Source organism: Bradyrhizobium sp. UFLA05-112, assembly GCF_053572325.1.
In genome coordinates, this window is sequence record NZ_JBANBK010000061.1 from 1 (window position 1) to 52,570 (window position 52,570).

General features: G+C 63.7%; 50 protein-coding genes and 1 pseudogene. 29 read left to right on the forward strand and 22 right to left on the reverse strand.

Going from position 1 to position 52,570, the window contains the following annotated elements:
• Nucleotides 1-226 precede the first annotated feature (226 nt).
• Nucleotides 227-397 (reverse strand): hypothetical protein, encoded by a 171-nt coding sequence (locus SO180_RS29265; protein ID WP_449382298.1) that lies wholly within the window; start codon nt 395-397, stop codon nt 227-229.
• A 371-nt stretch (nt 398-768) separates the two neighbouring features.
• Here SO180_RS29265 and SO180_RS29270 point away from each other — a divergent pair, with 371 nt between their 5' ends.
• Nucleotides 769-1,020: a hypothetical protein gene (locus SO180_RS29270; RefSeq protein WP_449382299.1), complete on the forward strand. Its 252-nt coding sequence runs from the start codon at nt 769-771 to the stop codon at nt 1,018-1,020.
• A 1,210-nt stretch (nt 1,021-2,230) separates the two neighbouring features.
• Here SO180_RS29270 and SO180_RS29275 read toward each other — a convergent pair.
• The 3 genes from SO180_RS29275 to SO180_RS29285 form a co-directional block, all read right to left on the reverse strand.
• Nucleotides 2,231-2,383: a hypothetical protein gene (locus tag SO180_RS29275; protein ID WP_449382300.1), complete on the reverse strand. Its 153-nt coding sequence runs from the start codon at nt 2,381-2,383 to the stop codon at nt 2,231-2,233.
• 247 nt (nt 2,384-2,630) lie between these two features.
• Entirely contained in the window at nt 2,631-3,866 is a 1,236-nt protein-coding gene (locus SO180_RS29280) for an SEFIR domain-containing protein (protein WP_449382301.1), read from the reverse strand.
• Between the two features lie 240 nt (nt 3,867-4,106).
• Nucleotides 4,107-4,358, reverse strand: coding sequence for a hypothetical protein (locus tag SO180_RS29285; RefSeq protein WP_449382302.1), 252 nt, complete (start codon nt 4,356-4,358; stop codon nt 4,107-4,109).
• Nucleotides 4,359-4,531: 173 nt separating this feature from the next.
• Between SO180_RS29285 and SO180_RS29290 the strand changes: the two are divergent.
• Nucleotides 4,532-5,908, forward strand: a pseudogene (locus tag SO180_RS29290) (ComEC/Rec2 family competence protein); the annotation flags it as partial.
• 8 nt (nt 5,909-5,916) lie between these two features.
• Here SO180_RS29290 and SO180_RS29295 read toward each other — a convergent pair.
• The 3 genes from SO180_RS29295 to SO180_RS29305 form a co-directional block, all read right to left on the reverse strand.
• Nucleotides 5,917-6,354, reverse strand: coding sequence for a hypothetical protein (locus SO180_RS29295; protein WP_027522621.1), 438 nt, complete (start codon nt 6,352-6,354; stop codon nt 5,917-5,919).
• A 623-nt stretch (nt 6,355-6,977) separates the two neighbouring features.
• Nucleotides 6,978-7,676 (reverse strand): transcriptional repressor LexA, encoded by a 699-nt coding sequence (gene lexA / locus SO180_RS29300; protein WP_449382303.1) that lies wholly within the window; start codon nt 7,674-7,676, stop codon nt 6,978-6,980.
• A gap of 175 nt (nt 7,677-7,851) precedes the next feature.
• Nucleotides 7,852-9,063, reverse strand: coding sequence for a molybdopterin molybdotransferase MoeA (locus SO180_RS29305; protein ID WP_449382304.1), 1,212 nt, complete (start codon nt 9,061-9,063; stop codon nt 7,852-7,854).
• 227 nt (nt 9,064-9,290) lie between these two features.
• Here SO180_RS29305 and SO180_RS29310 point away from each other — a divergent pair, with 227 nt between their 5' ends.
• On the forward strand, nt 9,291-9,467 hold the full coding sequence (locus tag SO180_RS29310) for a hypothetical protein (RefSeq protein WP_449382305.1): 177 nt from the start codon (nt 9,291-9,293) through the stop codon (nt 9,465-9,467).
• Between the two features lie 101 nt (nt 9,468-9,568).
• On the opposite strand, the gene SO180_RS29315 is transcribed toward SO180_RS29310, so the two are convergent.
• The 4 genes from SO180_RS29315 to SO180_RS29330 all read right to left on the reverse strand — a co-directional run bounded on the left by SO180_RS29315 (nt 9,569) and on the right by SO180_RS29330 (nt 11,963).
• Nucleotides 9,569-9,802: a hypothetical protein gene (locus SO180_RS29315; RefSeq protein ID WP_449382306.1), complete on the reverse strand. Its 234-nt coding sequence runs from the start codon at nt 9,800-9,802 to the stop codon at nt 9,569-9,571.
• A gap of 134 nt (nt 9,803-9,936) precedes the next feature.
• Nucleotides 9,937-10,563, reverse strand: a complete 627-nt coding sequence (locus tag SO180_RS29320) for an HAD-IA family hydrolase (protein ID WP_449382307.1) — start codon at nt 10,561-10,563, stop codon at nt 9,937-9,939.
• Nucleotides 10,564-10,572: 9 nt separating this feature from the next.
• Entirely contained in the window at nt 10,573-11,706 is a 1,134-nt protein-coding gene (locus SO180_RS29325; RefSeq protein WP_449382308.1) for an alpha-hydroxy acid oxidase, read from the reverse strand.
• 38 nt (nt 11,707-11,744) lie between these two features.
• Entirely contained in the window at nt 11,745-11,963 is a 219-nt protein-coding gene (locus SO180_RS29330) for a hypothetical protein (protein ID WP_449382309.1), read from the reverse strand.
• Between the two features lie 38 nt (nt 11,964-12,001).
• On the opposite strand from SO180_RS29330, the gene SO180_RS29335 reads away from it, so the two are divergent.
• On the forward strand, nt 12,002-13,339 hold the full coding sequence (locus SO180_RS29335) for a S41 family peptidase (protein ID WP_449382310.1): 1,338 nt from the start codon (nt 12,002-12,004) through the stop codon (nt 13,337-13,339).
• Between the two features lie 170 nt (nt 13,340-13,509).
• Here the strand turns inward: SO180_RS29335 and SO180_RS29340 are convergent, their stop codons facing one another.
• Nucleotides 13,510-16,233 (reverse strand): bifunctional diguanylate cyclase/phosphodiesterase, encoded by a 2,724-nt coding sequence (locus SO180_RS29340; RefSeq protein WP_449382343.1) that lies wholly within the window; start codon nt 16,231-16,233, stop codon nt 13,510-13,512.
• Nucleotides 16,234-16,551: 318 nt separating this feature from the next.
• Between SO180_RS29340 and SO180_RS29345 the strand changes: the two genes are divergently transcribed.
• Nucleotides 16,552-16,716, forward strand: a complete 165-nt coding sequence (locus SO180_RS29345) for a Flp family type IVb pilin (protein WP_449382311.1) — start codon at nt 16,552-16,554, stop codon at nt 16,714-16,716.
• Here SO180_RS29345 and SO180_RS29350 read toward each other — a convergent pair.
• Nucleotides 16,697-17,950, reverse strand: coding sequence for an MFS transporter (locus SO180_RS29350; protein ID WP_449382312.1), 1,254 nt, complete (start codon nt 17,948-17,950; stop codon nt 16,697-16,699). The two genes, SO180_RS29345 and SO180_RS29350, sit on opposite strands and share 20 nt — an antisense overlap.
• A 96-nt stretch (nt 17,951-18,046) precedes the next feature.
• On the opposite strand from SO180_RS29350, the gene SO180_RS29355 reads away from it, so the two are divergent.
• Nucleotides 18,047-18,640 (forward strand): CGNR zinc finger domain-containing protein, encoded by a 594-nt coding sequence (locus SO180_RS29355; RefSeq protein WP_449382344.1) that lies wholly within the window; start codon nt 18,047-18,049, stop codon nt 18,638-18,640.
• A gap of 224 nt (nt 18,641-18,864) precedes the next feature.
• On the opposite strand, the gene moaC is transcribed toward SO180_RS29355, so the two are convergent.
• Genes moaC through SO180_RS29375 form a run of 4 tightly spaced genes read right to left on the reverse strand, consistent with a single transcriptional unit; the run spans nt 18,865 to nt 23,131 of the window.
• Nucleotides 18,865-19,374: a cyclic pyranopterin monophosphate synthase MoaC gene (moaC, locus tag SO180_RS29360; RefSeq protein WP_449382313.1), complete on the reverse strand. Its 510-nt coding sequence runs from the start codon at nt 19,372-19,374 to the stop codon at nt 18,865-18,867.
• A gap of 1 nt (nt 19,375) precedes the next feature.
• Nucleotides 19,376-20,194, reverse strand: a complete 819-nt coding sequence (gene trpC, locus SO180_RS29365; protein WP_449382314.1) for an indole-3-glycerol phosphate synthase TrpC — start codon at nt 20,192-20,194, stop codon at nt 19,376-19,378.
• A gap of 7 nt (nt 20,195-20,201) precedes the next feature.
• Nucleotides 20,202-21,215, reverse strand: coding sequence for an anthranilate phosphoribosyltransferase (gene trpD / locus SO180_RS29370; RefSeq protein ID WP_449382315.1), 1,014 nt, complete (start codon nt 21,213-21,215; stop codon nt 20,202-20,204).
• Nucleotides 21,216-21,232: 17 nt separating this feature from the next.
• Entirely contained in the window at nt 21,233-23,131 is a 1,899-nt protein-coding gene (locus tag SO180_RS29375) for a peptidylprolyl isomerase (protein ID WP_449382316.1), read from the reverse strand.
• A 210-nt stretch (nt 23,132-23,341) separates the two neighbouring features.
• Here SO180_RS29375 and tpiA point away from each other — a divergent pair, with 210 nt between their 5' ends.
• The 7 genes from tpiA to SO180_RS29410 all read left to right on the forward strand — a co-directional run bounded on the left by tpiA (nt 23,342) and on the right by SO180_RS29410 (nt 29,492).
• Nucleotides 23,342-24,097 carry a triose-phosphate isomerase gene (gene tpiA, locus SO180_RS29380; protein ID WP_449382317.1) on the forward strand — a complete coding sequence of 252 codons (756 nt, stop codon included), beginning with the start codon at nt 23,342-23,344 and terminating at the stop codon, nt 24,095-24,097.
• Between the two features lie 177 nt (nt 24,098-24,274).
• Nucleotides 24,275-24,664 (forward strand): preprotein translocase subunit SecG, encoded by a 390-nt coding sequence (secG, locus tag SO180_RS29385; RefSeq protein WP_449382318.1) that lies wholly within the window; start codon nt 24,275-24,277, stop codon nt 24,662-24,664.
• A 166-nt stretch (nt 24,665-24,830) separates the two neighbouring features.
• On the forward strand, nt 24,831-26,462 hold the full coding sequence (locus tag SO180_RS29390) for a CTP synthase (RefSeq protein ID WP_449382319.1): 1,632 nt from the start codon (nt 24,831-24,833) through the stop codon (nt 26,460-26,462).
• Nucleotides 26,463-26,543: 81 nt separating this feature from the next.
• Complete coding sequence (locus tag SO180_RS29395; protein WP_449382320.1) at nt 26,544-26,870, forward strand: NIPSNAP family protein; 327 nt, start codon at nt 26,544-26,546, stop codon at nt 26,868-26,870.
• Nucleotides 26,871-26,984: 114 nt separating this feature from the next.
• Entirely contained in the window at nt 26,985-27,833 is an 849-nt protein-coding gene (kdsA, locus tag SO180_RS29400) for a 3-deoxy-8-phosphooctulonate synthase (RefSeq protein WP_449382321.1), read from the forward strand.
• Nucleotides 27,833-29,041, forward strand: coding sequence for an MFS transporter (locus SO180_RS29405; protein ID WP_449382322.1), 1,209 nt, complete (start codon nt 27,833-27,835; stop codon nt 29,039-29,041). The genes kdsA and SO180_RS29405 overlap by 1 nt, the downstream gene beginning before the upstream one ends.
• Nucleotides 29,042-29,105: 64 nt before the next feature.
• Nucleotides 29,106-29,492: a TfoX/Sxy family protein gene (locus tag SO180_RS29410; protein ID WP_449382323.1), complete on the forward strand. Its 387-nt coding sequence runs from the start codon at nt 29,106-29,108 to the stop codon at nt 29,490-29,492.
• Here the strand turns inward: SO180_RS29410 and queF are convergent.
• On the reverse strand, nt 29,489-29,941 hold the full coding sequence (gene queF / locus SO180_RS29415) for a preQ(1) synthase (protein WP_449382324.1): 453 nt from the start codon (nt 29,939-29,941) through the stop codon (nt 29,489-29,491). The two genes, SO180_RS29410 and queF, sit on opposite strands and share 4 nt — an antisense overlap.
• Before the next feature lie 49 nt (nt 29,942-29,990).
• Nucleotides 29,991-30,968: a Vgb family protein gene (locus SO180_RS29420; RefSeq protein WP_449382325.1), complete on the reverse strand. Its 978-nt coding sequence runs from the start codon at nt 30,966-30,968 to the stop codon at nt 29,991-29,993.
• A 174-nt stretch (nt 30,969-31,142) separates the two neighbouring features.
• Between SO180_RS29420 and eno the strand changes: the two genes are divergently transcribed.
• From eno to SO180_RS29500, 16 genes are all read left to right on the forward strand, one after another.
• Nucleotides 31,143-32,426, forward strand: coding sequence for a phosphopyruvate hydratase (gene eno, locus SO180_RS29425; protein ID WP_449382326.1), 1,284 nt, complete (start codon nt 31,143-31,145; stop codon nt 32,424-32,426).
• Nucleotides 32,427-32,454: 28 nt separating this feature from the next.
• Nucleotides 32,455-33,594 carry a zinc-binding dehydrogenase gene (locus SO180_RS29430; protein WP_449382327.1) on the forward strand — a complete coding sequence of 380 codons (1,140 nt, stop codon included), beginning with the start codon at nt 32,455-32,457 and terminating at the stop codon, nt 33,592-33,594.
• A 112-nt stretch (nt 33,595-33,706) separates the two neighbouring features.
• Nucleotides 33,707-34,705 carry an MBL fold metallo-hydrolase gene (locus SO180_RS29435; protein WP_449382328.1) on the forward strand — a complete coding sequence of 333 codons (999 nt, stop codon included), beginning with the start codon at nt 33,707-33,709 and terminating at the stop codon, nt 34,703-34,705.
• Nucleotides 34,706-34,888: 183 nt separating this feature from the next.
• The gene (locus tag SO180_RS29440) at nt 34,889-35,440 is read left to right on the forward strand and encodes an NADPH-dependent FMN reductase (protein ID WP_449382329.1); all 552 of its coding nucleotides are present in this window, start codon (nt 34,889-34,891) and stop codon (nt 35,438-35,440) included.
• A gap of 241 nt (nt 35,441-35,681) precedes the next feature.
• Entirely contained in the window at nt 35,682-35,999 is a 318-nt protein-coding gene (locus tag SO180_RS29445; protein WP_449382345.1) for an FtsB family cell division protein, read from the forward strand.
• Between the two features lie 209 nt (nt 36,000-36,208).
• Complete coding sequence (locus SO180_RS29450) at nt 36,209-37,168, forward strand: helix-turn-helix domain-containing protein (protein ID WP_449382330.1); 960 nt, start codon at nt 36,209-36,211, stop codon at nt 37,166-37,168.
• A gap of 311 nt (nt 37,169-37,479) precedes the next feature.
• Nucleotides 37,480-38,997 carry an aldehyde dehydrogenase gene (gene adh / locus SO180_RS29455; protein ID WP_449382331.1) on the forward strand — a complete coding sequence of 506 codons (1,518 nt, stop codon included), beginning with the start codon at nt 37,480-37,482 and terminating at the stop codon, nt 38,995-38,997.
• Nucleotides 38,998-39,135: 138 nt separating this feature from the next.
• A complete protein-coding gene (locus SO180_RS29460; protein ID WP_449382332.1) occupies nt 39,136-40,524 on the forward strand; it encodes a glycerophosphodiester phosphodiesterase family protein in 1,389 nt (462 codons plus the stop codon).
• Nucleotides 40,525-40,693: 169 nt separating this feature from the next.
• Nucleotides 40,694-41,716 (forward strand): pyruvate dehydrogenase (acetyl-transferring) E1 component subunit alpha, encoded by a 1,023-nt coding sequence (gene pdhA, locus SO180_RS29465; RefSeq protein WP_449382333.1) that lies wholly within the window; start codon nt 40,694-40,696, stop codon nt 41,714-41,716.
• Nucleotides 41,717-41,745: 29 nt separating this feature from the next.
• The gene (locus SO180_RS29470) at nt 41,746-43,131 is read left to right on the forward strand and encodes a pyruvate dehydrogenase complex E1 component subunit beta (protein ID WP_449382334.1); all 1,386 of its coding nucleotides are present in this window, start codon (nt 41,746-41,748) and stop codon (nt 43,129-43,131) included.
• Between the two features lie 3 nt (nt 43,132-43,134).
• The gene (locus SO180_RS29475) at nt 43,135-43,440 is read left to right on the forward strand and encodes a DUF5076 domain-containing protein (RefSeq protein ID WP_449382335.1); all 306 of its coding nucleotides are present in this window, start codon (nt 43,135-43,137) and stop codon (nt 43,438-43,440) included.
• Between the two features lie 2 nt (nt 43,441-43,442).
• Nucleotides 43,443-43,643, forward strand: coding sequence for a hypothetical protein (locus tag SO180_RS29480; RefSeq protein WP_449382336.1), 201 nt, complete (start codon nt 43,443-43,445; stop codon nt 43,641-43,643).
• A gap of 66 nt (nt 43,644-43,709) precedes the next feature.
• Nucleotides 43,710-45,047: a pyruvate dehydrogenase complex dihydrolipoamide acetyltransferase gene (locus tag SO180_RS29485; RefSeq protein WP_449382337.1), complete on the forward strand. Its 1,338-nt coding sequence runs from the start codon at nt 43,710-43,712 to the stop codon at nt 45,045-45,047.
• 129 nt (nt 45,048-45,176) lie between these two features.
• Nucleotides 45,177-46,598, forward strand: coding sequence for a dihydrolipoyl dehydrogenase (lpdA, locus tag SO180_RS29490; RefSeq protein ID WP_449382338.1), 1,422 nt, complete (start codon nt 45,177-45,179; stop codon nt 46,596-46,598).
• Between the two features lie 128 nt (nt 46,599-46,726).
• Complete coding sequence (locus SO180_RS29495; protein ID WP_449382339.1) at nt 46,727-47,968, forward strand: threonine synthase; 1,242 nt, start codon at nt 46,727-46,729, stop codon at nt 47,966-47,968.
• A gap of 70 nt (nt 47,969-48,038) precedes the next feature.
• Complete coding sequence (locus SO180_RS29500; RefSeq protein ID WP_449382340.1) at nt 48,039-49,010, forward strand: tripartite tricarboxylate transporter substrate binding protein BugD; 972 nt, start codon at nt 48,039-48,041, stop codon at nt 49,008-49,010.
• A 147-nt stretch (nt 49,011-49,157) separates the two neighbouring features.
• On the opposite strand, the gene SO180_RS29505 is transcribed toward SO180_RS29500, so the two are convergent.
• From SO180_RS29505 to SO180_RS29515, 3 genes are all read right to left on the reverse strand, one after another.
• Nucleotides 49,158-49,544: a response regulator transcription factor gene (locus SO180_RS29505; RefSeq protein WP_449382341.1), complete on the reverse strand. Its 387-nt coding sequence runs from the start codon at nt 49,542-49,544 to the stop codon at nt 49,158-49,160.
• 82 nt (nt 49,545-49,626) lie between these two features.
• Entirely contained in the window at nt 49,627-50,298 is a 672-nt protein-coding gene (locus tag SO180_RS29510; protein ID WP_449382342.1) for a response regulator transcription factor, read from the reverse strand.
• Nucleotides 50,295-52,559, reverse strand: a complete 2,265-nt coding sequence (locus SO180_RS29515; protein WP_449382346.1) for a PAS domain S-box protein — start codon at nt 52,557-52,559, stop codon at nt 50,295-50,297. Before SO180_RS29515 ends, SO180_RS29510 begins: the two co-directional genes overlap by 4 nt.
• Between the last annotated feature and the right edge of the window lie 11 nt (nt 52,560-52,570).

Below are 52,570 nucleotides of genomic sequence, written 5' to 3' on the forward strand. Positions count from 1 at the left end.
AGTGTACGGAGGCGAACAGATCGGTGACCCTGCGTTGGTCTATGATCATTCGCTTGGCCTGCAGCCAAGCACCTCCAACGGCCCCGGCCTCACGCAACCCCTAAGCCCCCCGGCCGGGGCCGTCTTTGACTAAGGTCAAAGCCCCGTATGCGGCGCGTCTGCCTTCAAGAGTCGCACATAGGCCCCGCTCTCGTGCAGCTCGAGCCAACCCCGCTCGACCGCCATCTTAATGCCGGCGCCGAAGGCTGCTGCCCTTAAGCGTGTAGAGGAACGGCGCGTTTATCTTCTCGATATGGACGCGGCCGACTTGCACGGGCTCGATGCCGGCAGCGAGTTCGACGAGCTTGCGGGCAGCGGCTTCCGGATCGGCGAAGGGACGTTCGGCGGTGAGCTTCATGCGGCGGTCGGTCGGTGTACGGCGAGGGTGTGGGAATCGATGGTGTGGCTGGTGACTACCTCGCCACAGAAGCACCGAGCAATCCCTTCCGGCCGTTGTGAAGGCAAGGGGAGCGCCAGAGCATGCATCCGGTCCTTCCAGGCGATCCAGTCGCGCTGACGGCGCCAGGCCTCATAACCGGCCTCTGTGCGCGCGCTGCGCGAAGTGATGGACCGGAATCCCGTTGCAGGTGAGCGTGAGCCAGCCGGGCGGATCTATGGCCGGCGCGGCAACGACTGGCAAATATTCGATTGCGGTAACTGAAAAACAGGAAGAGACTTTCACGGTCGGACCCAACAAGCCCCCCACGGCTATCACCGAAGGAGGAGGGAATGACCGCTCATAAAAATTACGGATGGAAGCCGGCCACTGCCGCCCAACGTGAGGCGCACAGGGTCTTCAAGGAAACCGACGCCAAAGTAGCGATGTCCGAGTATGAACGCATCCAAGCGGCGTTTCATGCAAACCGCGAGAGGTTAAAGTCTGAACGACTTGCTCGCGAGGCCGAAGCGGCGGCTCGGAGGCACCAAAACCTGATCACGGCCCACTCTCCGAATGTGCATGGCGGTCTGCGGCACCGCTAATACGGGCATTCAAATTATCAATCTCTTGAGAGACTTGAACGCGCGATAGCTACGGCGCGCGCCCATTCCGGCCGGTCGTGCTCTTTCTTCGGCAGCGCGGCGATGTACTCGCCGGCATCGCGCAGCGCGGGGCCTGTAAGGCGCGCAAGGCAACGCCGTCCGCACGGAGGAGAGTTTTTATTAACGGCGCAGGCATCGGCAGATTATCAGGGAGGCTGCCGCCGGGCTTAGAGCGGGAGTTGAGCTGATGGGAGATCCGGGCCTATTGTACTGCGTTGCTGGGGACCGTGGCCCGATGGAGGGTGGTTCAGATGAAGATGCTTTTCACATCTCTGGTCGGCGTTTCGCTCTTCGGATTCGCGGTGACCGCTCAGGCGGACACGATTTACCCGAGGAAGCGATGTCGTGTGTACGATGACACCTCATTCATTCAAATTCCCGGCCAGTGCGGAACCATTCTGCCATACTACCCCCGCAAACTATTTGTCCATTCCTGGTGGAGGCAGCCTCGTGTTTGAGCGCTGGTATTGAGCACGACAACCCGGAAGGACCGCGAATACCGGCGATGATCAGCTAATGAGGAAGTTGAAAGCTGCATCACCTGGTCGAGCATTCTAGGATCTCTTCGACTTCAACCCGATCTTGGATGAGCCGCTATTGTTTTGGTGCCTCGGAAGGTGCTTCTGGCGCCGGGGGCTCGGCGGCCGGTGTGGTGCCTCTGAGTTCTGACGGAGCCGCACAATCGCCGGCCCAAATCTTGGTGCCCTTTACCGTGCCAACTAATTTGCAACCCATCGGTGCTCGCGGCTTTACCTGGGCTGCCGGTCTTTTGGCCACTCTCGGTGGAGCAGTCTGAGCTAACGCGCTAGTCGCAAAGAGCAGCAACGCGATGAGTCCGATTAGCGGCTTCATGGTCTTCCCCAATCAGTTCCTGTTCGCCTTCAGCCCGAGCGTGACCAGCCCATCGCGCCTATGTCCACACAGATCGCATAAACAATCACAAATGTATCGCGCACGCGACATGATTGAGTTGGCCCACAGGCTTGCACCGCGGTCTGTTTCGAGGGGGGCGGAGGCATGGGACCGCATCTCATTGCTATGGGAGTTTCATTCGACGTGGGCATGGCAACTCGCGATTGCGCAGTCGATCTTTGGCAGGGGAATCGAATGATCGCGAAATATTCAGCCCGACAGTGAGGCAGAGGAGGCATCAACGGTAACCCATCGCAGACGACACCGGCTTGTTCCAGTTGAAGTCCGGCCGGACATCAGCACCGCTCCTGCCGCAGGCAGAACAGGTGAACCTCGGCTCGATGTCGGACAGGTGCACCTCGTTCGGCCAGCGATCGGCATTCATGGCCACGTTGTGGCTGCAACGATAGTCCGAGCAATAACCAGGAGGTCCTCGTACACCCATATCGCGCATGTCGCCGAAAGTGATCTTGACTGGGCGGTGACCAGACGGTGTGCCGGCTCAATCACTGTGTGCGGCCCCTGCGTCGCCATCTAAAACGTGATTGCGAACAGCACAAAGGCCGAGATCCCGTTCGTCGACCTCGAATGCTGCGTTTCCGCTCTTATCTGAACGTCACGACGTTGTGGCGATCTGGTCAAGCGCCATCAGCTCGGCAGGATGTGTCGGGATACCACCTGTTATTGAGTTTCGCCCGCAGCGCGTCGCTGGCGTCACGCATGAACAAGACGAAATCAGCCTGCATGACGTCTTCGAAACTGATGCCGGCGATTTTAGCCCGCTCCTTTAGCAGGTCAGCATGCAGAGACGTCCGATTGAGTGAAAGTCGCCGCTTTCGAACTTCCAAGCTAGTGAGGGAGCAACAAAACATCGAAATGCCTTGTACAGGCTGATGTGAGTGCTCTTGGATTGCACCTACATAGACTCCGCCGGTGATCAAGTGATCTAATGACGCGAACCTCTCATACTTGAGAAGGACCGCAGCCGTATAAATGAAGAGTTCGTGGATAATGAATTTGAAGTTGTCGAACCAATCCTTCGAATAAGAGTTCAAGTTCTTGGGAGGGTAGCTGTAGGGCAGTACGGACTCGAAGAACCTCTTGATCAACGTGATTGCGTCCTCGGTCGGATTGTTCCTCGCAAGCGCAGTGAGGACGCGGACAAACTCGTCACGATAGGGGAGGAAAGACTCGATCGATGCGATTATTGCGTCATCGAACGGGTCAGATTTCGTGTCTACTCGCAGCGCCTCGAAGTTCTCAGCCAGCACTTCGAGATAGCCACGTAACGACGCGTCGCTCTGCGGCGAGCCTCGTTGAAGGAGATCTATTGTACGTGCGGCTCTTGACCTCGTCGGCAACGACACCGAGGTTTCTTCGATATATACTGGTGGTTTGCCAACTTGAGGCTTAGGAAAAAGAGGCTTGCCAAAAATCCAGCGAACCAATTGCTCGAAGTTCTCCGGATAGATCTCCTCGTTACTTAGATCGATGAAGATGCGCGAACCATAGTAGGTAGGTAGATAGGCTTTTCCTTCCGCGTCAACCTCGGAGATCACGGCCACAAATTTGTCCTGATCAGCCTTGGCGTAGATCTTGGGTGAGATGATTTGCGTCTCGGTGCCGACGCCACCACGCCGGTCGTCGGCGCGTTCCGCATAGAGACGATCCGAAACGATAACGACCTTCTGCACCTCCGGATCGGGGACCATCCTTTCCATGAAGGCGATCGAGTCGTGCCCCTCTTTGAGATCCCACTTGTCCAAAATGGCATCGACGCCGCTTTCACGTAGCTGCGTGGCTAGATCAACCACCCACTGCTGATGTTCGGGCGAAGTCCAGCTATATGAAACGAACACTTTGGGGGCTGACATAAGGGGGCTCCACGAATCAACGCCTGATCGTGGCATGATCGGAACGCACGCAGCATTCTACTGCGGGCATTTTCCGCCTTATTCACGCGACCAGTCGGGCGGAAGCTTCGACTAAATCTGGACCGCAAGCCGGCTAAGGCTTTTCACGGGCCGTGGGTCCAGTGGTCGGGAAGCCCTCGACAGCTGGCGCGGCGCTGGCCGCATGTCTTGAGCAACGTTGTCGATCCCGGTTGGGTGTGCTCAAGGATCGGCGGCCCTGGGGCGCCGGTAGATCTCGCGACGAGACAACGAACCCAGACTTGCCGGGTCGTAAGCGACGAACCGGCCGCCTTGGTCAGCGGTCGTTATTGGCATCATCTTCAGCAGGAGCAGCCGGCCGATGAGCTCCGGCATCGAGGCGGGGATATTCTCCCGTAGCGAACTCAGCCGTTGGCATTCGTGATCGGCAGTATCCGATCCGTGCGTTCCATGGCCGGCAACTTTGTCAGCCATGGTCGGTAGATTCGTTGTGCGGGCCGACATTCCATTATTTCATTTAGGGACTTGAAGGTGTCCGCGAGCTGCTTGCTTCCCATGTGCTTCCCAGCGCCTTCTTATCGGGAAGCTCCTCACTGTAAGTTACTATGGTTTAATGAGAATTTACGCACATCAGCCGGCGTCAGCGCGTGTCCGGCTATCACATGGCGGTCGTCGCCGGCGTCGTGTTCTTTGCGGTACGCGCGCTGCTGGCGCTGATCCCGGGATTTGCAGTGGGCTATCCGATCAAAAAATGGTCCGCTGCGGCAGCACTGGTGGCTGCCGCGTTCTACCTGCTGCTGTCCGGCGCGGAGGTCGCAACACAAAGATCGTTCTTCATGACGGCGGTGGTGCTGATCGCGGTGATGGTCGATCGTCGCGCCATCACTTTCCGCACGCTCGCGGTGGCCGCGATGATCGTGCTCGCTGTCGCGCCGGAGGCGTTGGTGCATCCGAGCTTCCAGATGTCGTTCGCGGCGACGCTTGGTCTCGTCGGGCTGGTGCAGATCGGCATGCCGAACCTGTTGGCCTCGCCCGATCACTCCGTCACTGCGCGCATCGCGCTGTGGGGCGGCCGCGAGCTCGTCATGCTGCTGATGGCCTCGCTGATCGCGGGGCTCGCGACGACGCCCTATGCCGCCTTCCATTTTCATCGCGTCACGCCCTACGGCGTGCTCGCCAATCTCGCGGCGATGCCGGTGGTCTCGGCGCTGGTGATGCCGGCCGGACTTTTGGGGCTGATCGCAGCGCCGTTCGGGCTTGATGGCGTATTCTGGTGGCTGATGGGGATCGGCATCGACTGGATGGTCGTTGTGACGCGCTGGGTCGCGGCGTTGCCTGGCGCCGTCGGCCGCATCACCGCCTTCGGGACCGGCCCGTTGACTGCCGCCAGCATTGGTCTCGTTCTGATGGGCCTGTTGCGCACGCCGCTGCGCTGGGTGGGCGCCGTCGTGCTGACGCTCGCAATCGGTTGGGCGCTGCACGTGCGCCAGCCCGACATCCTGATCGCAGGCGACGGCCACAGCATCGCGGTGCGCGGCAAGGGCGGCCAACTGCACCTGATCCGAACCGGCAAGGACAATTTTCTTCTCAAGGAGTGGCTTGCATCTGATGCTGATCCGCGCGGCGCGACTGATGCGTCGCTCGCCGATGGCGTCTCATGCGACGAAGGCGGTTGCGTGACGCCGCTCGCCGATGGTCGCCTGGTCGCGCTCTCGTTGCGTATCGACGCGCTGGCGGACGATTGCAGCCGCGCCGCGCTGGTGGTGACGGCGAAGCCTGCAGCAGCCGGTTGCGCGGCGATGGTCGTGGATCGCGAGCGTCTGAAGACGCAGGGCGCACTCGCGCTATCGCGCGATGGCGACGGTTTCACGCTGCAAACGGTGAAAGCAAGGAGCGCAAACCGCCCCTGGTCGCCGGCCGGGGCCGGCGATAGCGATTTCGAGCTCAGCCTCGCACCGCGGCCGGCTACTCCACGCAGCAAGGATGCTACGCCATCGGAGGCCGACCTGCAGGCCGAGGATTGAAAGACGCGTCAGCCGATCGGCAGGCGTGTCGTGGGCGTCGTGGTCGTGTGCTGCTCGACGGCGGGCTGCTCTGTCTTCTCGCCGAGCGGCTGCGTCACCGGCAATTGCAGAACCGTGGCACGCTGTCCCTCGACGAGCTGCGTTACCAGCACGTAGTTGCCGTCGGGGAATTCGATCGCATCATGATGACGATCGGGAATGTGCGGATCGACCTTACCGAACTTGCCGACGCGGGAATTGACGGTGCGCGTCCAGATCCAGCGATTGTCGTAGCGGACGTTGTCGGCGAAGGCGAGCTCGGTGCCTGGCAGGAGGCAGACGGCAACCGAGAGATCACGCTCCGACGCAAATCCACGCGTCGAGGTGCCGCGGAAGGTTGTCGTGACGATCGTCTCGCCGACTTGAGCGGGGCGGGTCGCAACGGCATGTAGGCTGTAGTCACACATCGGAGTGCTCCTCATGCGAGATAGCAGGTCCGCGCCCCCCCGGAGGCGCAGGCCTCTACCAGAGTTGGAAGCCTACGAGTGTATCGCGTTTGTGGGCAAATCTGCGGCCCGTCTGCGCATCGCCCGATCACATTATCTTTCCCGGCAAACGAGGAACAAAGCCTCTCGCCGAGACTCTATCTTGGTTCACATCATTCACTCACGCGAGCTTCCATCAGCGCCGGCAGCGGAGTACCCTGAAGAGGGCCAGCTCGCCTGCGGCGCAGGTGCGATCGCATTGTTGGAATTGCGGAATGGCGCGCTGGTTGCCGCCGCGTGCTCTGCCTTTCGGGCGGCGTGGCCTTTCGGGCGGCGTGGTGTTGCGCTGCATCGCTCGCAGGTGCCGATCCCGCGATCAAGGCTGCCGAGATCACGCCTAAAATCACCTGCCGCATGGGTTTTGTCCTCTGCAGCCCGCACAGCGCATTCGCGCCTGCCATGCTTGAGGATTAGCTCTGTGCAGGTGTAGGGATAATCACAGTGGAAGCGACAACGCTATTTTGCTGGAGCGGACGATCCGTCCGCCCGTATCGCCGTGCGATGGCTGGCAATCTGCCGGGCAATCGGTACTTTCTGCTGGGCAATCAGTACTTCCGATACAGCCCGATCAGCTTGCCCTGAATCTTCACCCGGTTCGGCGGCAGGATGCGCACCTCATAGGCGGTGTTGGCGGGCTCCAGCGCGATCGACGCGCCGCGCCGGCGGAAACGCTTGAGCGTCGCTTCCTCGTCGTCGATCAGCGCCACCACGATGTCGCCGGTGTCAGCGGTCTCGTTGCGCTGGATCAGCGCCATGTCGCCATCCAGGATGCCGGCATCGACCATCGAATCGCCGCGCACTTCGAGCGCATAGTGCTCGCCCGAGCCGAGCATGTCCGGAGGCACGCTGATGGTGTGGCTGCGGGTCTGCAACGCCTCGATCGGCGTGCCGGCCGCGATCCGTCCCATCACGGGCACGGCGACCGGACGCTCGCCGTCGTCGACAGACGCGCTGGCGCTCCGCACCTTGCCGAGATTGCCTTCGATGACGCTCGGCGTGAAGCCGCGGCGGCCGGCGCCTGCGGCTTGAAGCTCGGGCAGCTTGATGACCTCGATGGCGCGCGCGCGGTTAGGCAGGCGACGGATGAAGCCGCGCTCTTCCAGCGCGGTGATCAGGCGGTGAATGCCGGACTTCGAGCGCAGATCGAGCGCGTCCTTCATCTCATCGAAGGAGGGCGGCACACCGCTTTCCTTGAGGCGCTCACTGATGAACCGCAGAAGCTCGTATTGTTTGCGCGTTAACATCTCGACCAAATCCCCCGGTTGATGTCGTTCGATTCCGAGACGCCAGATTCAGCAGAAGCCGCTAGATGCTCGAAACAAATCATGAACGGACACTATATGTTCGATATGTGTTCCGCAACCACTTAATTTTGTGTGAACGCGGCGAAGTTCGCATCACGCGCGAATCAGATTGCACTCACAAGGGCAGCCGCAACACCTCGCAAGGCGTGCCTGCTTCGGCCTTTGGCGCGAACGGCGCGCGCACGAGAAGTGCTTGTGCGGTAGCAAGATTCGCAAGCAGCGAGGAGTCCTGGTGGTTGACGGGAACGGCCACCAGCGTGCCGTCCTCGCGCTCCTCGAGCCGTGCGCGCAAATAGTCCTCGCGGACGTCGTTGGGCCCGACGTCGCGCCCGAGCACGGCGCGCTCGCGGCGGTGATGAACGCGCGAGCGGCCAGCAAGCGCGCGAATCAACGGCACCATGAACAGGAAGCCGCAGACATAGGACGAGACCGGATTGCCGGGCAGGCCGATCACCCGCATCGCGCCGAGATGGCCGTGCATCATCGGCTTGCCCGGCCGCATCGCGATCTTCCAGAACGCCATCTCGAAGCCTTCGGCCTGGAGCGCTGGCCTGACCAGATCGTGGTCGCCGACCGACGCACCGCCGGTCGTGATGAGGATGTCGGCGCCGCTCTCGCGGGCCCGGCGGATCCCGGCGGTGGTCGCCGCAACCGTATCGGCGGCAATGCCGAGATCGACCGTTTCGGCGCCCTCGGCCCGCGCCAGCGCGTGCAGGGCGTAGCCGTTGGAGAAGACGATCTGGCCCGCGCCGGGCGTTGCGCCCGGCATCACCAACTCGTCGCCGGTCGCGAGAATCGCGACCCTCGGCCGGCGACGCACGGCAAGCTCCGGATGGTTCATGCCGGCGGCCAGTGAGAGGTCGCGTTCGGTGAGTCTGGCTCCCTGTCGCAGGAGCACGTCGCCCTCGAAGAAATCGACGCCAGCAGGACGGATGTGCCGTCCAGCGATCGCGGCCTCCTTGATCGTGACGCGCCTGCCGTTTGCGACCGTGTCCTCCTGGATTACCACCGCGTCCGCGCCATCGGGCACCACGCCGCCAGTGAAGATCCGCACGGCCTGGCCCGCGCCAACCGCTCCCGCAAATGGCCGGCCGGCCGCGACCTCGCCGATCACGGTGAGCTCTGCGTCCACCGTCGCCGCGTCGGCGGCGCGCACCGCATAGCCATCCATCGCCGACATCGCCTGCGGCGGCTGCGTACGCCGCGCGGCGACATCGCGCGCCAGCACGCGATGGTAGGCCGCATCCAGCGCAACCATCTCCTCGGCCACCGGCTCTACGCCGGCAAGCACTGCGGCAAGCGCGTCGGACACCGGCATCAGGGCCACGGGCAAACTCCTGCTGAGCAAATCGAAGGACAGGTCGCGTTGCGTTCTAGCCGAGTGCAGGCTTCGAGGCAAAAGGGGGCGATCACGAAGGCGGAGATGAATTGTCCCTCCAGCACCGGAACGGCAGGGATGCCCTTTAGGACAATATCGCGCCTTTCCGCTTCCAGCTCAGAATTGCCGCGCGCCATCGCACGCAGGTGCGTCAGGAGACATCCGGGAGAACCCTGATGGCAGAGACTTCAAAGCTATCGGTTGAGAAAGCTCTCGAGAAGCTGCGCGGCGATGAGCCGCCGAAATCGAAGAGCGCAAAGCTGGACGAGGAGATCGAGGCGCTCAAGGAGAAGACGAGCCGCATGCGCGCGCAACGGCAGCGTCTCGATCGGCCTCAACCCAAGCGCAGTTGAATGCGCCTAGCGTGGACGCCGCGCGATCGTCTCGATGACGAGAAGGACCGGGATGACGGTGGCCAAGCATGCCACGGCGACAACCAGGCTCACGGCTAGCATCAGGTGGCTCCCGTTTCATTGTCCGGATCGACGTCGGGCGCCTTCAGGCTGTGATCCATCTCGGGCAGGGGGTCGCCCTGCGATTTGAGATCCGCCGCCTTGCTGACCAGCTTCGCGGACAGCTGCGAATTCGACGTTGACTTGGCGAACTTGAGAAGGATCGAGGCTTGCTTGTTGAAGTAAGACTTGCCCAACACGATCACACATCCGTTGTAGAAAATCCCAACGGACATACGACTCCCGACGCGTTGATCCGTTCCGGGAACTCTGTCTAAAAATGCACAGAGTGAGTTGGTTCCACAATTTGCTAAAAAAGTTCCCGGTGATGGCCGGAACCGAACGCTGAGCGACCGCAGCAATGGGGCGCTTAGAATCCCAGCGCCTTCAGCGCCTCGCCGACGTCGTGAGGCGACGTGACGTGAACCGCGGTCAGCCCTCGTGCCCGCGCGCCTTCGATGTTTTCGGCGAGATCGTCGAAGAACACGATTCGCCTCGCCGGCACGCCGATCGCGGCGACGACATGGTCGAAAGCTTCCGCATCGGGTTTGCGCAGGCCGATGCTGGAGGACAGGTACATCTCGCGGAAATGGCCGAGCACGTCGGCATACTCCTTCGAGAAATAGTCCACATGCGGCCGGTTGGTGTTGGAGAAGGCGTAGAGCGGCACGTGTTGTGCCGCGCGCGGCAACAGGTTGGCGATGTCGGGCATCTCGCCCGCGAAGATCGCATTCCACCCCTCCAGGAATTGCGCGTCGGAGATTTCGATCCCGAGCGAGCGGCGCAGCCAGTCGAAATAGACCTCGTCGCTGATCTTGCCCATCTCGTGCAGCCGATAGGCCTCATCGCGGACATAGCGCGTCACGATCGATTGCGGTTCGCAGCCGGCATGTCCCGCCCAGCAGGCGATCGCCTTGGAGAAATCGATGTCGAGCACGACGCGACCGAGGTCGAACAGGAGCGCATCCGCGCTGCCGGGAGAGAGGAGGGAGGTCATTGCATCCTTTCAGTAACGATAAGGCTCGATATCCAGCAGCGGAAACGCGCTGAACACGCTTGGTACGTTGGTGGCGGTCGCCGGATGCAGGCAGGATGCGTTCACCTCGGCAAACGAGGTGGCCCCCAGCAGCCCGAGACACCGCAACACTTCGTCTTCGAGTAGCTCCAACATCCGTGTGATGCCGGATTCGCCGGCCGCGGCCAACGCCCAGCACTGCAGGCGCCCGATGCCGACGAGGTCCGCGCCCATGGCGAGCGCCTTGACGATGTCGGTGCCGCGGCAGAATCCGCCGTCGACCATGATCTTCGCGCGTCCCTTCACGGCATCGACGATCTCCGGCAATACGTGCATGGCGCCGCGGCCATGATCAAGCTGGCGGCCGCCATGGTTGGAGACGTAGATCCACTCGACGCCGTGATCGAGCGCGATGTGCGCGTCCTCGGCAGTCGCGATACCCTTGATGATGAGCGGGATCTTGAACTTGTCCTTGATCAGCTTCACGGTCCGCCACTCCAGGCCCTTCTGGTAGTCGCCGCCGGTGGCGCGCAGCCGGCTCTCGCGAACATAGCGCTTGGCGATGTCGCGTTCGCGACGGCTGTAATGGGCGGTGTCGACCGTCAGGCAGAACGCGGCGTAGGTGCTTTTCACCGCGCGGGCGACGACATCCTCGACGAAGGCGTCATCGCCGCGGACATAGAGCTGGTAGAAGCGCAGCGCATCGGGAGCTGCTTCTGCGGTCTTCTCGAGGCCCGGATCCGACACCGAGCTCAGCATATGCGCTGCACCGAAGGCGCCGGCCCCGCGTGCAACGGAGGCTGCGCCGTGCGGATCGAAGATTTCGAGCGCGCCGACCGGCGCCAGTACGACCGGCAGGCGCATCTTGCGGCCGAACTGCTCGACGGAACCATCGACATTGCGCATGTCGCGCAGCACGCGCGGGCGGAAGGCGATCTCGTCCAGCGCCATGCGGTTGCGGCGCATCGTGGTCTCCGTCTCGGCGGCGCCGACGATATAGTCCCAGGCGTTCTGGTTGAGGTTGGAGCGCGCCTTGCGAATGAATTCGTGCAGGTTCTGGAACGGCTCGTCGCTGGCACCCAGTTCGACGTTTCGTTGGGGCCGGATACGGGGCGCGTCGTTCATTGTTATCCTCCCGAGAATTTGAAGCCTTATTCCATCGCCTAACCGGTTCGGCGCGCCAAAACCATCCCAAAATCGCATAGCTTGAGCGCGTTGGCCGGACGGGTCGATTCCGCCCCCGGCGCGAACCGGCCGAGGAACGTTGCCAAAAGTTTAGGCTGGGACGAAGGGTTTTTTGCCGGATGCAAGCCAACGTGGCGGACCGGCCTTGAAGAAACCAGAATGGTATTGTGAGACACCGGCTGGATCGCCATTTGCATGGCGGCTCCCAACCGCCAGCGAAAAGGCCAATCGATCCATGCGGAAAACCCTGCTGTTCCCCCTCGGCGCGCTGACCGGCGCGTGTTTGACTCTGCTGGCAACCTCTCCGCAAGGCGGGCAATGGGTGGCGAGAGCGGCGGCGGGCGCGGACGATGCCTATTCGCAACTGAACCTGTTCGGCGAAGTTTTCGAGCGGGTCAAGGCGAGCTACGTCGAGAAGCCCGACAATTCCAAGCTGATCGAAGGTGCCATCAACGGCATGGTCACCTCGCTCGATCCGCATTCGCGCTACATGAACGACAAGGCCTGGACCGAGATGCAGGAGACCACCTCCGGCGAGTTCGGCGGGCTCGGCATCGAGGTCACGATGGAGGAGGGCCTGGTCAAGGTCGTGGCGCCCATCGACGACACGCCGGCCTCCAAGGCCGGCCTCCTGTCCGGCGATCTCATCAGCAAGATCGATGGCGAGGCGGTGATGGGCATGACGCTCGAGCAGGCCGTCAACAAGATGAAGGGCCCGGTCGACACCAAGACCAAGCTCACCATCGTGCGCAAGGGCGCCGACGCGCCGCTCGACGTCGCGATCACGCGTGAGATCATCCATGTGCGCCCGGTCCGGTTCCACACCGAGGGCGGCGATATCGGCTATATCCGCCTCACCTCGTTCAACGAGCAGACCACCGACGGACTGCGCAAGGCGATTACGTCGATCTCCAAGGAGATTCCGCAGGAGAAGCTTGCAGGCTACGTCGTCGATCTCCGCAACAATCCGGGCGGGTTGCTCGACCAGGCGGTCTCGGTGTCGAGCGCCTTCCTCGCCCGCGGCGAGGTGGTGTCGACCCGCGGCCGGAACCCGGAAGAGACGCAGCGCTTCACCGCGCATGGCGGCGACCTCACCAAGGGCAAGCCGCTGGTGGTGCTGATCAATGGCGGCTCGGCTTCCGCGTCCGAGATCGTGGCCGGCGCGCTGCATGACCACAAACGCGCCACGCTGATCGGCACGCGATCGTTCGGCAAGGGCTCGGTGCAGACGATCATCCCGCTCGGCTCCGGCAGCGGCGCGTTGGCGCTGACCACCGCGCGCTACTACACGCCGTCGGGCCGCTCGATCCAGGCGCAGGGCATCGCGCCCGACATCGAGATCCTTCAGGACGTCCCGGCGGAGCTGAAGGGGCGTGTCGACACGATGGCCGAATCCCAAATGCGCGGCCATCTCTCCGCAGCCGACGGCAGCGAGCAGACCGGCTCGCAATCCTACGTGCCGCCGGAAGAGAGGGACGACAAGGCCTTGCATGCCGCCTTCGACTTCCTGCACGGCGTGACCGTGAATGCCGCGGCCGCGAAGCCGACACAAAAGACGGCGGTGCCGAACTGAGGCCTTAGGCCGAGATGCGGTAGGGTGGGCAAAGGAGCGTCAGCGACGTGCCCACCGCTTCTGTATCCGCGGCGAGGCACGAGGTGGGCACGCTTCCGCCTTCGCTCTTCGAGCTACGGCGGACAAGTCGCTTTGCCCACCCTACGAATTACGATGCGAAGGCCTGGCGCCTAGCCCGCTTCGCGGCGGCGGCTTTCGTGGCCGGGCCTCTGGGCAAGCCGGCTGCGGTGGAGCGTAAACAGCTCCTGCACCTTGTCGACTGGCTTCGCGGCGCTGAACAGATAGCCCTGCATTTCACTGCAACCGAGCGAGCGGAGCAGGCGCTGCTGCTCCTCCGTCTCCACACCTTCCGCGGTCGTCGTCATGCGCCGCGCGGCGGCGAGATTGACCACGGCCTGCACGATGCTGGAGGAGCCGTCGGGGCCGGCGATGTCCTCGACGAAGCAGCGATCGATCTTGATCTTGTCGAACGGGAAGCGGTGCAGGTAGCTCAGTGACGAGTAGCCCGTGCCGAAATCGTCGAGCGCGATGCGTACGCCGATGGCGCGGAGCTGATGCAGGATGGCGAGCGCGGTGTCGTCGTCGCGGATCAGCACGGCCTCGGTGATCTCGAGCTCGAGCCGGCTCGCCGGCAGGTTGGAGGCGGCCAGCGCTGCCATGATCTTCAGCGCCAGCGTGCCGCTCTTGAACTGCACCGGCGAGACGTTGACCGCAAGGCGGATGTCCTCCGGCCAGGTCGCAGCATCCCGGCACGCCGTCGTGAGCACCCACTCGCCGATCTCGTTGATGAGGCCGGTGTCCTCCGCGATCGGGATGAACTCGGCGGGCGAGACCATGCCGCGCTCGGGATGGCGCCAGCGCACCAGGGCCTCGCAGCCCGTGATGGTCTCGTCCTTCAGGCTGAGGCAGGGCTGGTAGAACACCTCGAGCCCGCCATGGGCAATCGCATGCCTGAGATCCGTCTCGAGCTGTCGCCGCTCGCGGACTTTGGCATCCATCTCCGGCTCGAAGAAGCGATAGGTGCGGCGGCCGGCCGCCTTGGCAGCGTACATCGCCAGATCCGCATTCTTCAGGATCTGATCGAGCTCGGTGCCATGGTCAGGCGCCAGCGCAATGCCGATCGAAGCGTCGGTGGTGATATGGTGGCCCATGCAGTCGAACGGCTCGCGGATGGCGGCGAACACCCGCGCCACGAGATCGGTGACGTGATCAGGCGAGGTCACGGCGCTCTGCACGATCGCGAATTCGTCGCCGCCGAGACGGGCGACGAATTCGGTCTCGCCGGCGCAGCGGTTCAGATGCGCGGCGATCGATTTCAGCAACTCGTCGCCGACGAGATGGCCGAGCGCGTCATTGACGCCCTTGAATTCGTCGATGTCGATGTAATGCACGGCGATCAGCTCGCCGTCGGCCATAGCACCCAGGACGTCCCGCAGATGCTCGTGGAACATGGCGCGGTTGGGCAGGTCGGTCAGCGCGTCATAATGCGCAAGATGCGTGATGCGCTCCTCGGTGCGGCGGCGCTCGGTGATGTCCTCATGCGTCGCAACCCACCCGCCGTCGGCGAGAGGCTCGTTGACGATCTGGATCGAGCGGCCGTCGGATGTGTCGATGACCATGGAATTGCGGATGTGGATGTCGCGCAGTACGCGCGCGACATAGCGGTCGACGTCGCCGGCGAACGAGCCGGTCGCCTTGCGGTGCGCGATGATGTCGTGGAAGCTGCAACCGGGCTTCACGACGTCGGCCGAGAGGCCGTACATCTCGAGATAGCGCTGGTTGCAGACGATCAGCCGTCGCGAGTCGTCGAATAGCAGGAGCCCCTGCGTCATATTGTTGACGGCGCGGTCGAGCCGCTGCTTCTCCAGCGTCAGCCGTTCCCGTGAAAGACGGTGCTGTGCCGACAGTTTGCGAACCACGGCAATCAGCAAGCCGGAGATGGCGAGCGCCGATGCAAAGGCGATCGAGACCAGGAGTCCGATCTGCTCGCGCCAGTCCGCGAGCGCCGCCGTTCTCGTGTTGGTCGCGACCATCACGATCGGGAAATGGGGCAGGGCGTGCGACGAGATCAGGCGGTCGTCACCGTCGACCGTGCTTGTGAAGCGGCCGGTGAAGTGGTCGAGGTCGAACATCTTCCGCTGCGCTTCGGAACCGATCTTGAAGTTCTGGCCCATGGCTTCGTCGACATGGGGGTAGCGGGCGAGCAGCGTGCCGTCGCGGTGAAGCATCGAGATCGTCGCGCCTTCGCCGAGTGCGACGGAGGCGAAGAATTTCTCGAAGCCGGCAGGCTCGATGCCGCGCCCGACCACGCCCAGGAACTCGCCGTTCGGGCCAGGGACCTTGCGGAGGATCAGGATCGTCCACATGCCGGAGACCCGGCTATGGACGGGTTGGACCAGCATGTCCGGCGAGCGCGGATCGGATTTGAGAGTTCGGAAATAGGCGCGGTCGGCGACATTGACCTTCGGCGGAGGCCAGACGAGCGAGGAGTTGATCAGCTCGCCGTCGGCGTCGAAGATATTGACGCCGCCGACATAGGACAGCGCCTCCATCTTGGAGCGGAGCGTCCGATGGATGTCCTGCGTGGACAGGCGCCTGCGGTAGTCTTCGACGCTCGCAATCCCGCTGGCGCGCATATTCGTGATCAGGTCTTTCTGGATGACCTCGAAATCCTGGAGCTGCTGGTCGAAATGATGAGCGAGGAGCAGCGCCGTGTTATCCAGCTCGCGCGCACTGTTGCGCAGCGCCCGTTCGCGGAAGTTCTGGGCCATCAGCGTCGCGCCGATCACGATCGCCGCAATCAGCAGCATGCCGCCGACCACCAGCCAGCGGATCGGTCCGCTACGGATCAATGCCGTTTGATCAAGGAGGCGACTGCCGAAACCCGTCATGATCTGAAACGCTGCCGTGCACACGCCAGGATCAGTTCTTGAGCCCGGAAACACCCGTTGGTTTACGGGAACGATGTGGAGGCGACGTTAGGAAGCGCGGTTAACGGAGGGTAAATCGGCGCGAGAGTCCCGGAGCGCAGCGCCGTGAGCAAAGCCAGCAGATATTGCCGATGCCGTGCATATGAGCGGTCAATTCTTGCCGGCCGCGCTCGCGTCAACCGAAACTTAACCATCTAACATGCTGGCGGCGCTCGCGCGCGCTCTGGCACGCTGCTTGCGAGTGGTTTCGTCATCCCATGGAGAGGACAGGATAACAGAATCATGAAGTCGAAGTTGCAGAAGTTCATTGCCGACGAATCCGGCGCCACCGCGATCGAATACGGCCTGATCGCCGCCGGCATCGCGCTTGCCATCATCACCGTCGTCAACGGCCTCGGCAGCAAGCTCAACAGCAAGTTCGGATCGATCAGCGCTTCGCTGCGCTGATCGTCCGCGTTGCGCTCCGCAACAGGGGCGCCGCCACGATCAGCGCCGCGACGACGTTCGCGGCGGCGCTGATCAGGATCGACAGCGTGTAGCTGTGGGTGGCGTCGTAGGCGAAGCCCGCGGCGCTCGGCCCGATCAGCGTGCCGAACGCGACGCTGGTGTAGAGAATGCCGATGATCCCGCTGACGTTGCGCCCGCCGAAATGGTCCATCACGACGGCGGGGAGCACTGCGACCCAACCGCCGTAGAACACACCATACACGAAGGCGAAGCCGGCGAGCGCGAAGGCGCTCGCCGAGACCGCCCAGATCGCCATGGCGAGCGCCATGCCGAGCAGGACCATGATCAGCGACCGGTCACGGCCGATCCGGTCGGCGAGCCCGCCGAGCAGGAAGCGCCCGGCGGTGCTGCCGACGCCGATCGTGCCAAGCAGCAGCACGGCGGACGAGGTCGCAACGCCGTGATCGCGTGCGTAGGGCACGAGATGGACGAAGGGGACGAAAGCGCCGAACGAGCAGACCAGACACGACAGGTACAGGCCGGCGAACCGCGCGGAGCGCACGGCCTCCAGCACCGAGGCGCCTCCGGTTCCGATCGTGCGTGCTGCCTCAGGTGGGGCGCCGTCCGGGCCGAGGCCACGGTCGTGTGGATCGTTCTCGAGCAGCAATGAAATCCCGCCACCCAGCACGATGGCGACAGCAGCGAGCACCAGATAGGCCCCGCGCCAGCCGAATGTCGCGATCAGCAGCGACGCGATCGGCGGCATCGCCAGCGTGCCGAGCCCGATGCCGCTGACTGCCAGTCCGGAAGCAAATCCGCGGCGTTTGACGAACCAGCGCTGTACCGCGCCGATCGCGGGGACGTAGGCGCAGCCGACGCCGAGGCCTATTCCGAGACCGTAGGCGAGATAGACCTCGGTGAGCGATCGCGCCGCGCTTGCGGCCGCGAGGCCTGCGGCGACCACAATCATGCCCGTCACGGCCAGGGAACGCGCGCCAAAGCGGTCGGCGAGCGGACCGCTGACGACCCCGAGGGCGAAATACAGAAAGCCCGCAATCGAGAACACCAGCGAAACCGAGCCGCGCGAGGCGCCGAAGTCTCGTTGGAGCGGTTCCAGGAACGCGCTGAACGTGTAGGCGGAGCCGAAACCGACGAACGTCACCGCGAAGGCCGCGGCGACGACGAGCCAGCCGTAGAAAATGCGGGGGCGGGTGAATGTCGTCGTGTCTGCCATCTCGGCCTCCATGGTGTGATGCGACAATTGACACCGGTAAACGATTTATACAGGTGTTTGTTGCCGTCAACCGGTAAAAATGATTTACTGGTGTCCATGTCGAAGCAGTCCCGGAAATTCAAGGTTCCCGACGAGTTGGCCGCCCTCTACGACTTCGCCAATTCGCTCGACGTCCGCCACTTCGTGCATTTCGGCGTGCAGCATCCGCAGAGCGATGCGCTCTCGGGCCCGAAGGAGCTCGCGGCGTGGTTGGCGGAGCACGGCATGGGCGAGGGCGGCGCGAAGATCACGCCTGTGATGTTCCAGGCCGCGCTGCGGCTGCGTGGGGCGCTACGCGCCTATTTGCAATGCGAGCCGGCCGAGCGGCGCAGGAATAAGGATGTCCTTGCCGCGCTCGATGGCGCGCTCGAGCCATTTCCGTTGCGGGTCGAGGCGCGTGCGGGCCGCGGCGCAACGCTCGCAGCGGTGCGTCAGGATGCCCTTGCGGGCCTGTCGGCCATCGCCATCGAGCTTCACGACGGCACGCTTGCAGGGACGCTGGACCGGCTGAAGATGTGCGCGTCGGAGGAATGTCGCCGCGTGTTCTACGACCGGTCGAAACCGTCCACGCGGCGCTGGTGCATGTCGACGCTATGCGGCAACCGGATGAAGACGCGCGCCTATCGCGAGCGCCAGCGCGAGGCCCGGTAGTGCGGGCGAGATAGCGTGTGGCTCGTCGTTCGGGGTTCACCTCTCCCCAGCGGGGAGAGGTCGGATTGCGAAGCAATCCGGGTGAGGGGCCGCAGCATTCAGTGAGGCCGTAACCCCTCACCCGGATCGCATCTTTCGATGCGATCCGACCTCTCCCTACGGGAGAGGTGGACCTGCTACCGATTCAACCAAAACTCATTTCCGCTTTGGTACAGGCCGCGTGCTCAGACCCGGTAGTGGCCGGACTTGCCGCCCTTCTTCTCGACGAGATGGATGCCCTCGATGCGCACGCCGCGCTCCACTGCCTTGATCATATCGTAGATCGTGAGACAGGCGACCGAGACGGCGGTCAGCGCCTCCATCTCGACGCCGGTCGGACCTGTGACCTTGACGGCGGCGCGGACGAGGCAACCGGGCAGCTTGTCATCGGGCTCGATGTCGACGGTGACCTTCGAGAGCGCGAGGGGATGGCAGAGCGGGATCAGCTCCGAGGTGCGCTTGGCCGCCATGATGCCGGCGATGCGCGCGGTGCCGAGCACGTCGCCCTTCTTGGCGTTGCCGGAGCGGATCAGATTGAGCGTCGCCCTGGTCATGACGACGCGCCCCTCCGCGACGGCGATCCGCTCGGTCGCGGGCTTCTCCGACACGTCCACCATCCGCGCCTCGCCGGAGGCGCCGATATGGGTGAGGGCGGGAGTTGCCTTGGCTTTGATCCTGGACGGTGAACGCGCCATCTCAGCGCGTGCCCGGGGCGTGCGTGGCCTCGCGCGACAGGAGCGCGCGGGTGGCAGCCGTCACGTCGGCTTGCCGCATCAGGCTTTCGCCGACGAGGAAGGTCGACATCCCCACGCGCTCGAGGCGGGCAAGGTCCGCGGGTGTGAAGATGCCGCTTTCGCCGACCATCAGCCGTTCCCGCGGGATCAGCGGAGCCAGCGTCTCGCTGGTCGCAAGCGTGGTTTCGAAGGTCCGCAAGTTGCGATTGTTGACCCCGATCATCGGTGAGCGCAGTTTCAGCGCGCGGTCGAGCTCGCTCGCGTCGTGGATCTCGATCAGGACGTCCATGCCGAGGCACAGCGCGGCGTCCTCGATATCCTTTGCCACCGTATCGTCGAGCGCCGCCATGATGATCAGGATGCAATCGGCGCCATGGGCGCGGGCCTCGACCACCTGATAGGTGTCGAACAGAAAATCCTTGCGCAGCACCGGCAGCGACGTCGCGGCGCGCGCCGCGACCATGAAGTCGATATGACCCTGGAAGGAGGGCGTATCCGTCAGTACTGAGAGGCAAGCAGCGCCGCCGGCCTCGTAGGCCTTGGCGAGCAGGGGCGGATCGAAATCGGGACGGATCAGCCCCTTGGAGGGGGACGCCTTCTTGACCTCGGCGATCAGCGCATAGTCGCCATTGGCGAGCCTGTTACGGATCGCGCGCAGAAAACCGCGCGGTGCAGGTGCGATCTTGGCCTTGGCTTCCAGGGCGGCCAGCGGCTGTGCGCGCTTGGCTGCCGCGATCTCCTCGCGCTTATACGCCTCGATCTTGGTCAGGATGTCCGACATGCGAGGCTCAGCTATTGGAGACCGCGATCAGGTGTTTTAGCCGCGCCGCCGCCGCGCCGCTGTCGATCGACTTGGCGCCGAGCGCAACACCTTCCTTGATGTCCTTGGCGCGGCCGGCCACCACCAGCGCGGCAGCCGCGTTGACCAGAGCGACATCGCGATAGGCGCTGGGCTTGCCGTCGAGCACGCTTTGCAGCGCGACCGCGTTGGCGTCGGCGTCGCCGCCCTTCAAGCCAACGGCTTCGCAGCGCGGAAGGCCCGCGTCCTCCGGGGTGATCTCAAAGGTCTTGATCTCGCCCTTGTGCAGCGAGCTGACGAAGGTCGGGCCGGTGAGGGTGATCTCGTCGAGCCCGTCAGAGCCGTGCACCACCCAGACCGAGTCGGAGCCGAGATTCTTCAGCACCTGCACCAGCGGCTGCACCCATTGCCGGGAGAACACGCCGACCATCTGCCGCTTCACGCCGGCCGGATTGGACAGCGGGCCGAGCAGGTTGAAGATGGTGCGGGTGGCGAGCTCGACGCGGGTCGGGCCGACGTTCTTCATCGCGGGATGGTGCGCGGGCGCGAACATGAAGCCGATGCCGCACTCCCGCACGCAGCGGCCGACGTCCTCGGGCTTGAGATCGATCTTCACGCCGAGCGAGGCCAGCACGTCGGCTGCGCCCGAGCGCGACGACAGCGCGCGGTTGCCATGCTTTGCGACCGGCACACCGGCGCCCGAGACGATGAATGACGCGCAGGTCGAGACATTGACCGAGCCCGAGCCGTCGCCGCCGGTGCCGACGATGTCGACGGCATCCGCGGGAGCGTCCACGCGCAGCATCTTGGAGCGCATCGCCGAGACTGCGCCGGTGATCTCGTCCACGGTTTCGCCGCGCACACGCAGCGCCATCAGAAGCCCGCCCATCTGCGAGGGCGTGGCCTCGCCGGACATCATGGCATCGAAGGCTGAGGCGGCTTCGTCACGCGACAGGCTGGCGCCGGTCGCCACTTTTCCAATGATCGATTTCAGGTCGTCCATCGCGTGCTTTCAACTGATTACTGGTTCGCGCCCGTCACCTGCGCGAAGGCGGCCTGATTAATGGTGGTTCCGATGTCGGTTTCAAGCTTGTTGACGTAGGATGCCACTTGCTCGTCGGTGAGCGAACGGTCGAGGCTCTCCTTCAACTTGGCAATACCCTCGGATGCGAGATCGACCGGCGGATCGACGATGTCGGTCACGCGGAAGATGATGACCTCGCCGCCTGCACCTGGGGTCTGGCCGACGCCATCCTTGGCGGTGCGGAATGCGGCCGCGACCAGGCTCGACGGCACACCGGTGGGCGTGTCCTCGCGCTTGACGCCCGAGGCGGTCTCGACCTTGGCGTTGATGGCTGCGGCTTCGTCCGCGAGCTTGGCTCCCTGTTCGACCTTCTGCACGATCTCGGTGGCCTTGGCCCGCAGCTTGGCCGTGATCTGGTCTTGACGCCAGCGCGCCTCGACCTGGTCGCGGACCTCGTCGAGGCTGCGCTCGCGCGACGGCGTGATGCCGAGCACGTCGTACCAGACGTAGCCGCCGCGGAAGGAGATCGGATCGTTGTCGACGCCGACATCGCTGTTGAAGGCTTGCGACACCACGTCGAGCCCTTGCGGGATGTTGGCGGCCGGCTGGCCGCTGGGCGTCCGGCCGGAGCGGTCGACAGCCTCGATGGTCACCGCAGCAAGCCCGAGCTTCTGCGCCGCCTCGATGACGCTGGAGCCGCCGCCGCGCTCGTCTTCCATCTTGTCGCGCAATTCCCCGACCTTGGCGCGGGCGCGCTCGGCCGCGATTTCCCGTTTGATGTCGCCGGCGAGGTTGGCGTAGTTGGCCTCAGCGCCCGGTTCGATCTTGTCGACCTTGACCAGCGCCACGCCAAAACGGCCCTGCACTGGCTGGCTGATCTCACCCGCGGGCAGCGCAAAGGCGGCGTCAGCCACGGCCGGATCGAGGATCGCGGATTTGGTGACGAGGCCGAGATCGGCGTCCGCCGCGCTGAGCCCGCGCTCCTTGGCGAGATCCTCGAACGACGTTCCGCCCGCGAGCCGGGTGCGCGCGGCTTGCGCCTCCTCGACCGTCGGGAACACGAGCTGGTGCACTTGGCGCTTCTCCGGCGTGCCGAGCCGGTCCTTGCGCTGCTCGAACACCTTCTTGGCGTCGTCGTCGGAGACGTCGGTCCACTTGCCGATTTCCTCCGGCGAGATCACGACGAAGGAGATCTTGCGGTATTCGGGCGCGCGGAACTGGACCTTGTGATCCTCGAAATAGGCGGCGAGCGCCTCGGGCGAGGGCGGGTCGATCGTGCCGGCTTGCGCCGCGTCGAGCTTGACGAATTCGATGGAGCGCTGCTCGTTCTGATAGCGGCTCAGCGCATCGATCATGGTCTTGGGCGGCTCGAGGCCCGCGCCAATCGTGCCGGTGATCTGTCGGCGCAGCGACACCTTGCGCTGCTCGGCGGTGTAGCGCTGCTCGGTGTAGCCGAAATTGCGGATCATGGCCTGGAAGCGTTGCGCATCGAAATTGCCGGCGGCGCCCTTGAAGTTCGGGTCGTTCATGATCATGCGGCGGATCTCGTCGTCCGACACGCCGAGCCCGAGCCGGCGGGCCTCTTCATCGAGGGCGGCTTCCGCGATCGCCTGCTGGAGCACCTGGCGGTCAAGGCCGAAGGCGCGCGCCTGCTCAGGCGTCAGCGGGCGGCCGAATTGACGGCCGATCTGCTGCATGCGGTCGGTATAGATCTGCCGGAATTCGTTCAGCGAAATCTCGGTGTGGCCGACCTTGGCCACCGTCGACTGCCCAAAGCCGCGGAAAATGTCGGCGATGCCCCAAATGCCGAAACTGATGATCAATACACCCATCACCACGGCCATAATCGTCTTGCCGAGCCAGTTTGATGAGGCCTTGCGCATTCCTCGAAGCATCGCGTCCAACTTGTTTGGCAGGAGGGAACCGGGCGCGCCTTAAAGCAGATTCCGCAAAAGCGCATCACCGAATTGATATGGCATCATAAAGTGGCGGCTTTCCCCCCGCAACCTGCCGCTCCCTTAAGCTGTGTTAACAGGGCGGGTCTCTGGAACTGGGACGCCCGGTCTGCTAGCGCATGCCAGACCTCATTTCGCTGGAATATGCACATGACAGACGCCATCCGACCGCTGATTGCCGGAAACTGGAAGATGAACGGCCTCAAGGCCTCCGCTGCCGAATTCGACGCCATGCTCACCGGCGCGGCAGAGGTCGCCGCCAAGGCGGATCTCCTGGTGTGTCCGCCGGCGACGCTGATTGCGGCCTTTGCCGCCAAGGCGGTCGGCAAGAAGGTCGCCGTCGGTGCGCAGGATTGCCACCCTAAGGCCTCCGGTGCCCATACGGGCGATATCGCGGCGGAAATGCTGATGGATGCGGGCGCTTCCGCCATCATCGTCGGTCATTCCGAGCGCCGCGCCGACCACGGCGAGAGCGATGAATTGGTGCGGCAGAAGGCCGAGGCGGCCTGGCGGGCAGGGGTAATCGCGATCGTCTGCGTCGGCGAGACGCAGGGCCAACGTGATGCCGGACAGACCCTGGATGTCCTGCGCGGCCAGCTCAACCTGTCGCTGCCGGACGGCTCAAAAGCGGACAATCTGGTCGTGGCCTATGAGCCGGTCTGGGCGATCGGCACGGGCCTGACCCCCACGGCCAAGGATGTCGAGCAGATTCATGGCTTTATCCGGGAACTGCTGATCTCCCGGTTCAGGGACGAGGGGGAGAAGATGCGCATCCTCTATGGCGGCTCGGTCAAGCCGTCGAACGCGGCCGAGCTGATGGCGGTCAAAAACGTCAACGGCGCGCTGGTCGGCGGTGCCAGCCTCAAGGCGGCCGATTTCCTTGCGATTGCCCAAGGCTGCCCTTAGCTAACAAGGGCTGCCCTCAGCTAAGCGGCAAAGCGCAAGGCGGCTCAACGCGGAGTCCGGACCGATGGGGGGTGGCAATGCCGGTCCTGATCGTGTAACACCGCGCAACTTCAGGAAAACCCGCAAAGCGCGATGGCTGCCGGCACCGGCGCTACCCGCTTGTGACGGAAGGGTACCATGCAGACCGTTGTGATCGTTATCCATCTCATGATCGTCGCCGTGATGATCGGCGCCGTGCTGCTGCAGAAGTCGGAAGGCGGCGGCCTCGGCATGGGTGGAGGCGCAGGCTTCATGTCGAGCCGCGGCACCGCGAATCTCTTATCGCGCACGACCGCGATCCTGGCCGCCGGTTTTTTCCTGACCAGCCTCTTCCTGTCCTGGTATGCGGGGTACGACCGTAAGCCGTCTTCGATTATTGGCCAGCCGGCGTCGCAGTCTCAGCCCGCCGGTGGTGCGGCTCCGGTGGCGCCGCCGACCTCGGGCGGCGTCCTGGATACGCTGAAGAAGGCGGACGAGCAGCAGCAGAATCAGGCGCCCACCGGTCCGCAGGCGCCACGTTCGCAATAAAGCAGAGGGGCCATGCAGGACGACGCCTAGCGTCCTGCATCAACAATCCCCATCAAGGCTCTGGCAACACACTCAGTTCTGGCTCACCCACAGGCCCGCAAATTGTTAGGGGCGGGACGCGAATCGCTTTGGCGAATCGAGTTCGGGGGATTAAAGGTTAAGTCCCATGGCGCGGTACATATTCATCACCGGCGGCGTGGTTTCTTCGCTCGGCAAGGGTTTGGCTTCAGCGGCACTGGGTGCTCTGTTGCAAGCCCGGGGCTACAAGGTCCGCCTCCGCAAGCTCGACCCCTATCTCAATCTCGATCCCGGAACGATGTCGCCGTATCAGCACGGCGAAGTGTTCGTGACCGATGACGGCGCGGAGACCGATCTCGACCTCGGTCACTATGAGCGCTTCACAGGGCGGCCGGCGACCAAGGCCGACAACATCACCACGGGCCGCATCTATCAGGACATCATCTCCAAGGAGCGCCGCGGCGATTATCTCGGCGCGACGATCCAGGTCGTGCCGCACGTCACGAACGCCATCAAGGAGTTCGTGCTGTCAGGCAATGACGACTACGATTTCGTGCTGGTCGAGATCGGCGGCACCGTCGGCGACATCGAAGGTTTGCCGTTCTTCGAAGCGATCCGCCAGCTTGGGAACGAGCTGCCGCGCGATCACGCCGTCTACATCCATCTCACGCTGCTCCCGTACATACCGAGCGCAGGCGAGCTCAAGACGAAACCGACGCAGCATTCGGTGAAGGAGCTGCGCTCGATCGGCATCCAGCCGGATATCCTGCTCTGTCGCACCGATCGCGAGATTCCGAAGGAAGAACGCCGCAAGCTCGGGCTGTTCTGCAACGTGCGCGAAAGCGCCGTGATCGAGGCGCGCGACGTCGACAACATCTACGCCGTGCCCGAGGCCTATCACGCCGCGGGCCTCGACGACGAAGTGCTCGCCGCCTTCGGCATCGGCTCGCGTATTCCACCGGAGCTGCGAAGCTGGCAGCAGATCAACGAGCGTGTCCGCAATCCCGAGGGCAACGTCACTATCGCCATCGTCGGCAAATACACCGGCATGAAGGATGCGTATAAATCGCTGATCGAGGCACTGTCGCACGGCGGCATCGCCAACAAGGTGAAGGTCAATCTCGATTGGATCGAGAGCGAGATCTTCGAGAAGGAAGATCCCGCGCCCTTCCTCGAGCACGTCAACGGAATCCTCGTGCCCGGCGGCTTCGGCCAGCGCGGCGCCGAAGGCAAGATCAAGGCGGCGCAGTTCGCGCGCGAGCGCGACGTGCCCTATTTCGGCATCTGCTTCGGCATGCAGATGGCGGTGATCGAAGCTGCGCGAAATCTCGTCGGCATCGAGGAGGCCAACTCCACCGAGTTCGGTCCGACCAAGGAGCCGCTCGTCGGTCTGATGACCGAATGGCTGCGCGGCAATGAGCTCGAGAAGCGCTCGCAGGCCGGAGACCTCGGCGGCACGATGCGGCTTGGTGCCTATCCCGCAGCGCTCACGCGCGGCAGCCGCGTCTCGCAGATCTATGGCGGTGCGACCGAGATTTCCGAGCGCCATCGCCACCGCTACGAGGTCAACACCGCCTACAAGGACCACCTCGAGCAGCACGGTTTGAAGTTCTCAGGCCTGTCGCCCGACGGCGTGCTGCCGGAGATCGTCGAATACGAGGATCACCCCTGGTTCATCGGCGTGCAGTTCCACCCCGAGCTGAAGTCACGGCCCTTCGAGCCGCATCCGTTGTTCGCCTCCTTCATTCAGGCGGCGGCGAAGCAGAGCCGGCTGGTGTAAGCACCTCCAGCCTTTGACGCGCGCGCAAATTGTTGCGACAACTCCCTGCCGCAAGAACAACAATGCAGGGAGTGAGCTCCAATGATCTACGAAATGCGCCAGTATCGTTGCGTGCCGGGCCGGCTGCCGGCGCTGCTCAAGCGCTTCGACACAATCACGCTGAAAATCTGGGAGAAGCACGGCATCAAGCAGGCCGGGTTCTTCACCACGCTGATCGGCGAATCCAACCAGGAGCTGACCTATTTCCTGGCCTGGCACTCGCTTGCAGATCGCGAGACGAAATGGACCGCATTCATGACCGATCCGGAGTGGCTCGAAGCGCGCGCCAAGACGGAAGCAGACGGCCAGATCGTCGCCAATATCGTCAGCCAGATCCTGGCGCCGACCGCTTTTTCCGCGGTGAAGTGACGGTCGGCCTCGCCGCGCCGCCTTCGCAACCCTGATATTCGAGGGGGCGGGCCGAATAGGGTTGATCCGCCTCTTATCGCCGCTATGGTCGCGCCGAAACAGGGATATTTGGCCTTGAGCGCAGACAAGTCGGCAGCAGCGGTGGTTGATCTGGGGGCGGTGAGGTTCGGTAATGATCTGCCGATCGCGATCATTGCCGGCCCGTGCCAACTCGAGAGCAGGGCGCATGCGCTGGAGGTCGCCTCCGCTCTGAAGGAGATCGCAACCCGTTTGAAAATCGGCCTCGTCTACAAGACCTCCTTCGACAAGGCCAACCGCACGAGCGCGTCGGCTGCGCGCGGGCTGGGCCTCGCGCGGTCGCTGCCGATCTTCGCGGAGATCCGTTCCTCGCTGGGCCTGCCGGTTCTCACCGACGTGCATGAGGCGGCGCAGTGCGCCGATGTCGCGCAGGCCGTCGACATCCTGCAAATCCCGGCCTTCCTGTGCCGACAGACTGATCTCCTGCTGGCCGCCGCGGCCACCGGCAAGGTCGTCAACGTCAAGAAGGGACAGTTTCTGGCACCCTGGGACATGGCCAATGTCGTGACCAAGATCACGAGCGCCAATAATCCCAACGTGCTCGTCACCGAGCGCGGCGCCTCCTTCGGCTACAATACGCTGGTCTCCGATATGCGCGCGCTGCCGATCCTGGCGCGCACCACCGGTGCGCCCGTGATCTTCGATGCCACGCATTCGGTGCAGCAGCCGGGCGGGAAGGGCACATCCTCCGGCGGTGAGCGCGAGTTCGTGCCGGTGCTGGCCCGCGCGGCGGTCGCCGTCGGCGTCGCCGGCGTGTTCATCGAGACGCACCCCGATCCCGACCGTGCGCCGTCGGACGGACCCAACATGGTGCCGCTGCGCGAGTTCGAAGGACTCATCCGCACGCTGATGGCGTTCGACGCGCTCGCAAAGAATCCGCGCTGATGCCGCAAGGGCAGGCGCGGCCGCACGATCACGGCTTGCCGCCCGCGCTCTACGTCATCTCGGGGGCGAGCTTTGCTGCGGCGCTTTCGGCCCGGGCGCTCGATCCGGTGCTGCCGCATATCGCCGAGGATTTTCAGGTCAGCATCGCGACCGCCGCGGGCTTCTCCGCGGTCTTCGCCTTTACTTTCGCGATCATCCAGCCATTGATCGGCGCCGCCGCCGATCTCTTCGGCAAGACGCGGCTGATGATCGGCTGCCTTACGGTGCTGGGTGTTGCCAGTATTCTCGGCGCGCTCTCGACCTCGTTCTCGCTGCTGTTTGCCACCCGCATCCTGGCCGGCATCGGTTCCGGCGGCGTGTTTCCGATTGCGCTCAGCCTGACCAGCGAACTCGTCGGACCTGAAAAGCGGCAGATCGCGATCGGCCGAACGCTTGCCGGTGCCATGACCGGCAATCTCCTGGGCGCCTCTGCCTCCGGCCTGATCGGCGACTTCCTCGGCTGGCGCGGTGTGCTCGCCGTGTTAGGGCTGCTGGTCATCGTGGCTTCGGTCGCGGTCGCGGCCGGCTTCCGCGGCGCCAAGATCAAGCATCCACCGAAGACCAGCCTCTCAGCGCTGAAGACCGGCTATCGCACCATCTTCACCAATCCGAACGCGCCGGTGTGCTACTCGGCCGTGTTCATCGAAGGTTGCTGCGTGCTCGGCCTGTTTCCATACATCGCCTCGTTCCTGTTCGACCTCGGCGAGACCTCGCTGTCCGTTGCCGGCATCGTCATCGCGGGCTTTGCGGTCGGCGGGTTGTTCTACACCATGACGGTGTCGCGCCTTCTGCCGCGGCTTGGCGTCAAGGGCATGATGATCGCGGGCACCGTGCTGGTGGCCTCGCAGCTCGTCGCCGTCGCGTTCGGTCCGCGCTGGGAAATCCAGACGCTCAACCTCGTGGTGATGGGCTGGGGCTTCTACATGGCCCATGGCTGCCTTCAGGTGTTTGCCAGCGAGCTTTCGGTCGAAGCGCGTGCCACCGCACTGTCGCTGCACTCGTTCTTCTTCTTCATGGGCCAGACCGTTGGCCCGCTCGCCTATGGCTTCGGGCTTGCGCATGGCGGCAAGGGGACGACGCTGTTTGCGAGCGCCGGGATCATGGTGGTGCTGGGCCTGGTCTGCGCCCGGCTGCTCAAGCAGCGCGCGCCGGCGGATGCGCGCGTTTGATCGGGCGCATTGCGGCGCTAACATAGCACTCCCCTGAGGGAGCATCATTGTTGCCAGCTATAGCTTGATAGAGTTTCTGCGCGAGCAGCTCGCGCCACTCGGACGCATCACGGTGCGGCGCATGTTCGGCAAGACAGGCGTCTTCTGCGATGGCGTCATGCTGGGGATGGTAAGAGACGATACGCTTTACTTCCGCGTCGATGATGGCAACCGCAATGCTCTGAAGGAGGCGGAAGCGTTTCCACCGCTGAATTACGAGAAGAAGGGCGGCACCATCGATCTCGCTTTCTGGCGGGCGCCGGAGCGGCTATTCGACGATCCCGACGAACTCGTTACGTGGGCGCGATCTGCGCTGGAGGCGGCGCGTCGGGTCGCTTTGAAGCGAGAGCACGCGGCGCCCAAGGGGACATCAAAACCGAAGCCGCGGAAAACGCGGCCGACCAACCGCTAACCCCGCCCGCGATACGGCGCAACGCCTTGCTCGGGCACCCACAGGCCCTTTGGCACGCGGCCGGTCTGCCAGAACACGTCGATCGGGATGCCGCCGCGGGGATACCAGTAGCCGCCGATCCGGATCCATTTCGGCTTGATCTCGGATGCGATGCGCTTGCCGATCATCACGGTGCAGTCCTCGTGGAAGGCGCCGTGATTGCGGAAGCTCGCGACATAAAGTTTGAGTGACTTCGACTCCAGCAGCCACTGGCCCGGTGCGTAGTCGATCACGAGATGCGCGAAATCCGGCTGTCCCGTGACCGGGCAGATCGAGGTGAATTCCGGCACGGTGAAGCGTACCAGATAGTCGGTGCTTTTTTGCGGATTGGGCACGCGGTCGAGCTGGGCTTCTTCGGGTGTGTGCGGCCATTCGACCGCGCGGCCGAGCTGGAGAGGTTTTTTCGCCATCGTCTATCGTCCTTTTCGGACGTCGAGATGGACGCAATTGTCGTCGCCGTCAACCAGTGGCAACCGTCTGGATCATGACGATCCGGTCGTTGCCGGACTCGCAACCCCACAGCTCACCCGGCCGCCCATCGAGCTGGCGAACGTTGGCGTTTGGCTTGTCGCTGGCGAAGACGTTGAACTTCTCGGTCGCGGGATCGAAGCGGACGATCGCATTGGCCGAGAAATCGGAGAGCCAGACCTTGTCCTTGTCATCGACGAAAACCGCATAGGCGCGGGGATGCTCGCCCGGCAGCTTCCAGGTCTTCCACGAACCGTCGGCGGGATCGTGCATGGATACGTGCCCGCTGTTCCACTCGCTGGCCCAGATCCGGCTCTTCGAATCCGACCAGACGCGCCGCGAACCGGCATTCGGCGTCGGCGGCTGCACGACGCTGGCGTTGCCGGTCGCAAGATCGATCTTCGCGATGTAGCTGCCGGCAAGCGAGGCGTACCAGACGTCGCCCCTGGGCGTCACGGTGATGCCATAAGGCCCGACGCCCTTCGGCGCCTTGAACACCGTCATCTCGCCGGATTTCGGCACGAGCCGGCCGTAATAGCCGGACTGGCCGGTGAACCAATAGGTGCCGGCCTTGTCGAACACGCCGGTGTTGAGATTGGCGTAAGCGAACTTTTCGGGCAGGCGGAACAGCGTGACCTTGAGATCGTCCGGGTCGACCCGAGCGATCGCGTTCTGGCCGCCCTCGGTGATCCACGGCGCGCCATCCGGGCCGATGGTCACGCCATGCGGGGCTGCACCCTGGCCGAGGTTCACGGTTTTGAACGATCCGTCCCTGGGATCGAGCTTGCCGAGCATGCCCTTGCCTTGCGCGGTGAACCAGATCGTGCCGTCGGGGGCGGGCGTGAGGTCGTGCAGGCCGATGCCGGGGCTGATCGGGAAATATTTCGTGCGGAACGGGCCCTCTTGCGCAAAAGCTGGGCGGATTGCGAGGACGGCGGCGCCGGAGACGAGAAACTGGCGGCGATTCATGGCGTTACCCCGACTGTTTCAGATGGAGGTTGGACGCGCAGATCAAGTGGCGTCAAGCTTAGTCCGCTGCTCTTCAAGCGTCAGTCGAAGGCGAGCGCCCAAGCGTTCACATTTGCTTGCGCTCCGTGTAATACGCCCCCGCGAACTGACAGCTCTAACGAACGGAAGCGCATCATGACCGCCATTGTCGACATCATCGGCCGCGAAATTCTCGATAGCCGCGGCAATCCGACCGTCGAGGTCGACGTCGTATTGGAAGACGGCTCGCTCGGCCGCGCCGCGGTGCCCTCGGGCGCCTCGACCGGCGCCCATGAGGCGGTGGAGCTGCGCGATGGCGACAAGGCTCGCTACCTCGGCAAGGGCGTCTCGAAGGCCGTCGGCGCCGTCAACGGCGAGATCTATGAGGCGCTCAGCGGCATGGATGTCGAGCACCAGGTCCAGATCGACCAGGTCATGATCGATCTCGACGGCACGCCGAACAAGAGCCGTCTCGGCGCCAATGCCATCCTCGGAGTCTCGCTGGCCAGCGCGAAGGCGGCCGCGCAATCGCTCGACATGCCGCTCTATCGTTACGTCGGCGGCACTTCCGCTCGGGTCCTGCCGGTCCCGATGATGAACATCATCAATGGCGGCGTGCATGCCGACAACCCGATCGACTTCCAGGAGTTCATGATCCTGCCGGTCGGCGCCACGAGCTTCGCCGAAGGTCTGCGCTACGGCGCGGAAGTATTCCACACGCTGAAGTCCGAACTGAAGAAGGCCGGCCACAACACCAATGTCGGCGACGAAGGCGGCTTCGCGCCGAACCTGCCGTCGGCGGACGCTGCGCTCGAATTCGTCATGAACGCGATCGGCAAGGCCGGCTTCAAGGCGGGCTCCGACGTCGTGCTCGGGCTCGACTGCGCCTCGACCGAGTTCTTCAAGAACGGCAAATACGTCTATGAAGGCGAGGGCAAGACCCGCTCGATCTCCGAGCAGGCCAAGTATCTCGCCGACCTCGTGTCGCGCTATCCGATCGTCACCATCGAGGACGGCATGTCGGAGGACGACATGGACGGCTGGAAGGAGCTGACCGATCTCATCGGCAAGAAGTGCCAGCTCGTCGGCGACGATCTCTTCGTCACCAACGTCAAGCGCCTGTCCGAGGGCATCAAGGCGGGCCGCGCCAACTCTATCCTGATCAAGGTCAACCAGATCGGCACGCTGACCGAGACGCTCGCTGCCGTCGAGATGGCGCACAAGGCTGGCTACACCTCCGTCATGTCGCACCGCTCCGGCGAGACCGAGGATTCCACCATCGCCGATCTCGCGGTCGCCACCAATTGCGGCCAGATCAAAACAGGCTCCCTTGCGCGTTCGGATCGCACCGCCAAATACAACCAGCTTCTGCGCATCGAGCAGCAGCTCGGCAAGCAGGCCGTCTATCCCGGCAAGGCGGCGCTGAAGGCGCTGGCGTAGTCAACGAACTGAAAAAGGGGAGGTCGACATGAGCGACGGCAGAAACGGACTTCAGTTGCGTTCGCTGATCAAGAAAAGCGGCGAGCTCGAGATCTCGCTCGTCGACGTGCCGACCCCCGAGCCTGCCGAGGACGAGGTCGTCGTCCGCGTCGAGGCGACCCCGATCAACCCGTCGGATCTCGGCCTCCTCGTCGGCGCAGCCGACATGAGCACCGCGAAGGCGTCGGGCACGAAGGAAGCCCCGGTCATCACCGCCAAGATGCCTGACGCCGCGATGCGGGCTATGGGGGCGCGGCTCGACCAATCGTTGCCGGTTGGCAATGAGGGCGCCGGTGTCGTCATCAGGACCGGCTCGTCTGACGCCGCGAAGGCGCTGATGGGCAAGACGGTCTCGATGATCGGCGGCGCGATGTACGCGCAGTACCGCACCTTGAAGGCGAGGGACTGCCAGCCGCTGCCTGAGGGCACGACGGCGGCGGAGGGCGCGTCCTGGTTCGTCAACCCGCTCACCGCGCTCAGCATGACCGAGACGATGCGGCGCGAGGGCCACAAGGCGCTGGTGCACACGGCGGCCGCCTCCAATCTCGGGCAGATGCTGAACAAGATCTGCATCAAGGACGGCATCCCGCTGGTCAACATCGTGCGCAGCAAGGAGCAGGCCGACATCCTGCACAAGATCGGCGCCAAGCACGTCGTCGATTCCACCGCGCCGAGCTTCCTCGAGGATCTCACCAATGCGCTGGTCGAGACCGGCGCCACCATCGCCTTCGATGCCATCAGCGGCGGCAGGCTCGCCGGCAACATCCTGAGGTGCATGGAAGTTGCGATCAACAAGACAGCCAAGGAGTACAGCCGCTATGGTTCCAGCGTGCACAAGCAGGTCTATGTTTACGGCATGCTCGACACGCGGCCGATCGAGCTGCCGCCCGGCTTCGGCATGGCCTGGGGCGTCGGCGGCTGGCTGCTGACCCCGTTCCTCCAGAAGATCGGGCCAGCCGAGATCGGACGGCTGCGCCAGCGTGTCGCGAGCGAATTGAAGACGACGTTCGCCAGCCACTACACCAAGGTCGTGTCGCTTCCAGAGGCGCTCGATCCGGCCAACATTGCGGTGTACGCCAAACGGGCGACCGGCGAAAAATTCCTCATCAACCCAAATAAATTTGCGTGAACGCCGACGCGAGCGTGACCAAAGAAGGTCTTGCCTTCTGAGCAAGGCGGGAGAACATTCCCGCCGCAATTGAAAGCGGAAAAAACCGCAACGCTCAGAAGGGGACATTCCCATGACCGAACTCAACCGCCGTCACCTGCTTGCCGGCGCCGCCGCCATTGGCGCGGCGAGCTTGTCGCGCCTGGGAACCACGCCAGCCAATGCGGCAGTGCCGCAAAGCGGAGCCCAGGCGCCGGGCTTCTATCGCTACAAGGTCGGTTCCTACGAATGCACCTCGATCAATGACGGGGCGCGCACCTTCCCGATGCCCGACAAGTTCGTCACCAACGTTCCGAAGGAGGAGGCGCTCGCCGCCGCCGACGCCGCCTACATGCCGAAGGGCATGGTCACGATCCCGTTCAACCCGCAGCTCATCAACACCGGCAGCAAGCTGGTGCTGATCGACACCGGTAACGGTGTTGCGAATTTCGAGGCGAGCAAGGGTGCGGTCGGCCGGACTCTTCAGAACCTTGCGGCCGCAGGCGTCGACCCGAAGAGCATCGATGTCGTGCTGTTCTCTCACCTTCATCCCGACCACACCAACGGCGTTCGGCTCGCGGACGGAGCTGTGGCCTTCCCGAATGCAGAGTTGATGGTGCCGGCCAAGGAATGGGACTTCTGGACGAGCGACGAGAACGCCGCCAAGGCCCAGTCCAACGAAATGATGAAGAACTACTTCGCCAACGTGAAGAAGACCTTTGCCGGTCTTGAATCCAAGGTGACGAAGTATGATTGGGGCAAGGAGGTTGCGCCCGGCATCACCTCGATCGGAACGCCCGGCCATACGCCCGGGCACACCTCATTCGCCGTCGCGTCGGGCAATGCCAAGGTTCTGATCCAGTCCGACGTCACCAACATTCCCGAGCTGTTCCTGCGCAATCCGGATTGGCACGTTGCCTTCGACACCGATGGTGCTCTCGCGCAGCAGACACGCCACAAGTTCTACGACATGGCGGTAGCGGAGAAGGCGACGGTGGTCGGCTTCCACTTCACCTTCCCGTCGGTCGGCCACGTCGAGAAGGACGGCGCCAAATATCGCCTGGTCCCGTCGGCCTGGAATCCGACGATCTGATCGGTTCAGTTCTTCGCGTCGGTTGGTCGGGCCGCCGTTTGGCGGCCCGATTGTTTTGGGACGACCGATCGCTTTTGCGAAACCCAGCGTTTCCAAACCGAAACGGTTCATGCACTTGCATCATCTCGCCGAGACGGATTAAGTGCGCGGGCTCGTTTCCCGCTTAGAGGTTCAAGGACAACCATGGCCTACAACATCGTCACGATCGCCGGCAGCCTGCGCAAGGAGAGCTTTTCGCTCAAGATCGCCAACGCGCTCGCAAAGCTCGCGCCGGCATCCCTCACGCTCGAGGTCATCACGCCGGCGGGTATCTCGTTCTTCAACCAGGACCTCGAGAGCGCGCCGCCTGCCGACTGGCTGGCTTTCCGCGAAAAGCTCCAGAAGTCGAACGGCGTTCTGTTCGTGACTCCTGAATACAACCGCGCAATCCCGGGCGTCCTGAAGAACGCCATTGACGTTGCCTCGCGGCCCTATGGCAAGAGCTCGCTCAACGGCAAGCCGGTCGGCATCATCTCCAACTCGCCGGGCCCGCAGGGCGGAGTCAGTGCTGCGAAAACGTTGCAGAATATCCTGCCGGGCATCGCGGGCCCGATCCTGCAGCAGCCCGAGACCTATCTGAACGCCGTCGGCGATGCCTTCGACCCCGCCGGCAACCTGATCAAGGACTCGCTGAAGACCGTACTCCAGCAGTACATCGACGCCTTCGCCGCGCACGTCGCCAAGCACCAGGGCTGATCGACTAGGCCCCACACTCCGAGCGCGTGTCCAACTCTCCGTCATGGCCGGGCTTGTCCCGGCCATCCACGGCCTTGTTGGATCGACGAAGACGTGGATGCCCGGCACAAGGCCGGGCATGACGCCCGGTGAGATTCTGCCCAATTTGACCGATCGCACTCCGGGTGGACAACAGACACCATCGGGTGGGCTGGGCAGGGGATTAGCACTCCCTTAACCAACCTGTCCCATGTTGCCGGACATGGTCACCCGTGCGCGCCTGAAGTCGATCCTGACCGGCCTTGCCCTCTACACCATGGCGGCCGCGATCGTCGGCTATTTCGGCATCAACGCCTACACCGGCAAATACGGTCTCAACGCCCGCCAAGAGCTCGACCAGGAGATCATCGCGTTGACGGGCGAACTTGCTCGGCTGAAGCGCGAGCGCGCCGAGGGCGAGCAGCGGGTGTCGCTGTTGCGCTCGGAAAAGATCGACCCCGACATGCTGGACGAGCGCGCGCGATTCCAGCTCCAGTTCGTCAATCCGCACGACCTCGTGCGGATGAACAATTCGAACTAGTTCGTCCGCACATTCTCGAGATCGAAGCTTCTGCTGATCCTCAGCAGGGCCGGCCGCCTATGTCGAAGGTCGTAATTGTGGGGCGCGCTCTCGCCTTGACGACTGCAGTGCCGGAGGTTCATGCCTTCTTGCACGCTGCACTTGAGGATTGACGCAGATCAATCGGACTGCGCCGGCAGAATCTACACTGCCATCCGGAGGAAACAGTGATGAATGGGCAAATGCACCCGCATCACGCGGCTCGCGTCGAGGCCGCCATCGCGTCAGGCCAGGCGGCACGCTCCGCGCTCGTGGCCTCGTGGTGCCGTTCCTCGCGATTGCATCATCTCGATCCCTCGGGCCGCAGGCCGCCGATCCGCCTCACCGAGGCCGAGCTATACCATGCGCGCGGTCGCGTCGCGCCGCTGCTGTCGGCCGCTCAAGGTGCGATGGACCGGCTCTATCAGGCGGTCGGCGCTGCCGGCTGCTGCGTGCTGCTTGCCGACCGCGAGGGCACCCCGGTCGATCGCCGTGGCACGCCGGCCGACGATTCCACGTTCCAATCCTGGGGCCTGTGGACCGGCGCGCTCTGGAGCGAGGAGCACGAGGGCACCAACGGCATCGGCACCTGCCTCGTCGAGCAGCGGCCTCTGACCATCGACCGCGACCAACATTTCTTCACGCGCAACACGCTTCTGAGCTGCACCGCTGTCCCGATCTACGATCATGACGGGATGCTGGCCGGCGTGCTCGACGTCTCCTCCTGCCGTGCCGACCGCACCGACGCCTTCGCCAACCTGATCGCACTTGCCGTGGGCGAGGCGGCAAAACGCATCGAGGCCGACTTATTCCGTAAAGCCTTTGCCCATGCCCGCATCGTGCTGACGCCGTCAGCCGACGGCCATTGCGGCGGTCTCGTCGCGGTCGATGCGGATGATCTCGTGATAGGTGCGACAAGGTCCGCCCGGGTCGGACTTGGGATCGCGCCCGGCCGCCCGTTGCAGCCGGTGCCCGCAGCCGATCTTCTCGGTGGCGATGCAGCGCGCGACCACCTCGCCGGTGGCCAGCGCGCAGTATTGCAGCGGGCGCTGTTGCGCGCGGGCGGCAACGTTTCCGCGGCCGCCAAGGCTCTCGGCGTCAGTCGCGCCACGCTGCACCGAAAGCTCAGGCGCTTCGAACTGAAGCACTGAGCTGCGATTTCGTCCCCGCATTCATAGCTAAATTCCTCATAGTGAGGAGCCTGCGAAGCAGGCGTCTCGAACCATGCAGGCCCGATTGTCGCCCGCGGCCATCCTTCGAGACGCGCGCTAAGACGCGCCCCTCAGGATGAGGTCGGTATGTGTGGCTGCATCCTGTGCGACTGCATCTCCTGTCGCAGAACTGCGACAGGTCGCCTCCGTCATCGCTTCGCCCCGGGCTGACAGAAGACGCCTCCCGCTTCATCGTCTGCGCAAGTCGTGAGCACACGACGATCGTGCAAACAGCAACATCGGGAGTGAACATGAACAAGGTTGAATTCGTCAACGTCGCACAAGTGCCTTTCGCCGCGAAGTACGACAATTTCATCGGCGGCAAATTCGTCGCCCCACAATCCGGCAAGTATTTTGACAACGCCTCGCCCGTGAACGGGCAGGTCGTCTGCAAGATCGCGCGCTCCGATCACCAGGACGTCGAAGCAGCGCTCGATGCGGCGCATGCTGCCAAGGCTGCCTGGGGCAGCACGAGCGTTGCCGAGCGCGCCGCGATCTTGAACCGGATCGCCGATCGCATGGAAGAGAACCTCGAGCGGCTCGCAATCGCCGAGACCTGGGACAACGGCAAGCCGATCCGCGAAACCCGCGCCGCCGACCTGCCGCTCGCGATCGATCACTTCCGCTATTTCGCTGGCGTCGTTCGTGCCCAGGAAGGCTCGATCGGCGAGATCGATCACGACACCATCGCCTATCATTTCCACGAGCCGCTCGGCGTCGTCGGTCAGATCATCCCCTGGAACTTCCCGTTGCTGATGGCGTGCTGGAAGCTCGCGCCTGCGCTTGCCGCCGGCAATTGCGTGGTGCTGAAACCGGCCGAGCAGACGCCAGCCTCGATCATGGTCTGGGCCGAGATCGTAGGCGACCTGTTGCCGCCCGGCGTGCTCAACATCGTCAACGGCTTTGGCCTCGAGGCCGGCAAGCCGCTCGCGTCCAGCCCACGCATCGCCAAGATCGCCTTCACAGGCGAGACCACGACGGGCCGGCTGATCATGCAATATGCCGCCCAGAACCTCATTCCCGTTACGCTCGAGCTCGGCGGCAAATCGCCGAACATCTTCTTCAAGGACGTCACCGCGGAAGACGACGATTTCTTCGACAAGGCGATCGAAGGCTTCGTGATGTTCGCGCTGAACCAGGGCGAGGTCTGCACCTGTCCAAGCCGTGCGCTGGTTCATGAGGACATCTACGACCGCTTCATGGAGCGGGCGCTGAAGCGCGTCGCCGCCATCAAGCAGGGCGATCCTCGTGCCGCGGACACCATGATCGGTGCCCAGGCCTCGGGCGAGCAGTTGGAGAAAATTCTTTCCTATATCGACATCGGCAAGAAGGAAGGGGCGAAGGTCCTGGCTGGCGGTGGCCGCGCCAGCCTCGGCGGCGATCTTTCGGGCGGCTATTACGTCCAGCCGACGGTGTTCCAGGGCCACAACAAGATGCGGATCTTCCAGGAGGAGATCTTCGGCCCCGTCGTGTCGGTCACGACCTTCAAGACGGATGACGAGGCGCTCGCGATCGCCAACGATACGCTCTATGGCTTGGGGGCCGGTGTCTGGAGCCGCGATGCCAATCGCTGCTACCGCTTCGGCCGCGCCATCCAGGCAGGCCGGGTCTGGACCAACTGCTACCACGCCTATCCCGCACATGCGGCGTTCGGCGGCTACAAGCAATCAGGTGTCGGCCGCGAGACCCACAAGATGATGCTCGATCACTATCAGCAGACCAAGAACCTCCTGGTCAGCTACAGCCCGAAGAAGCTCGGCTTCTTCTGATCGAGACGGGGCGGCGCCACGCGGCGCCGCTTCCGTCATCCGCCTGTCAGAGAACTGAGACAAGACGAAGGGCCGAGCTATTCAGCTCGGCCCTTTCGGCATTCGAAGCGATGCTAGGCAAAAGACGGAGGCTTGGCCATGAAGAACGTTCGTTCAACGCGGAAGATGCATGTTGGCGCGATGTTGCTCGGTGCGGCCGCTTTGGCGTTCCTCCCGCCCTCGATGGCCTTCGCGCAGGCCGGCTCGGCGCCAGCCGGCGCCAAGCCCGTTCCGACGCTCGACGGCAAGCCGCCACTGATCCTCGGGCATCGCGGCCTGCCGGGGCTGGTGCCTGAAGAGACCGAGGCATCGTATGACCTTGCAGCAGCCCTCGGAACCGACGCGCTCGAGGAGGACCTGCACCTGACCAAGGATTGTATCCTGGTCGCACGTCACAATCCCTGGCTGAACGACAATACCAACGTTGCCGAGGTGGCGAAGACCAATCCGGCGGTTGCGGCCCGCAAGCGCACGATCCCCGGCGTGCGCGTCAAGGCCCCATCTTCCCCCAGCACGCCTGCTGACTACCTCACGGATCTCACCGATCCGGCCGACCCCAAATCGGTGCTGAAATCGCTGATCGTGGATGGCGAAGACCATGCCAATGACTGGTCGATCACCGACTTCACGATGGCCGAGCTGAAGGACTGGATTGCCGGCACCACCTATGATGCGGCCAACGAAAGGCCGAAGGTCTTCAACGGCAAGTTCCCGATCATCAGCTTCCAGGACATCATCGACATCGCCAAGGCCAAGAGCAAGGAGACGGGGCGTACCATCACCGTCTATCCGGAAACCAAGAATCCGACCTGGAACAATGCGCAGGCAATCGCCAATGGCTGTGGTGCGCCCGGCAGCCATCCGCTCGAGGATGCCCTGATCAAGATCATCAAGGACAACGGTCTCAACTCGAAGGACGCCCCCATCTTCGTCCAGAGCTTCGAGCCCGGTAGCCTGAAATATATGCGCAGCCATGGCCTGGAGACGCGGCAGGTCCAGCTCATCGATGGCAACGGTGTCGACTTCAAAGCCGGCAAGGTCCTCAACAACAACATCACCAATTCGCGTCCGTTCGACTGGACGGTGTCGGGTGACGCGCGCTTGTACGATGCGATGGTGACCCCTGAGGGCCTTGCGGAGATCAAGACCTATGCCGACGGCATTGGTCCGTGGAAGCCATATATCGTGCCGCTCAAGATTTCGCCGTGGAAGGACAGCAACGCCGATGGCTCGCCCTACAAGGGATCGACGCCGGAGGCTTCGACGCAGGAAGCGACCAGCCTCGTTGCCGACGCGCACAAGCTCGGCCTGTTCGTGCACGTCTTCACTTTCCGAAACGAGAAGAAGTATCTGGCTGGCGACTATCACGGCGACGCAAGCCTCGAATATCTCAAGTTCTTTCGTCTCGGCGTGGATGGGGTCTTTACCGATTTCACGCATACCGGAGTTGACGCCCGCGCGGCCTATCTGCGTGAGCTCGGCTGGTGAGGCAGAGCCCGGGGGGAGCAATTGTTGCCCGATCGGCGCCAAAGATTTTGCAATATTTCGGTCACGTTGCAGTGCGGCATAATGAATATCGCGCGATGTCGCCGCGGTGCTTTCGCGCGCGATTGAGTTAGGTTAGAGAGGGCTTAGTTTTCTCTGACCCGGAATTCCTATGGCCGCACCCAAGAAAGCCGCCGCAAGCGCAGCGCAGGACAAGACCAACGGCGGCTCGCCCCCGGAATTCACCAGAGAGCAGGAGCTCAAGGCGCTCCGCGACATGCTCCTGATCCGGCGATTCGAGGAGAAGGCCGGCCAGCTCTATGGCATGGGTGCGATCGGCGGCTTCTGCCACCTCTATATCGGCCAGGAGGCCGTGGTGGTCGGCATGCAGATGGCGCTGAAGGACGGCGACCAGGTCATCACCGGCTATCGCGACCACGGCCATATGCTCGCCACCGGCATGGAGGCCAAGGGCGTCATGGCCGAGCTCACCGGACGCCGCGGCGGCTATTCCAAGGGCAAGGGCGGCTCCATGCACATGTTCAGCGTGGAGAAGAAGTTTTACGGCGGCCACGGCATCGTCGGCGCCCAGGTCTCGCTCGGTGCGGGGCTCGCTTTCGCCAACCACTATCGCGGCAACGACAACGTCGCCATTACCTATTTCGGCGATGGAGCGGCGAACCAGGGCCAGGTTTATGAGAGCTTCAACATGGCGGAGCTCTGGAAGCTGCCGGTGATCTTCGTCATCGAGAACAACCGCTACGCCATGGGCACGGCGGTGTCGCGCGCCTCGGCGCAGCAGGATTTCTCCAAGCGCGGCCTGTCCTTCAACATCCCCGGTCATCAGGTCGACGGCATGGATGTCCGTGCGGTGAAGGCTGCGGCTGACGAGGCGGTCGCATGGTGCCGCGCCGGCAAGGGCCCGGTGATCCTGGAGATGCAAACCTACCGCTACCGCGGCCACTCGATGTCGGACCCTGCAAAATACCGTACGCGCGAGGAGGTCGAGAAGGTCCGTCACGACCAGGACCCGATCGAGCAGGTGCGCAACCGCCTCCTGGCCGCCAAGGTGAGCGAGCAGGACCTCAAGGCGATCGACGCCGAGGTCCGCGACATCGTCAATGCCTCCGCCGACTTTGCCCAGCATGATCCCGAGCCGGATGTGTCCGAGCTCTGGACCGACGTTTACCGCTAATAGCGCGCAAGCTTTCTTTTGGAGTCGATATGCCAATTCAAGTGCTGATGCCCGCGCTGTCGCCCACGATGGAAAAGGGCAACCTCGCCAAATGGCTGAAAAAAGAGGGCGAGACGATCAAGTCGGGCGACGTGATTGCCGAGATCGAGACCGACAAGGCGACCATGGAGGTCGAGGCGACCGATGAGGGTACGCTCGGCAAGATCCTGATCCCCGAAGGCACGGCGGATGTCGCCGTGAATACGCCGATCGCGACGATTCTTGCCGATGGCGAGAGCGCCGCTGATCTGGCGAAGGCGCCCGCGCCTGCCAAGGCCGCCGAGTCCGCGCCGCCCGCCGCGGCTAAGGCCGAGGCGCCTGCGCCGAAATCAGCGGCGCCTTCCGCGCCGCAAGCTGTTGCCGAGCCCGATCCCGAGGTGCCCGCCGGCACTGAGATGGTGAAGCAGACCGTCCGCGAAGCCTTGCGCGATGCCATGGCCGAGGAGATGCGGCGTGACGGCGACGTCTTCGTGATGGGCGAAGAGGTTGCGGAATATCAGGGCGCCTACAAGATCACGCAGGGCCTCTTGCAGGAATTCGGCGCCAAGCGCGTCATCGACACACCGATCACCGAGCATGGCTTTGCCGGCATCGGCGTCGGCGCCGCGATGGCCGGGTTGAAGCCGATCGTCGAGTTCATGACCTTCAACTTCGCCATGCAGGCGATGGACCAGATCATCAACTCCGCCGCCAAGACGCTCTATATGTCCGGCGGCCAGATGGGTTGCTCGATCGTGTTCCGCGGTCCCAACGGTGCCGCCGCGCGCGTCGCCGCCCAGCATAGCCAGGATTACTCCTCCTGGTACTCGCACATTCCGGGCCTCAAGGTGATCGCGCCGTATTCGGCCGCGGATGCCAAGGGCCTGCTCAAGGCCGCGATCCGCGATCCCAATCCGGTGATCTTCCTCGAGAACGAAGTTCTCTATGGCCACACCGGCGAAGTGCCGAAGCTCGACGACTACGTGATCCCGATCGGCAAGGCGCGCATCGTGCGCTCCGGCAGCCACGTCACGATCATCTCGTGGTCGAACGGTATGACCTATGCGCTGAAAGCGGCGGATGAACTCGCCAAGGACGGCATCGAGGCCGAGGTGATCGACCTGCGCACGCTGCGACCGATGGACACCGAGACCTTCATCAACTCCGTGAAGAAGACCGGCCGTGCCGTCACGGTGGAGGAGGGCTGGGCCCAGAGCGGCGTCGGCGCCGAGATCGCAGCGCGCATCATGGAGCACGCCTTCGACTACCTGGACGCGCCGGTGACACGCGTTTCGGGTAAGGACGTGCCGATGCCCTACGCAGCGAACCTGGAGAAGCTCGCGCTGCCCTCGGCAGCCGAAGTGGTCGAGGCCGCCAAAGCCGTCTGCTACAGGTAGACCATGGCAGGGCCCAAGGAACAGCCACTTCCGCCTGACGTGATTGGACGCGAGGACGCGATCGAGATTTTGCGCGTGTTCGTGCTCGACGGCGGGCTGTCGATGGCGTTCCAGCGTGCCTTCGAGGAGCCTGACATGTGGGGCCTCTTGCTCGTCGATCTCGCTCGTCATGCCGCGCGCGCCTACGCGCGCGAGAGCGAGATGAGCGAGGAGGATGCGCTCGGCCGGATCCTCGACATGTTCGAGGCCGAGATCGAGCGTCCGACCGATCTCGGCACCACGACGCCGCGCGGTCAGAAGGGGCACTGAGCGTGGCGATCGAATCCCATCACTGCGATGTCATGCTGGAGGCGATCGGCGAGGCCGAGGCCTTCCCTGGCTCCAAAAATATTCTCGACAAGCTCGGCATCCCCTGGATCGATCTTGCCGACGACCGCTCCATCGCCATGATGAAAACGTGGCGTTCCAATCCCGCCAATGAGCGCCTGTGGCAGGGCGACATCGGTAACTAATCCTGGTCTGTTCGTCTTCCGGTGGGTCGGGAGACGACGTTTTGAGAAGTTCTTCGTGAGGTCAGCATGCCCATCAACATCCTGATGCCCGCTCTCTCGCCAACGATGGAGAAGGGCAACCTCGCCAAGTGGCTGAAGAAAGAGGGCGACAAGGTCAAATCCGGCGACGTCATCGCCGAGATCGAGACCGACAAGGCCACCATGGAGGTCGAGGCGATCGATGAAGGCACGATCGCCAAGATCCTGGTGCCCGAGGGTACGCAAGACGTACCGGTCAACGATGTCATCGCCGTGCTTGCCGGCGAGGGCGAGGACGTGAAGGCCGCGGGCGCTGCCAAGCCCGCCGCGTCGGCTGCGCCGCCGAAAGCCGCGGAAGCACCGGCTGCCGCCCCAGCCCCCGCACCGGCTCCGTCGACGGCGGCACCGCCTCCCGCTGCTGCTCCTGCGGCACCGGCTGCGCAAACCAACGGCCAAGGCGGCCGCGTGTTCTCCTCGCCGCTGGCGCGCCGTCTTGCCAAGGATGCGGGGATCCAGATCGCGATGGTCACCGGCACCGGCCCGCACGGACGTGTCGTCGCGCGCGACGTCGAGCAGGCCAAGTCCGGCAAGGGCCTGAAGGCGCCGGCAGCGGCGCCGTCCGCTGGACCGTCAATCGCGCCGACCATGTCGGACAAGCAGATCCTGGCGCTGTTCGAGCCGGGCTCCTACGACATCGTCCCGCATGACGGCATGCGCCGCACCATCGCGCAGCGCCTGACCGCGTCGATCCAGAACGTCCCACACTTCTATCTCACGATCGACTGCGATATCGGCAAGCTTCTGGTCGCGCGCGAGGAGATCAACGCGGCAGCTCCAAAGGACAAGGAGAAGAAGCCGCTCTACAAGATCTCGGTCAACGATTTCGTCATCAAGGCGATGGCGGTCGCGCTGCAGAAGATCCCGAACTGCAATGTGAGCTGGACCGAATCCGGCATGGTCAAGCACCACCATTCCGACGTCGGTGTCGCGGTGGCAATGCCCGGCGGCCTGATCACGCCGATCATCCGCAAGGCAGAGACCAAGACGCTGTCCACCATCTCCAACGAGATGAAGGATTTTGCGACCCGCGCGCGCTCGCGCAAGCTGAAGCCTGAGGAGTACCAGGGCGGCACCACCGCGGTATCGAACCTCGGCATGTTCGGCATCAAGGACTTCACCGCGGTGATCAACCCACCGCATGCGACGATCCTTGCGGTCGGCACCAGCGAGGAGCGGCCTGTGGTGCGGAGCGGCAAGATCGAGATCGCACAGATGATGAGCGTGACGCTGTCCTGCGACCACCGCGCCATCGATGGCGCGCTCGGCGCCGAGCTGATCGGCGCGTTCAAGCAGCTCATCGAAAATCCCGTCATGATGATGGTGTGAGCCGCGACCGGTGAATACGTAGGGTGGGCAAAGGCGCAACGCGCCGTGCCCACCTTTTCATAGCGTTGGAAGGCGGTGGGCACGCGTCGCTTTGCCCACCCTACGAAGTCCAGTTGAATGGGAGCCGCAATGGCCGACACATCCTTCGACGTCATCATCATCGGCTCCGGCCCCGGCGGCTACGTCACCGCGATCCGCGCCGCGCAGCTCGGCCTCAAGACCGCGATCGTCGAAAAGTCCTATCTCGGTGGCATCTGCCTGAACTGGGGCTGCATCCCGACCAAGGCGCTGCTGCGCTCGGCCGAGATCTACCACTACATGCAGCACGCCAAGGATTACGGCCTGTCGGCGGAAAAGATCTCGTTCGATCCGAAGGCGGTGGTGCAGCGCTCGCGCGGCGTCTCGAAGCGGCTGAACGACGGCGTCGGATTCCTGATGAAGAAGAACAAGGTCAGCGTCATCTGGGGCGCCGCCTCGATCGACGCGCCCGGCAAGGTTACGGTGAAGAAGTCCGACGTCGAAGGGCCGAAGGGTTCGCTGGGCGAGGGGACTTATCAGGCCAAGCACATCATCATCGCGACCGGCGCGCGGCCGCGCGTGCTGCCGGGGCTCGAGCCCGACAAGAAGCTGGTCTGGACCTATTTCGAGGCCATGATCCCGGAGCGTATCCCGAAGTCGCTGCTGGTGGTCGGCTCGGGCGCCATCGGCATCGAGTTCGCGTCCTTCTTCCACACCATGGGGTCCGACGTCACCGTAGTCGAGGTGCTGCCGCAGATTCTGCCTGTCGAGGACGCGGAGATCGCGGGCCTTGCACGCAAGCGCTTCGAGAAGATAGGCATCAAGATCATGTCCTCGACCAAGGTGACGAAGCTCGACAAAAAGGCCGACAGCGTCGTCGCCACCATCGACGACGGCAAGGGCAACCCTGTCACGACCGAGTTCGAGCGCGTGATCTCCGCCGTCGGCGTCGTCGGCAACATCGAGAATCTCGGCCTCGAAAAGCTCGGCGTCAAAACTGATCGCGGCTGCATCGTCATCGACGGCTACGGCAAGACCAACGTTCCTGGCATCTACGCCATCGGTGACGTTGCCGGTCCGCCCATGTTGGCTCACAAGGCCGAGCATGAGGGAGTGATCTGCGTCGAGGCTATCAAGGGCCTGCATCCGCACGCCATGGACAAGAACATGATCCCGGGCTGCACCTATTGCCATCCGCAGGTCGCCTCCGTCGGCCTCACCGAAGCCAAGGCCAAGGAGAGCGGACGCGAAATCCGTGTCGGCCGCTTCCCCTTCGTCGGCAACGGTAAGGCGATCGCGCTCGGCGAGGACCAGGGCCTCGTCAAGGTGATCTTCGACAAGAAGACCGGGCAGCTCCTCGGCGCCCACATGATCGGCGCGGAGGTCACCGAACTGATCCAGGGCTACGTCGTCGCGATGAACCTCGAGACGACCGAGGAAGAGCTGATGCATACGGTCTTCCCGCATCCGACGCTGTCGGAAATGATGAAGGAAGCCGTGCTGGATGCCTACGGGCGGGTGCTGAATATCTGACCGCTGTCGTCATTGCGAGCGTGGCGAAGCAATCCAGAGTTCATCCGCGGAAACGGTCTGGATTGCGTCGCTTCGCTCGAAATGACGGGCGCGGAGAGGCCATTGGCATAAGAAGAAAGAAATAAGCCATGAAAGACAACGACAACCTCACCATCGAACGCCCGACCTTCGTCACGCATCTCGAATGCGCGATGGAGGGCGATCACTATCCGGCCGACCAGGTTCACAATCTGTCGAAAGCCGGCAAGCCATTGCTGGTGCGCTACGACCTCACTGCGGTGAAGAACGCGCTGACCAAGGAGGCGCTGAGCCAGCGCCCCGCCGACATGTGGCGCTACCGCGAACTGTTGCCGGTACGAAAGTGCAAGGACATCGTCTCGCTCGGCGAAGTGACCACGCCGCTGATCCGGCTGCCAAAACTGTCGCAAAAGCTCGGCGGCGGCGAGATCATCGTGAAAGATGAAGGCCGCCTTCCGACCGGCTCGTTCAAGGCGCGCGGCCTCGTCATGGCGGTGTCGATGGGCAAGGCGCTCGGCATCAAGCACATGGCGATGCCGACCAACGGCAATGCGGGCGCGGCACTTGCTGCTTATGCGACCTCCTGCGGCATCAAGACCACGATCTTCTGCCCCGCCGATACGCCGGAGGTGAACGTCAGCGAGATCGAATTGCAGGGCGCCACCGTCTATCGCGTCAACGGCTATATCGACGATTGCGGCAAGATCGTCGGCGAGGGCAAGGCGAAGGTCGGCTGGTTCGATACCTCGACGCTAAAGGAGCCGTACCGGATCGAGGGCAAGAAGACGATGGGGCTGGAACTCGCCGAGCAAATGGGCTGGGACGTGCCCGACGTGATCTTCTATCCAACCGGCGGTGGCACCGGCCTGATCGGCATGTGGAAGGCGTTTGATGAGCTCGAGAAGATCGGCTTCATCGGATCGAAGCGCCCGCGCATGGTTGCGGTGCAGGCGTCCGGCTGCGCGCCCATGGTGCGGGCCTATGAGAAGGGCACCGAGCACGCAGCGCGCTGGGAGGATGCCCACACGATCGCCTCGGGAATTCGCGTGCCGCAGGCGATCGGCGATTTCCTGATCCTGCGCGCCGTGCGCGAGAGCAAGGGCTTTGCCATCGCGGTCGATGACGACAAGATCTCGTCGGCGCTGAGCGAGGTCGCGCGTGAGGAGGGGCTGCTGTTGTGTCCCGAGGGTGCCGCGACCTACGCCGCCTACAAGCAGAGCCTCGCAGACGGCCGCGTCGCCAAGAACGATCGCGTTATGCTGTTCAACTGTGCGACCGGCCTGAAATATCCGCTGCCGCCGGTCACCCGCACGCTCGACCGGCACAAGCCGATCGACTTCTCGCAGTTCTAGCGCGGGCTCGTAGTTCTCCCTCTCCCCGCAAGCGGGAAGAGGTGAAAAGAGACGCTGTAGGAAGACGCAGATGCGAAAGATGATCTGGGCCGCTCTGTTCGCAATCCTTAGCGCGACCGGCGCCACGCGCGCCGACACCTATCCCTCACGTCCGATCACCATCATCGTGCCGTTCGCGGCCGGGGGGCCGTCGGATGCGATGGCGCGCGTGCTCGCCGAGCGCATGCGGGCGAGCCTCGGCCAGGCGGTGGTGGTCGAGAACGTCACCGGGGCCGGAGGCTCGATCGGGGTGGGGCGCGCCGTGCATTCGGCTCCTGACGGCTACACCATCTCCTTCGGCCATCTTGGTACGCACGTGGCCAATGGCGCTGTCTACAAGCTTCCTTATGATCTCGTCGCCGATCTCGAGCCGGTGGTGCTGCTGCCTAGCAATCCCATGATCGTCGTCAGCAAGAACGCCGTGCCGGCAACATCGCTGAAGGAACTGCTCGCCTGGCTGAAGTCTCGCCCGGAGCCCGCGACCGCAGGCACGGCCGGTGCGGGCTCCGGCAGCCACATCGCCGGCGTCTATTTCGAGAGCGTTTCCGGCATCAAGCTGCAATATGTACCCTATCGCGGCACGGGGCCGGCGCTGAACGACCTCGTCGCCGGCCAGATCGACATCATCGTCGACCAGACCTCCAACTCCATCAACCAGGTTCGCGCCGGCACCATCCGTGCCTACGCGATCAGCGACAACAAGCGCCTGGCGTCCGCGCCCGAAATCCCCACCGCCGATGAGGCCGGATTGAAGGGCTTTCAGATGACGCTGTGGTCAGGCCTTTGGGTGCCCAAGGGCACGCCGCAGGAGATCATATCCAGGCTCAACGCCGCGGTGGTGGAGGCGCTCGGCGATGCCGCCGTGAAGAAGCAGATGGAAAATCTCGGCCTCGAAATGCCGCCTCAGGACCAGCTCACCCCCGAAGCGCTCGGCGTGCGGCAGAAGGCCGAGATCGCCAAGTGGTGGCCGATCATCAAGGCGGCCGACATCAAGGTGGATTGAGGCGGGCTTGAGCGTGCTGCCTGACGTTCCGACCTCATCCTGAGGAGGGCGCAGAGCGCCCGTCTCGAAGGATGGCCGCTGGCGACAGCGGGGGCCTTCATGGTTCGAGACGGCCGCTTCGCGGCCTCCTCACCATGAGGATAGAGATCACGCCGTGGCGTCGGCCCGTCCTCCGAGCGCCATCTCCAGGCATTGCATCAGCTCCGAGGCGACGAACGGCTTACCAAGGAAGCAGAGTGCGCCGGCCCTCAGCGCACGTGCGCGCACGCTTTCATCCGGAAAGGCCGTAATGAATATGAACGGCGTGGCCGAGCCCCGGGTACGCATCTGCGTCAACAGGTCGATGCCGGACATGACCGGCATCTGCACGTCCGCAATCACGCAACTGGCGCCGTTCAGATCGGTCGAGCCCAGGAACTCTTCGGCCGAGGCGAATGTGTGGACAACGTATCCGCGCGACGCCAGAAGATTGTCGATCGCGGCCCGCACATAGGGATCATCGTCGAGCACCGAAATCACTGAAGGCGCTGACAAGATGTCCGCTCCCGAGCTGCCTGCCGCCGCGCGCCGGCCGGGAGTCAAGGTGGGCCCATCAAGCGAGATTTGGAACTCATACTTAGGTTTGTTCGTCCCGCTTGGCATTCTGAATCCCGAGCGCCTCGTTCATTTTCACCAGCTCGGCCAGCGACTTGGCACCCATCTTCCGCATGATCTGGCCGCGATAGATCTTGACGGTGATTTCGGCCAATCCGAGTTCGGCGGCCACGTGCTTGTTCATCAAGCCAGACGCGACCAGGGACAGCACGTCCCGTTCCCGCGGGGTGAGCGACTCGAAGCGGGACCTGACGTTCGACACCGTTTTCTCAATCTCGCGGCGCTTGCGGTCGCGCTCGATCGCGGCCTGGACCGCGTCCAGCATGTCCTGGTCGCGCACCGGCTTTGTCAGAAAGTCGACCGCGCCACTCTTCATGGCCCGGACGGTCATGGGTATATCGCCATGGCCGGTGATGAAGATGATGGGTGTGTGGATGTTTGCCTTAGCGAGATCGGCCTGCAGGTCGAGGCCGCTCAGTCCCGGCAGGCGGATATCCAGCACCAGACAGCTGGGGACCTCCGGCGGTTTGCTTTGCAGGATCTCCTGCGCCGAGCCGAATGCAGCAGCCCTGAGGCCGACCGATTCAAAGAGATTGATGAGCGCCCGGCGCACCGACGGGTCATCGTCGACGACCAGGACGATCGGCTCATTGTTATCGGCCTGCGGCAAGGAGGGCGCGGGGCGATCGGTCACGAAGCTTCCTCCCGATGCAAGGGCAGGGTGATCTGAAACGTCGCGCCGCACCCCTCATTGGGCGAGACCGACAGTCGTCCGCCGTGTGCCTCGACGATGGAGCGGCAGATCGAGAGGCCCATGCCCAGGCCGCTGGATTTGGTGGTGAAGAACGGTGTGAACATCCGATCAATCGCATCGGCAGAGATGCCGACGCCACGGTCCGTAACGCTTACCAGCACTGATCCATTTTTATCCGGACCGGAGCGGATCAACAGCTCACGCGGGTGGTCCTTGACGCCTTCCATCGCTTCGATCCCATTCATGATCAGGTTGATCAGCACCTGTTGTAACTGGATTCGGTCGCCGAAAATGTTGGGTAGTGCTGATCTCAACTCCATTCGCACCGATACGGCGTGGCTGGCCATCTCGCGCTGAACGAGCGCGACCGCCTCGCGAACGACCCCGTTGACGTCGAGCGGAACCATCTCGATGTCGGTTCTCTTGGCAAGTGCTCGGACGTGACGGATCACCTCGCTGGCGCGGTTGCCATCCTCGATGATCCATTCCACCGAGCGGCGCGCCCCTTTCAGATCGGGGGGACTACGCTGCAGCCAGCCGATGCACGCGTCGGCATTGGCCATCACGGCGGCGAGGGGCTGATTGAGTTCGTGAGCAATCGAGGCGGTCAGCTCGCCGAGCGTCGTGACGCGCGTCACATGGGCAAGCTCGGTCTGCGCCTTGCGGAGCGCCTGTTCAGCCTGGTCGGCGCGGATGGCCGCGGTCACATCGGTGCAGACGCCACGATAGCCGAGGAAATTGCCGTTGGCGTCGAAAAACGGCTTGCCGCTGGTGCGAACATAGGTCGGCTGTCCGTTCCGGTCTTTGCTCCGGTACACGAGGTCGCGAAACGGAGCGTGTGCGTCAAGTGCCGCCCGATGCTGTTGCCACTTCTCCGGTTGGAGCGCGGCATCGGGAGCAATGTCCCAACGTCTGAGCCCGACCGCCCAGAAAGGGGCCATGCCGGCCGTTTCGAGATGTTCGGAGACGCGGGTGACGCGATGGTCGGGCCCTGTCTCCCAGAACCAGTCGGACGCGGTTTCGGCATAGTCGCGGAAGCGCTGCTCGCTTTCGCGGAGTCGCCGTTCTGCCTCCTTGGCCGGGGTGACATCGCTCACCGAGCCAACGAACTCGACGCTACCACCGGCGTCTCGCAGGGCGCGGGCCACCGCGCGAACATATTTCACGGCGCCGTCGGGCATCACGAGCCGGTATTCGTGGTCGTAATCGCAACCCTCGCGCATCGCGCGCCCTGTGGTTCGTCGCACCGCGAGCCTGTCGTCCGGATGGATACGCTGGAGCATGAAGGGGATCGTGGGCTTCTCAGCCTCGTCGCATTGGAAGATGCGATATGTCTCCTTCGACCAGGTGATCTCGCTGGTCGCGGCCTTCCAGCCGAAGCTGCCGGTGTGGCTCAATTCCTGCGCCTGCGAGAGGTAAGCCTCGCTCTGTCGCAGCGCATTCTCCGCTTCCTTGCGCTCGGTGATGTTCTCGCAGGCGACCAGCACGATCTGCTTGCCACCAGCCTGCGGCATGGCCTTGGCGTTCTCGCGTACCCACAGGACCGAGCCGTCCTTGCGCACCTTCCGAATTTCCCAGGTATGTGACTGACCGACGGTCCCAAGGCACAGCGCAACGCATTGGCGGACGAAGCCGCGGTCTTCCTCGAAGAACACACCCAGCACCGATTGGCCGATCAGCTCCGCTACCGTATAGCCCAGTTGCGCAGCGCCGAACGTGTTCACGTTCACCACGGTTCCGGCAGGATCGACCATGAAATACATGACCGGGTTGTGCTCGAAGACCTGCTGCCATTGCGTCATAGCCTCGTGCAGATCGGCATTGCTGGATTTGACGATCGGCCTGAAGCGGCCGGTCCGCCGTTCGCTGAGGGCCCGCTGGATCAATCCCGACCCGATCAGGCACGCGAAAAGGAACGGAGCGATCACCAGGCGATCCTGCGGATCGGAGATGCGGAAATCAAAGAGGGGCGGGGCGGAGAAAAAGTCGAGCGCGGCAACGGCGAGGAGAGTGAGGAGAGCGGAGGCAAGGAAGCTGTCCATGACTGCGAACAGCAGGATCACCACGAGATAGCAGAACGCGGTCGCGGCGAGCCCGACCTGGAGGAAGAAACAGGCCGCGGTCACCAGCGCCAGCACAACGCAACCGAAGACGAATTGCGCTGCTGACTTCCAGATTTGTGCTATCTGGCCAGGCTTCATCGCAGACAGTC

Bases quoted from the DNA above. Each gene is read 5' to 3' on its own strand.
- SO180_RS29265 (WP_449382298.1), bottom strand. From the start codon at position 397: ATGAAGCTCACCGCCGAACGTCCCTTCGCCGATCCGGAAGCCGCTGCC.
- SO180_RS29270 (WP_449382299.1), top strand. From the start codon at position 769: ATGACCGCTCATAAAAATTACGGATGGAAGCCGGCCACTGCCGCCCAA.
- SO180_RS29280 (WP_449382301.1), bottom strand. From the start codon at position 3,866: ATGTCAGCCCCCAAAGTGTTCGTTTCATATAGCTGGACTTCGCCCGAA.
- SO180_RS29285 (WP_449382302.1), bottom strand. From the start codon at position 4,358: ATGGCTGACAAAGTTGCCGGCCATGGAACGCACGGATCGGATACTGCC.
- SO180_RS29295 (WP_027522621.1), bottom strand. From the start codon at position 6,354: ATGTGTGACTACAGCCTACATGCCGTTGCGACCCGCCCCGCTCAAGTC.
- lexA (WP_449382303.1), bottom strand. From the start codon at position 7,676: ATGTTAACGCGCAAACAATACGAGCTTCTGCGGTTCATCAGTGAGCGC.
- SO180_RS29310 (WP_449382305.1), top strand. From the start codon at position 9,291: ATGGCAGAGACTTCAAAGCTATCGGTTGAGAAAGCTCTCGAGAAGCTG.
- SO180_RS29315 (WP_449382306.1), bottom strand. From the start codon at position 9,802: ATGTCCGTTGGGATTTTCTACAACGGATGTGTGATCGTGTTGGGCAAG.
- SO180_RS29320 (WP_449382307.1), bottom strand. From the start codon at position 10,563: ATGACCTCCCTCCTCTCTCCCGGCAGCGCGGATGCGCTCCTGTTCGAC.
- SO180_RS29325 (WP_449382308.1), bottom strand. From the start codon at position 11,706: ATGAACGACGCGCCCCGTATCCGGCCCCAACGAAACGTCGAACTGGGT.
- SO180_RS29330 (WP_449382309.1), bottom strand. From the start codon at position 11,963: ATGCAAATGGCGATCCAGCCGGTGTCTCACAATACCATTCTGGTTTCT.
- SO180_RS29335 (WP_449382310.1), top strand. From the start codon at position 12,002: ATGCGGAAAACCCTGCTGTTCCCCCTCGGCGCGCTGACCGGCGCGTGT.
- SO180_RS29345 (WP_449382311.1), top strand. From the start codon at position 16,552: ATGAAGTCGAAGTTGCAGAAGTTCATTGCCGACGAATCCGGCGCCACC.
- SO180_RS29350 (WP_449382312.1), bottom strand. From the start codon at position 17,950: ATGGCAGACACGACGACATTCACCCGCCCCCGCATTTTCTACGGCTGG.
- SO180_RS29355 (WP_449382344.1), top strand. From the start codon at position 18,047: ATGTCGAAGCAGTCCCGGAAATTCAAGGTTCCCGACGAGTTGGCCGCC.
- moaC (WP_449382313.1), bottom strand. From the start codon at position 19,374: ATGGCGCGTTCACCGTCCAGGATCAAAGCCAAGGCAACTCCCGCCCTC.
- trpC (WP_449382314.1), bottom strand. From the start codon at position 20,194: ATGTCGGACATCCTGACCAAGATCGAGGCGTATAAGCGCGAGGAGATC.
- trpD (WP_449382315.1), bottom strand. From the start codon at position 21,215: ATGGACGACCTGAAATCGATCATTGGAAAAGTGGCGACCGGCGCCAGC.
- SO180_RS29375 (WP_449382316.1), bottom strand. From the start codon at position 23,131: ATGCTTCGAGGAATGCGCAAGGCCTCATCAAACTGGCTCGGCAAGACG.
- tpiA (WP_449382317.1), top strand. From the start codon at position 23,342: ATGACAGACGCCATCCGACCGCTGATTGCCGGAAACTGGAAGATGAAC.
- secG (WP_449382318.1), top strand. From the start codon at position 24,275: ATGCAGACCGTTGTGATCGTTATCCATCTCATGATCGTCGCCGTGATG.
- SO180_RS29390 (WP_449382319.1), top strand. From the start codon at position 24,831: ATGGCGCGGTACATATTCATCACCGGCGGCGTGGTTTCTTCGCTCGGC.
- SO180_RS29395 (WP_449382320.1), top strand. From the start codon at position 26,544: ATGATCTACGAAATGCGCCAGTATCGTTGCGTGCCGGGCCGGCTGCCG.
- SO180_RS29405 (WP_449382322.1), top strand. From the start codon at position 27,833: ATGCCGCAAGGGCAGGCGCGGCCGCACGATCACGGCTTGCCGCCCGCG.
- queF (WP_449382324.1), bottom strand. From the start codon at position 29,941: ATGGCGAAAAAACCTCTCCAGCTCGGCCGCGCGGTCGAATGGCCGCAC.
- SO180_RS29420 (WP_449382325.1), bottom strand. From the start codon at position 30,968: ATGAATCGCCGCCAGTTTCTCGTCTCCGGCGCCGCCGTCCTCGCAATC.
- eno (WP_449382326.1), top strand. From the start codon at position 31,143: ATGACCGCCATTGTCGACATCATCGGCCGCGAAATTCTCGATAGCCGC.
- SO180_RS29430 (WP_449382327.1), top strand. From the start codon at position 32,455: ATGAGCGACGGCAGAAACGGACTTCAGTTGCGTTCGCTGATCAAGAAA.
- SO180_RS29435 (WP_449382328.1), top strand. From the start codon at position 33,707: ATGACCGAACTCAACCGCCGTCACCTGCTTGCCGGCGCCGCCGCCATT.
- SO180_RS29440 (WP_449382329.1), top strand. From the start codon at position 34,889: ATGGCCTACAACATCGTCACGATCGCCGGCAGCCTGCGCAAGGAGAGC.
- SO180_RS29445 (WP_449382345.1), top strand. From the start codon at position 35,682: ATGGTCACCCGTGCGCGCCTGAAGTCGATCCTGACCGGCCTTGCCCTC.
- SO180_RS29450 (WP_449382330.1), top strand. From the start codon at position 36,209: ATGAATGGGCAAATGCACCCGCATCACGCGGCTCGCGTCGAGGCCGCC.
- adh (WP_449382331.1), top strand. From the start codon at position 37,480: ATGAACAAGGTTGAATTCGTCAACGTCGCACAAGTGCCTTTCGCCGCG.
- SO180_RS29460 (WP_449382332.1), top strand. From the start codon at position 39,136: ATGAAGAACGTTCGTTCAACGCGGAAGATGCATGTTGGCGCGATGTTG.
- pdhA (WP_449382333.1), top strand. From the start codon at position 40,694: ATGGCCGCACCCAAGAAAGCCGCCGCAAGCGCAGCGCAGGACAAGACC.
- SO180_RS29470 (WP_449382334.1), top strand. From the start codon at position 41,746: ATGCCAATTCAAGTGCTGATGCCCGCGCTGTCGCCCACGATGGAAAAG.
- SO180_RS29475 (WP_449382335.1), top strand. From the start codon at position 43,135: ATGGCAGGGCCCAAGGAACAGCCACTTCCGCCTGACGTGATTGGACGC.
- SO180_RS29485 (WP_449382337.1), top strand. From the start codon at position 43,710: ATGCCCATCAACATCCTGATGCCCGCTCTCTCGCCAACGATGGAGAAG.
- lpdA (WP_449382338.1), top strand. From the start codon at position 45,177: ATGGCCGACACATCCTTCGACGTCATCATCATCGGCTCCGGCCCCGGC.
- SO180_RS29495 (WP_449382339.1), top strand. From the start codon at position 46,727: ATGAAAGACAACGACAACCTCACCATCGAACGCCCGACCTTCGTCACG.
- SO180_RS29500 (WP_449382340.1), top strand. From the start codon at position 48,039: ATGCGAAAGATGATCTGGGCCGCTCTGTTCGCAATCCTTAGCGCGACC.
- SO180_RS29515 (WP_449382346.1), bottom strand. From the start codon at position 52,559: ATGAAGCCTGGCCAGATAGCACAAATCTGGAAGTCAGCAGCGCAATTC.